Raw genomic sequence first — 56,691 nt, 5'->3', positions numbered from 1 at the left:
GATCCACGCGAGGAAGGTTCGCTCGTTGGCGAGGCTGAAGCGCGGGTCCGGGTCATCGCCGGTCGCGTACAGCCGCCGCGGCCAGCGCTCGCCGTCGGGTTCGGAGGCCATACCGCCAGGTTATCCGCTCGCACCGGCGGGCCTGCGGAGCAGGGAAGACCGCTCCGGGACCGGGAGCTGTGCTGGGGCCGCCCCGGTGGGGTCGATCCGGCGTGGGGAACGGTCCAGCGCGGGGCGATCCGGTGTGGGCCGATCCGGTGTGCCGGAGCGGACGACTGCGCGGGGCAGCCGGGACGCCCGGTACCGAGCCGGCGTCCCGGCGCGCGGCGCGGTCGTTCAGAACTGGAAGATCTTGCCGGTTTCGGCCTGCATCCGGCAGGAGTTCGAGTACTCCTTCTGGAAGCGCACCGGCTCACCCCTCCAGTCGCCGGTGGCCGTGGCGGTGACGGGGGCGTACTCCATCGTGCACCGCATCTCATCGCTCTTGAGCGTGTTGAGCTTGCCGTTGGCGCTGGCGAGCGAAGCGCACGCCTGCCGGGCCGCGGGATGCGATCCGCCGGCCGGGTCGCAGGTGAGCACCGCGGCGCTGCGCGCGGAGTCCTGCTTCTGAACGGTCAGCGTGAGCATGCTGTCGGCGGGCTCGGCCGCGGGGTCGGGGTTGGCGGCGGCGCTCGCGACAGCGGGGCTGAGTGCGAGCCCGGCAGCGGCGACCGAGCCGAGCACTGCCCGACGGAACCTGGTCATGTGCACACTCCTCTGCGAAGGTAGCGGACTGCCACCATCTTTATCGGCGTGCGCGGCGTTGTGTATCGGGTATGCCCGAATTTAACTTGATCGAGGTTTCGAGGCGCTGCGGTCGTGACGAGAAGTAACGATCAGCGGCGCTCTTTTCGCTCCGGTGATCACACCGTCGGGTGGTGTCCGCTGTGGTCTGATCACGAGCGGGGAGCGCGTCGTCCGGTCGTCACCGGCTCGGGCTCCGCGGCCGGGAGGACCGCCCGGCGTCCGCGCCCCCTTCCGCCGCGCCGGAGCCCTCCCCGGGTTCCCCGCGGGAATCCCCCGTGGACGCGGAGTGGTCCGCGCCGCGGTCCCCGTCGGCGGATCCGTCCACGTGCGACTCCTCCCGGCTCTCCCCCACGTGGTGCCGGATCACGCGGTTGACCGCGCGCTGGAACCCGTCCACGAGCACCCGCAGCGTCAGCGGCCGCAGTTCGTCGGCCACCGCCTGCACCCGTTCGCGCTCCTCCTCCGGACGTCCCCGCTGGCGGTACGGCCGCAGCACGTTCTCGGCGAAGAGCTCGCGCAGCTCCACGGCGATCTGACCGGTGTGCTGGTCCACGATCTCCTTGGCGCGCACCAGCATGTCCTGCGGCAGGTCGAACTCCAGGATGCGCAGGCCGACGTCGAGCATGGCCGGGACCAGCAGCCGCACCCGCCCGGAGCCGTCGTCGAGGCGCTGCACGATCCCCAGCTGGACGAGCTGGTCGATGCGCGCGTCGTCGAGGTGGCGCCCGGCCCGCTGGTCGAGCTCGTGGCGGTCGAGGTCCTCGGCCTGGTCGTCGGTCCACGGGGCGATCAGCGCGCGCTGCAGGGCCAGCTCCGCGGGGGAGGCGTCGTCCGGGATGCGGTGCAGCTGCCGCTCGATCGCTGCCAGGGTGAAGCCGAGCGCCTGCAGCTCCCGGATCAGGTCGAGCCGGGCGAGGTGCTCGCCCGAGTACATCCCGGTCCGCCCGCGCAGCCGCGGCGGGGGGAGCAGCCCGCGCGAGGAGTAGAAGCGGATCGTCCGCACGGTCACCCCGGCGCGGGCGGCCAATTCATCGACGGTGAGCTCGTCGTCCGCAGTTCGGAGCATGGCCGCACGATACTCCTTGACCTCTGTGACACCAACGGTGTAACACTGAGCACGTCACAATCTCTGCGGGGCGCGCCGTACCGGACGGGCCCGGGAACGAGGTGGTTCGTGACCGAATCCTCGCAGGCCGCGCGCCCGGCGGGGCCGCTGGCGGGCGTGCGCGTGGTGGAACTCGCCGGGATCGGACCGGCGCCGTTCTGCGGCATGCTGCTGGCCGACCTCGGCGCCGACGTCGTCCGCGTCGACCGGCCGCAGAACGCCGGGAACCCGGCCGACGTGCTCGACCGCGGCAAGCGCTCGCTGGCCGTCGACCTCAAGCACGCGGACGGGGCGGCGGCCGTGCGCGGCCTCGCCGACCGCGCCGACGTCCTGCTCGAAGGACTGCGCCCCGGGGTGACCGAGCGGCTCGGCATCGGCCCCGAGGACTGCTGGCGCAGCAACCCCGCGCTCGTGTACGGGCGGATGACGGGCTGGGGCCAGGAGGGGCCTCGCGCCGACCGGGCCGGGCACGACATCAACTACATCGCGCTCACCGGGATGCTGCACTCCATCGGCCGCGCCGGCGGTCCGCCGCAGGTGCCGGTGAACCTGCTCGGGGACTTCGGCGGCGGCTCCCTCTACCTCGCCGTCGGGGTGCTGTCCGCGCTGCTCGAAGCGCGCACCAGCGGACGCGGCCAGGTCGTCGACGCGGCCATCGTGGACGGTGCGAGCCACCTGGGCACCATGCTGTTCGGCATGCTCGGCGCCGGTCTGTGGACGACCGAGCGGGGGACCAACCTGCTCGACACCGGCGCCCCCTACTACGACGTCTACGAGACCGCCGACGGCGGCCACGTCTCCGTCGGCGCGCTGGAACCGCAGTTCTACGCCGAACTCATCGAGCGGCTCGGGCTCGCCGAGCGGTTGCCCGACCGCGACGACCCGGCCAACTGGCCCGAGATCCGGCGCGCGTTCGGCGACGTCTTCCGCACGCGCACCCGCGAGGAGTGGGAGGAGGTCTTCGCCGGCTCCGACGCGTGCGTCGCGCCCGTGCTGTCCATGACCGAAGCGGCCGAGCACCCGCACGTGGCCGCGCGGGCGGTGCTGCCCGAGGCCGGCGGCGTCCGGCAGCCCGCAGCCGCACCGCGGTTCAGCCGAACCCCGGCGGAGCCGCCGCGGGAACCCCCGCGCGCCGGTGCGCACGCAGCCGAGGTCGCCCGCGACTGGGCGCTCGACGACGACTTGCTCGAGTCCGAAGCCGTGGTGCGAAAGGAAGTCTGACGATGCGGCGGGAACTGTACGACACCGATCACGAGGCGTTCCGCGACACGGTGCGCACCTTCGTGGAGAAGGAGCTCGCACCGCACGCCGAGCAGTGGGAGCAGGACGGCGTGGTCAGCCGCGACGCCTGGCTCGCGGCCGGGCGGCAGGGCCTGCTCGGGTTCGCGGCCGAGGAGCGGCACGGCGGTGCGGGGGTCGACGACTTCCGGTTCAACACCGTCTTCGCCGAGGAGCTCGTCACCGCCGGGATCACCTCCTTCGGGGCGCCGCTGCACAACGACATCATCGCCCCCTACCTGCTGAAGCTCGCCACCGAGGAGCAGCAGCAGCGGTGGCTGCCCGGGTTCTGCTCCGGCGAGCTCATCAGCGCCATCGCGATGACCGAACCGGGGGCGGGCAGCGATCTGCAGGGCATCACCACCACGGCGGTGCGCGAGGGCGACCACTACGTGCTCAACGGGCAGAAGACGTTCATCAGCAACGGGATCCTCGCCGACCTGGTGGTCGTCGTGGCGCGCACCGATCCCGACGCGGGCCACGAGGGCATCAGCCTGCTCGTCGTGGAGCGCGGCGCGGAGGGCTTCGAACGGGGCCGCAACCTCGACAAGATCGGCCAGAAGGGGCAGGACACCGCCGAGCTGTTCTTCAACGACGTGCGCGTGCCCGCGGAGAACCTGCTCGGGCAGGAGGGGCAGGGCTTCGTCTACCTGATGGAGAACCTCCCCCAGGAGCGGCTGTCCATCGGCGTGGCCGCCGCGGCCGCCGCCGAGCACGTCCTCGACGAGACGACGCGGTACTGCCGGGAGCGCACCGCCTTCGGCCGCCCCATCGGCAAGTTCCAGCACGTCCGCTTCGAGCTCGCCGAGATGGCCACCGAGGTCCAGATCGGACGCACTTTCGCCGACCGGTGCGTGCAGGAGCACAACGCCGGTGAGCTGAGCATCCCCGACGCGGCCATGGCCAAGTGGTGGTTGACCGAGATGAACAAGCGCGTCGTGGACCGCTGCCTGCAGCTGCACGGCGGTTACGGCTACATGGCCGAGTTCCCCGTGGCCAAGGCCTACCTGGACTCGCGCGTCCAGACGATCTACGGCGGGACGACGGAGATCATGAAGGAGATCATCGGCCGCTCCCTCGGGATCTGAGGGCCTTTCCCGCTTCGCAGAGCGTTCCACCGCGCTCCGCCTGCTGCGCGGGTGGCGGGCCGGTGCTCCGGGAGCACGTCCTCCCGGAGGGCTGGCCGCGCACCCGGTCGCCGCGGGAGACTGGCGGGCGGTGTCCGCCGGTGCCGCGATCGGAGAGGCGTGCGATGGAGCGTTCGATGCCGTACCTGCCGGACTGGGTCGTCCCGCCCGACCCGGCCGGGCGCACGCTCGCCGCCGTGCTGCCGGGCCTGCTCGCGGCGATGGGCGCGCGCGGGCACACCGACGCGGTCGGGTTCCCGGAGTGCCGCAACGCGATCGTGCTGCTCGTGGACGGCCTGGGGCAGCAGCTGCTGGCCGAGCACGCCGCCGACGCGCCGTACTTGTCCGCGTTGCCCGCCGCGGAGCCGCTCACCGCGGGCTTTCCCACGACCACGGCCGCCAGCATCAGCTCGCTCGGCACCGGCAGGTGCGTCGGCGAGCACGGCATCGCCGGCTACACCTTCGCCGCACCGCCCGTGGGCGGGCTGCTGCACCCGCTGAGCTGGAGCACGCACGGCACGGAGGAGGACGCCGCGGGGCACCGCACCGGCCTGCTGAGCACCTGGCCGCCGGAAGCGGCGCAGCCGCGCCCCACGATCGCCGAGAGGTTGACGGGCTCGGGGATCGAGCTGCGCACGGTCGTGCCCGCCGAGTTCGCCGGCACCGGGCTGACCCGCGCCGCGCTGCGGGGGGCGCGGCTGCACGGGGTGCGCGCCCTCGGCGATCTCGCCGAGGGGATGCTCGCCGCGGCGCACGCCGATGCGCCCACGCTGTGCTACGCCTACCACGGGCACGTCGACCTGCTGGGGCACGCGCACGGTCCGGGTTCGGACCCGTGGCGCTTCCAGCTGTCCCAAGTGGACCACCTGGTCTCCTCCGTGGCCGAGCGGCTGCCCTCCGGGGTGTCGTTGGTCGTGGTGGCCGACCACGGGATGGTCGCCGTGGACCCGTCGGAAGTGTTCGACGTGGACACCGACGCCGCCCTGTCCGCGGGCGTGCGCCAGGTGGCCGGCGAGGTCCGCGCGCGCTACGTCTACCCCGAGCCGGGCGCGGCCGGTGACGTGGCCGAGGCCTGGCGGGGTGTGCTCGGCGAGCGCGGTGTGGTGCTCACCCGCGAGCAGGCGATCGACGAGGGGTGGTTCGGCCCGGTCGTGGACGACGAGGTGGTGCCGCGGATCGGCGAGGTCATCGCCGTGATGCGCGAGTCCGGCGTCATCCGGTCCACCGTGGAGCCCGGGGAGTCGCGGCTGCTGGGCCACCACGGTTCGGTGACCGCCGCGGAGCAGTGGGTCCCCGTCCTGCTCGGGCCGTAGCGCGGACTCGCTCAGTCGCCGAGCCAGCGGATCCACGCGCCGTGGCTGTGCACCTGCGCCAGCGGGCTGCCGTCGCGGGTGAGCGCGAAGTCCGTCCCGCCGTCGGCCGGTGCGTCGGCGATGCCGTCCAGCGCGGTCGGGGGTTCGTTCGCGATCCAGCGCGCCCCGAGTCCGCGCACGACCGCCGCGAACGCGCGCCTGCGCTCCGGGTCGACGTAGGGCAGCACCGCGGTGTGGAACACGACGAGCGTCGCCTCCGGCGGAGCCGCGCGGGCGAGCGCGGCGAGGTCGTCCACGAGGTCGCCGCGGTGCACCGGCGGTGGATCGCGGCGGGCGACGGTCACCGCGGCCTCCAGGCGTCGGGCCCGTTCCGGCTGGCCGGGCCAGACGAGCGCGCGGAGCCAGTCGGTGTCGGCGGTGTCGTCGACGCGCAGCGGATGCTGGTCGATCCCGGCGCGCCACACGACGCGGGGCGGTTGCGCGGGCAGCGGCACCGGTCCGCGCGGGCGGCAGGGCAGCACCGGCGCACCGGGCTCCGGCGGGTCGAGGCGGTGGCCGGCGTAGTCGTAGCCGTAGCGGTCCGGCAGCAGGGTCAGCCCGGCGCTGGCACCCACTTCGAGCAGGGCGAGCGGCTGCGGCAGCTGGGCCAGCGCGGGCAGCAGCACGGCGCAGCGCCCGGCCTCGTTGGTCTGCGTGCGGCGGGTGCGCAGCGCGCGCTCCAGTTCGGCGCCGCGCTCGCGCACCACCGCCCGCAGCGCGTCGAGGTCGGCGGGCAGCCCGGCGACCCAGCGCAGCGCCGCGAAGAACAGGGTGGGTTGCCGCCGGTCGGGCGGCAGCCGGTCCAGGAAGGCGAGGAGCTCGCCGTCCTCGGCGATGCCGCGCGCCCACTGCTCGTACCGCGGCGACTGCCCGCGCGCCGCGTGCTCGGCGAAGCTGCGGTAGTTCTCCGCGGTGGACCGCTCCGCTTCCAGACCGATCAAGGGCGCCTCCCCGTCCTGCCGGTGATGGTGGCACGTCGGACTCGCCAACGGCGTGTGACCGCGGGCACAATCGATCGGTGGCAGCGGTGCGTGGCAGCGGCTGCTCCGCGGGGCGCCGCGAGGACGGCGCGCGGCTGCATCGCCACCTCTTGTATCTATGTCGACTACAACCTAGGGTTCACGATCGAACCCGAAACCTGACTTCCGCTGAACGAAAATCCGCTGACGAGACTCCCCGGAGGCGGTCATGTCGGCCAGCACGACGCACGACCCGGCCGAGCGTCCCGGCGAGCAGCAGGACGTCGCCGGCGCCGTCCGGCGGTTCCGCGCGCTCCTGCCGGAACGCGCGATCATCACCGATCCGCAACAGCTGCGGACCTACGAGTGCGACGGGCTCGCGAGCTACCGCGCGACCCCCGCCGTCGTGGTCCTCCCGGAGACGGCCGAGGAGGTCCGGGCGGTCGTGCGCACCTGCCACGAGCACGGCCTCCCGTTCGTCGCCCGCGGCTCCGGGACCGGCCTGTCCGGCGGTGCCCTGCCGCACTCCTCCGGCGTGCTCGTGGTGACCTCGCGGATGCGGCGCATCCTCGACATCGACGTCGCCAACGAGCGCGCCGTCGTCGAGCCCGGCGTGATCAACCTCGACGTGACCAAGGCCGTCTCCGCCGACGGGTACTACTTCGCCCCCGACCCCTCCAGCCAGCAGGTGTGCTCGGTCGGCGGCAACGTCGCGGAGAACTCCGGCGGTGCGCACTGCCTGAAGTACGGCTTCACCACCAACCACGTCCTCGCGCTGGAGGTCGTCACACCGGACGGGCAGCTCGTCGAGCTCGGCGGGCCCGCGCGCGAAGCGCCCGGCTACGACCTGCTCGGCGCGTTCATCGGCAGCGAGGGCACGCTCGGCGTCGCCACCAAGATCACCGTGCGGCTGCTGCGCGCCCCGGAGAGCGTGCGGACGCTGCTGGCCGGGTTCCCCTCCACCGACGAGGCCGGGGCCGCGGTCTCGGCGATCATCGCCGACGGCATCACCCCCGCCGCCATCGAGATGATGGACGCCCTGTCGATCGAAGCCGCCGAGCAGGCCGTGGCCTGCGGCTACCCCGAAGGTGCGGGGGCCGTGCTGGTCGTCGAGCTCGACGGGCCCGCCGCCGAGGTGGAGCACGCCTTCCGGCTGACCACCGAGCACTGCGAGCGGCACGGCGCGTTCGAGGTGCGCGTCGCCGCCGACGACGCCGAGCGCGCCCGCATCTGGAAGGGGCGGAAGTCGGCCTTCGCCGCGGTGGGGCGCATCAGCCCCGACTACATCGTGCAGGACGGGGTGATCCCGCGGACCGCGCTGCCCGAGGTGCTCGGCCGCATCGCGCGGCTGTCCGCGGAGAGCGGGGTGCGCGTCGCCAACGTCTTCCACGCCGGCGACGGCAACCTGCACCCGCTGGTGCTGTTCGACTCCGCCGAGCCGGGCGCGGCCGAGCGGGCCGAGGAGGTCTCCGGGGCCATCCTCGACATCTGCGTCGAGCACGGCGGGTCGATCACCGGCGAGCACGGGGTGGGCGCGGACAAGGTCGTCTACATGGGCCGGATGTTCACCACCGAGGACATGGCCACGATGCAGGCGGTGCGCTGCGCGTTCGACCCGGCCGGGCTGTGCAACCCGGGCAAGGTCTTCCCCACGCCGCGGCTGTGCGGCGAGGTTCCCGGGCCGCGGCGCGGTGTGCATCCGTTGACCGAAGCGGGATTGGCGGACCTGTTCTGATGAGCACGAGCACCTCGGACGAGGCAGGAACGGCGGACCGGGCCGGAGCGGCGCTGCGGGCCGCGCTCGGCGCGGAGCGCGTCAGCGCGGCCACCGGGACCGACGCCCAGCTCGGCGCGCGCTGGCGCGTCGCGGCCGGCAGCACCGAGGAGGTCGCCACCGCGATGCGGGTGAGCTCCGAGCACGGGCTCGCGGTGGTGGCCCGCGGCGGCGCGACGAAACCGGACTGGGCCGCGGAGCCGGAGCGCGTCGACGTGGTGCTCGACGTGGCCGGCGTGCGCGGCGTCGTCGAGCACGCGGCCGGCGACCTCGTGGTGCGCGCCCGCGCCGGCACGCCGCTGGACGAGCTCAACGCCGAGCTGCGCCGGCACGGCCAGCAGCTCGCGATCGACCACCCGCTGCCGGGCGCGACGCTCGGCGGGGTGGTCGCCACCGCGGAGTCCGGTCCGGCGCGGCACTCCTCCGGCGGCGTGCGCGACCTGCTCATCGGCATCACCGCGGTGCTCGCCGACGGCACGGTGGCCACCTCCGGCGGCAAGGTCGTCAAGAACGTCGCCGGCTACGACCTCGGCAAGCTCTACACCGGCTCCTACGGCACGCTCGGCGTGATCACCGAGGTCGTCTTCCGGCTGCACCCGGTCAGCTCCGAGCACCGCTGGATCCTGGCCACCGCGGACGCGCCGGAGGAGGCGGGCCGGATCGCCGCCGCCGTCCGCGGCAGCCAGGCCATGCCCACCGCGATCGAGGTCGACCGGCCCGAACCGGACGGACCGCTGGCGGTGTGCGCCGAGCTCGAAGGCCTGCCGGAGGTGACGCACCGCCGCGCGGAGGAGCTCCGCAGCTCCCTCGGCCTGGAGGCGGAGATCCGCTCCCGGCCACCGGAGTGGTGGGGGAGTTACCCGTTCGACGCGAGCGGCGGCACCGGCCTGCGCGCCGGCGCGCCCCCGGCCGAACTGCCCGACCTGCTCGCGGCGGTGCAGCAGGCGGCGGCCGAGCACGGCGTCACCGCCGCCGTCCGCGGCGCGGCCGGTCTCGGCGTCGTCCACGTGGGACTGGACGGCGCAGCCGATCCGCACCGGGCGGCTGCCCTCATCGGCGAGCTGCGCCGGCGCTGCACCTACGCGGTCGTGCTGCGCGCCCCGCGGGAGGTCCGCGCGGCCGTGGACGTGTGGGGACCCGTCGAGCCCGGGCTGCACGCGTTGTTCGCCCGCACCAAGCACTACTTCGACCCGGACCGGCGCCTGGCGCCCGGGCGGTTCGCAGGAGGGATCTGATGACGCAGGGGACATCCGGTGAGGCGGCGGGCCCCGGCGCGTTCGACGCGCTGCACCCGCCGCAGCAGGAGCTGATCAACGACTGCGTGCACTGCGGTTTCTGCCTGCCCGCGTGCCCCACCTACGAGCTGTGGGGCGAGGAGATGGACTCGCCGCGCGGGCGGATCGACCTCATGGACCTGGGGCTGCAGGGCGAACCGCTCACCGGCACGATGGTCGGGCACTTCGACAACTGCCTCGGCTGCATGGCCTGCGTCAGCGCCTGCCCGTCCGGGGTGCGCTACGGCGAGCTCATCACCGACACCCGCGCCCAGGTGGAGCGCAACCACACCCGCAGCCGCTGGGAGCGGCTGCTGCGCGGCGCGATCTTCGCGCTGTTCCCGTACCCGCGGCGGCTGCGCGCCCTGCGCGCACCGCTGGCGCTCTACCAGCGCTCCCGGATCGGACCGCTGCTGCGCAGGACCGCGCTGTGGCGGCGGCTTCCGGCGAGCCTGCGCACCATGGAGTCGCTGACCCCGCCGGTGCGGCGGGCGGAGAAGCTCGGGAAGCGCCTGCCCGCGCGCGGCCGCCGGCGCGCGACCGTCGGCATGATCACCGGCTGCGTGCAGAGCGCGTTCTTCCCGGACGTGAACGCGGCGACGGCGCGCGTGCTCGCGGCGGAGGGCTGCGACGTGGTGATCCCGCCGTCGCAGGGCTGCTGCGGCGCGCTCAGCGAGCACTCCGGTCGCGCCGAGGAGGCCGTCGGGTTCGCGCGGCGCCTGCTGGACCTGTTCGAGCGGTCCGAAGTGGACTACGTGGTGATCAACTCGGCCGGCTGCGGCTCCACCCTCAAGGAGTACCCGCGGCTGCTGCGCGAGGACCCCGAGTACCGGGAGAAGGCGGAGCGCTTCTCCGCGCGGGTGCGCGACGTCAGCGAACTGCTCGCCGAGCTGGAACCGCGGGCCGCGCGGCACCCGCTCGAACTGGACGTGGCCTACCACGACGCCTGCCACCTCGCGCACGGCCAGGGCATCCGCTCGGCGCCGCGCGAACTCCTCGCCGGCATCCCCGGCCTGCGCCTGCGGGAGATCAACCGCGGCGAGCTGTGCTGCGGCTCGGCCGGGGTGTACAACCTGCTGCAACCGGAGGCCGCCGGCGAGCTCGGCGACCGCAAGGCGCAGAACGTCCTGGACACCGGGGCCCACCTGCTGGTCAGCGCGAACCCGGGCTGCTCGATGCAGATCCGCACCGCGCTGCAGCGCCGGGACGAGGAGCTGCCGATGGCGCACACGGTGCAGCTGCTCGACGCCTCGCTGCGGGGCGTCGACGCGCAGCAGCTGCTGCGTTGACGGAGTCCGCGGATCGGCCGGCGCAGCGGGGCGGGTGGGGGACCCCCGGCGAGTCGGCCTGCTCACGTGGGGAGGAAGCGGCTGCGCCGCTTGCCCGGCGGACCGCTGCGGCCAAGCACGCGGCCACCGATCTACGCGGTGGCTCGGGGTGGTTCGCGCAGTGATGTGCCGTCGAGGGCGGGCTCGTCGCTATTGACGATGACAGTCGCGCTGTCACACTCTGGTTGAAGCACCTGCCGCGCGACGAGGAGGCCCGCGACATGTCCGAGGCGTACGTCTACGAAGCGATCCGCACGCCGCGAGGGCGTGGGAAGAAGGACGGATCGCTGCACGGGACCAAACCCGTCAGTCTCGTGACGGGGCTCATCGACGAGCTGCGACGGCGGCACCCGCGGGCGGATCCGGAGGAGATCGACGACCTCGTGCTCGGCGTGGTCTCCCCGATCGGGGACCAGGGCGGCGACATCGCCAAGACCGCTGCCCTGTCGGCCGGGCTGCCGGAGACCGTCAGCGGCGTGCAGCTCAACCGCTTCTGTGCCTCCGGACTGGAAGCGGTCAACACGGCAGCGCAGAAGGTCCGCTCCGGCTGGGAGGACGCCGTCCTGGCCGGTGGTGTCGAGTCCATGTCCCGCGTGTCCATCGGCTCGGACGGCGGCGCGTGGGCGATGGACCCGGAGACGAACTTCGCCACGTCCTTCGTCCCCCAGGGCATCGGTGCGGACCTGATCGCCACGCTGGAGGGTTTCGACCGCGACGCGGTGGACGCCTACGCCGCCGAGTCGCAGACGCGGGCGAGCAAGGCCTGGGCCGACGGGCGGTTCGCGCGCTCGGTCGTGCCCGTGCTCGACCGCAACGGGAACGCGGTGCTCGACCGCGACGAGCACGTGCGCGCCGGCACCACCGCGGAGAAGCTCGGCGGGCTCACGCCCTCCTTCGCCGAAATGGGCGAGGCCGGCGGCTTCGACGCGGTCGCCCAGCAGAAGTACCACTGGGTGGAGCGCATCGACCACGTGCACACGCCGGGCAACTCCTCCGGCATCGTCGACGGTGCCGCGCTCGCCCTCGTCGGCAGCGAATCGTTCGGCGCGCGCCACGGGATGACCCCCCGCGCCCGCGTCGTCGGTGCGGCGCTGAGCGGATCCGACCCGACCATCATGCTCACCGGCCCCGGACCGGCCGTGCGCAAGGCGCTGCGCACCGCGCAGATGGGCATCGAGGACATCGACCTGGTCGAGATCAACGAGGCGTTCGCCGCGGTGCCGCTGAAGTTCATGCGCGATTTCGGGGTTCCGCACGAGAAGGTCAACGTCAACGGCGGAGCGATCGCGATGGGCCACCCGCTCGGTGCCACCGGCGCGATGATCCTGGGCACGCTCATCGACGAACTCGAGCGGCGCGAACTGCGCTACGGGCTGGCGACGCTCTGCATCGGCGGCGGCATGGGCATCGCGACCATCGTCGAGCGCGTCGCCTGAGCGCCGCGCCCGCGCCACCCGCAACACCCCCGCAACCCGGCTGACGAAGACTGAAGGGCAGCGCATGACCGAGGAGAGCACCATCCGGTGGGAGTCCGACGGCGACGGCATCGTCGTGCTGACCCTGGATGACCCCCAGCAGCAGGCCAACACGATGAACGAGCGCTTCCTGCGCTCGATGGAGGAGACGCTCGACCAGCTGGAGCAGCAGCGCGACCAGATCACCGGCGTCGTGGTCACCTCGGCGAAGAAGACCTTCTTCGCCGGCGGCGACCTGCGCGAACTCGTCCAGGCCCGCCCGGAGAACGCCGCCAGCGTCGCCGAGAGCACCGCGCGGAGCAAGCGCCAGCTGCGCCGGCTGGAAACCCTCGGCGTCCCGGTCGCGGCCGCGATCAATGGTGCCGCGCTCGGCGGCGGCCTGGAGATCGCCCTGGCGTGCCACCACCGGGTCGCGCTCGACCACCGCTCCGTGAAGCTCGGCTTCCCCGAGGTCACGCTCGGTCTGCTGCCGGGCGCCGGCGGCGTGGTCCGCAGCGTGCGGATGTTCGGCATCACCGACGCCCTGCTCAACCTCCTGCTGGAGGGGCAGCAGCTGAAGCCGCCCAAGGCCGCCGAGCAGGGGCTGGTCGACGAGCTCGTCGACTCGGCCGAGCAACTGCTCGGCCGGGCCAAGGAGTGGATCACCTCCGGTCCGGAGCCGACGCAGCCCTGGGACCGCAAGGGCTACAAGATCCCCGGCGGGGCGCCGGACAACCCCAAGTTCGCCGCGAACCTGCCCGCGTTCCCGGCGAACCTGCGCAAACAGCTCAAGGGCGCTCCGCTGCCCGCGCCGCACCACATCATGTGCGCGGCGGTCGAGGGGGCGCAGGTCGACGTGGACACCGCGTTCAAGGTCGAGGAGGAGTACTTCCTCGCCCTCGCGTGCGGGCAGACGTCGAAGAACATGAGCAAGGCCTTCTTCTTCGACCTGCAGCAGATCAACTCCGGCGGCAGCAGGCCCGACGGCCAGCCGGAGACGCGGGCGAGCAAGGTGGCCGTGCTCGGCGGCGGCATGATGGGCGCGGGCATCGCCCACGTGTGCGCCCGGGCCGGCATGGAGGTCGTCATCAAGGACGTCTCCGCCGAGGCCGCGGCCAAGGGCAAGTCCTACTCGGAGCAGGTGCTCGACAAGGGCGTGGCCAAGGGCCGCGTCAGCGAAGCCGAGCGCGCGGAGGTGCTGGCGCGGATCACGCCGACCGCCGACGTCGAACCGCTCCGCGGTGCGGACCTGGTCATCGAGGCGGTCTTCGAGGACCCGGACGTGAAGCAGCGGGTCTACGCCGAGATCGAGGACGTGGTCGACCCCGACGCCCTGCTGTGCTCGAACACCTCCACGCTGCCGATCACCGGCCTGGCCGAGGGCGTGCGGCGCAGCGAGGACTTCATCGGACTGCACTTCTTCTCCCCGGTGGACAAGATGCCGCTGGTGGAGATCATCCGCGGCCAGCGCACGAGCGACCGCGCGCTGGCGCGGGCGTTCGACGTGGTCCGGCAGATCAACAAGACGCCGATCGTGGTCAACGACAGCCGCGGCTTCTTCACCAGCCGCGTCATCGGCACGTTCCTCAACGAGGGCGTGGCGATGCTCAGCGAGGGCGTCCCGGCGCAGACCGTCGAGCAGGCCTCCGCGCAGGCCGGGTTCCCCGCGGGCGTGCTGCAGCTGTTCGACGAGCTGACGCTGACGCTGCCGCGCAAGATCCGCGAGGAGTCCCGGCGCGCGGTCGAGGAGGCCGGCGGCACGTGGACGCCGCACCCGGCCGACGCGGTGCTCGACAGGATGGTCGAGGAGTTCGAACGTCCCGGGCGCAGCGCGGGAGCCGGTTTCTACGAGTACGCCGACGGCAAGCGCACGCACCTGTGGCCCGGTCTGGCGGAGCACTTCGGCAGGTCCGATGTGGACCCGTCCGCGGTGGACTTCACCGCCCTGACCGAGCGGATGCTGTTCATCCAGGCGCTGGAAACGGTGCGGTGCTTCGACGAAGGGGTCATCGAGACCGTGCCGGACGCGAACATCGGGTCGATCTTCGGCATCGGGTTCCCCGCGTGGGCCGGCGGCGTGGTGCAGTACATCAACGGCTACCCGGGCGGGCTGCCGGCGTTCGTCGCGCGCGCCCGCGCGCTCGCCGCGCACCACGGGGACCGGTTCACCCCGCCGGCGAGCCTCGTGGCCAAGGCGGAGTCCCGCGAACCGCTGGACGCGGGGGAGCCGGACTCCCAGGTCGTCGCCGCCACCGCGGCGTAGACCCGGGAGTCCGCGGATCGGCTGTTGAAGGCGGGGATGGGGTAGCTGGGAGGGACCTCCGGCGGGGCCTCGCTGCGGATTACCCGACATCGGGGAACCACCTGCTCCCAGCTGCCCCGACCTCCCAGTTGCCCCCGACCACCCGCCCAGCTGCCCCCGACCACCCGCCCCGGACGGGAGCAGCCCCTTCGGGGCTGTCCTCGCGGGGCCAGCGCCGGAGAACCCCCGTCGGGTCGGTCTGCGTGCGTGGTGAGGAAGCGGCTGCGCCGACCACGTGGCGCAGCACAAGGTCACCGATCCGCGGGTCCTCGCAGAAGAGCATGCGGCCAGGCGCGCGGGGCGGTCGGCGGTGCAGCCGGCCGCCCCGGCGTGCGCGGCGGTGATCCCCGGCGGCGGGGCTGCGCGGGCCCGGCCCGCTCGGCCCGCCGGGGCAGGACCAGCTGGTCGGCCGGTCGGCGCACGTCGGGGCGCCGATCAGCCCTCCGCGAGCCGGTCCACCGCGTCCGGCAGCAGGCTCGGGTGCAGCAGGTCCATCAGGTGCTGCGCGGCCTCGTCCGGGGTCACCTCCGGGCGGCGCTCGCGCCACAGCGCGAGGCGTTCGCAGGCACCGATGATCGACTCGGCGAAGGCCTCCGCGCGCAGCTCGCTGAGATCGGGGCGCGTGGCCTGCAGCAGGCGCGCGGTGAAGTCCGTCTGCTGGGCGCGGATGGCTTCCAGCTCGCTGGTGACCGAAGTGCTGGCCACGGCTGACTCGTTGCGCAGCAGCGCCCAGGACTGCGCGTGGTCCTCGCCGAAGCGGAAGAACGCCAGCAGGCAGTCGTGCAGCAGCTGCTCGGGGTGCTGGGCGTGCTCGGCCGCGCGCGTGGTGGACTCCAGCAGCTCCCGCTTGGCGCGGTGCAGGCAGGCGATGAGCAGTCCCTCCTTGGAACCGAAGTACTCGTAGAGCATCGGTTTGGACAGCCCCACGCGGTGGGCGATGTCGTCCATGGACGAGGCCTGGTACCCCTCCGCCGCGAAGATCTCCTCCGCCGCGGACAGGATCTGCTGTTCGCGCTCCGCACGGGTGTGCCGCTTGCGCGCGCCGTTCGTCGTCTCCGCTCGCTGCCGTGTCACCACGGAACAAACCCTACCGCAAGTAGCCTACTCGTAGTAGCCTACTGCGTGGTAGCGCCGGATGGCGGTGAGAGGAGGGCCGATGACGCGGCAGAACAGCTCGGGTCGGCGCCGGTACGAGCACTCGGTGGTCATCGTGGGGACCGGGTTCTCGGGGCTCGGTGCGGCGATCAGGCTCAAGCAGTCGGGCATCCACGACTTCGTCGTGCTGGAGAAGAGCGACACCCTGGGCGGGACCTGGCGGGACAACGTCTACCCCGGGTGCGCCTGCGACGTGCCGTCGCTGATGTACTCCTTCTCGTTCGAGCAGAACCCCTCCTGGTCGCGGGCGTTCGCCACGCAGGACGAGATCTTCGACTACCTGCGCCACTGCGCCGACAAGTTCGGCGTGCACGAGCACATCCACTACGGCGTCGAGTTCACCGGCGCGGAGTTCGACGAACCCGCGCAGAAGTGGCACGTCGCCACCGCGGACGGCACCGAGTACGTCGGCCGCGCCCTGGTCTCCGGGGTGGGCGCCCTGCACATCCCCAAGTACCCCGAGGTGGCGGGGATCGAGCGGTTCACCGGCGAGGTCTTCCACTCCGCGCAGTGGAACCACGACTACGACCTGGCGGGCAAGCGCGTGGCCGTGCTCGGCACGGGCGCCAGCGCCATCCAGTTCGTGCCGAAGGTGGCCGAGGAAGCAGCGCAGGTGCACCTGTTCCAGCGCACCCCGCCGTGGATCCAGCCCAAGCCGGACGCGGAGATCCCGCCGAAGGTGCGGCGCTGGTTCCGCCGCGTCCCGGGGCTGCAGCGCGCGGCGCGCTGGGCGTTGTACTGGGTGCTCGAGGCCCGCTACCTCGGCGTGTTCAGCCGCCGGTTCGGGCGGCTCGCCGAGTGGCAGGCCAAGCGCTACATCCGCAGGAGCATCACCGATCCGGCCAAGCGCGAGGCCGTCACGCCGGACTACCGGATCGGGTGCAAGCGCATCCTGCTCTCCAGCGACTACTACCCGGCCCTGAACCGGGACAACGTCGACCTCATCACCTCCGGCGTGCGGGAGGTGCGCGAGAACTCGGTGGTCACCGGCGACGGGACCGAGCACGAGGTGGACGCGATCATCTACGGCACCGGCTTCCACGTCACCGACGCGTTCGACCACCTGTCCATCGTCGGCCGCGACGGGCGCAAGCTCCAGGACGCCTGGAGCGAGGGGATGAACGCGCACCTGGGCATCACCGTCTCCGGCTTCCCCAACCTGTTCTTCCTGCTCGGTCCGAACACGGGTCTGGGGCACAACTCGGTGGTGTTCATGATCGAGTCGCAGCTCAACTACGCGATGAGCTGCCTGCGCCCGATCTGCCGCGGCGATGTCGGCTACGTCGACGTGCGCCAGTCCGCCCAGGACGCCTTCAACGCGGAGGTGCAGGGCGACTCCTCGGCCGACGTCTGGGCCGACGGCGGGTGCTGGAGCTGGTACCTGGACGAGAACGGCGTCAACCGCGCCCTCTGGCCGGGCTTCAGCTGGAAGTACTGGTTGCGCACGCGCAAGGCCGATCCCGCCGACTACGAGGTGGTCGCCCCGGCGGGGCGGTGACGCCGCGCCCGCGCCCACCGCGCGTCCCCTCGTCGGCGGTACATTTCCGGCACGGGGACGCGCGTCGGCGTGTCGGGTGACCTGTCCACCCAGCTCGCACGCGCGTTCGATATCCTCCGCGACGGCGCGTGATGCGTGGTCCGCGATGTGCTCGGAGCACCGCTGCTGCACGGCCGCGGCACCGGACCCGGCGGCCCCGCGGGCACGCGCCGCACACCGAGTCGTACACCGGACGGGGTTCTCATGGGGCGCGCACTTTCCGACGACGAACTGGCCACCCTCCGTTCGGAGCTGGCCGCGGGCAACACGCCGACCGTGTGGTTCACCTCCGAAGCGGTCGGGGTCACCGAGGGGCGCTCCGGCAAGGTCATGGACCTGGGCGAGCCCGCGGAGGGCGATTTCATCCAGGTCCGGCCTGCCGGGTCGAAGGACGTGCTGTCGTTCTCCGCGGGGGAGGTGACCACCGAGCGGCCACCGCGCAAGCGCTCCTCGGGCGGGGACGGCGGTCGGGGAGGCTCCGCCGGATCCTCCGGCACCCCGGCGTCCGGGAAGGCGAGCACGGGGCGCTCCACCGCCGCGAGCGGGGCGCGCGGTTCCGGCGGAACGAGCGGCGCCTCGCGCGGCGCTACCTCCGCGGGCGCGTCCGGCAGCGGGGCGGAACGCGCCTCCGGCGGTGCGACGAAGCGCTCCGCAGCGATCTCCTCCGGCGCCGCCTCCTCCGGGGCTTCTCCCTCCGGAGCGGCCTCCGCGCGGTCCGGGCAGCAGGCAGCGGCGCAGCAGAAGACCTCGGCGAAGTCCGGCGGCCAGGAAGGCGGCGGGAGCAGCGGTGGCGCCCGTTCCGGGCAGCGCCGCCAGCGCTCCACGCCCGGGGCCGTCGTCACGCTCACCGCCGATGCCGAGGGGCAGTGGCACGTGGAGGTCACCAGCGGCAAGAAGCGCGTTCTGCGGGCCACTCCCGTGCCACCATCCGCGGTGGCGCAGGCGGCGCACGCGCTGCACGACGACGTCGCCGCCGCCGTCGAACCCGTGCTCGAGGCGGCGCGGGAGCGCCAGCGCGCTCGCGTCGAACAGCTCCAGCAGGAACTCGACAGCGCCCGCCGTCTCCTCGAGGATCTCGACGGGCAGCAGAGCTGAGCCCGGTGCCGCGGCACCGGGCCGCGGCCGAGGACGACGACGGAGCAGCGAGGCGCATGACCACACGCACATCGACCGCTCGCCCGCTGCGGAGCCGTTCCTTCGGCGCGCTGCTCGCGGTGACCGTCGGCGGGTTCGGCGGGTATGCGCTGCTGCTGTCGGTGGTGCCGCTGTGGGCGGTCACCCAGGGGGCGGGGAAGTTCGCCGCCGGTGCGACCAACGGCGTGTTCATGCTGGTCACGGTGCTGACCCAGTTGTTCGTGCCGTGGCTGCTGCGGCGCGTCGGGCACCGCGTCGCGCTCGCGGCGGGCACGGCGCTCATCGGGCTGCCCGCCCCGCTGTTCGCGCTCGCCGACGAGCTGTGGTCGCTGCTGCTCGTCTCCGGGATGCGCGGGATCGGCTTCGGGCTGCTCACCGTCGCCGGCAGCGCCCTCGTCGCGGAGATCGTCCCCACCGAGGTGCGCGGCCGGGCGGCCGGGCTGTACGGCTTGGCCGTCGGCCTGCCCAACGTGGTGTTCCTCTCGGCCGGGGTGTGGCTGAGCCACCAGATCGGTTTCGCGTGGGTGTTCCTCGTCGCCGGTGCCTTCCCGGTGGTGACCGCGCTCGCCGTGCTCGGCGTCCGACCGGTGCGCGCGGCCGAGCCGCGCGGCCGGAGCCGGGGCCTGCCGCTGGCTCTCGCGCCGCCGTGGCTGGTCATGACCATCGTCGCCACGACCGCGGGCGGGCTGCTCGCCTTCGTCCCGATGGCCGTGGGCGAGTCGGTCGCTCCGGTCTCGCTGGCCGCGTTCGGCGCCACCATGATGCTCGGCAGGTGGGCCGCCGGGCACATCGGCGACCGCTTCGGCACGCGCCGGGCGCAGCTGCCGTCGATCGCCGTGGCCGCGGTCGGGCTGGTGCTGTTCGCCGCGGGAAGCGCCGGTGCCGCCGGCTGGGCGGTGCTCGGCGCGGGCGTGTTCGGAGCGGGCTTCGGTGCGGTGCAGAACATCACACTCGTGGCGATGTTCGAGCGGGCGCCGTCGGGTGCGGCCAGCGCGGTGTGGAACATCGCCTACGACGCGGGCAACGGCCTGGGGTCGGTGGGTTTCGGGGCGCTGCTCAGCGCCGTGAGCTACCCGGTCGCGTTCGGGCTCGCCGCGGCGGCGGTGGTGGTGTGCGCACCGGTGGCCCTGCTCGGGCGGGCGAGTCGCGGGTGGTGGAGGAGCACCGGCTGAGCGGCCGCGCGGTGCTCCGGGGAGGGACTCCGCTCGGAGCCGCCGTGCGCGCAACCGCAGGCAGTGCGATCGCGCGCGGTGCTACTAGACTCGGGGCGTGTTGCGGCGCATGCTGACCCCGCGGTGGATCCTGGTTCACCTGCTGTTCCTCGCGGCCACCGTCGTCACGGTCCTCCTCGCCGCGTGGCAGTGGGACCGCGCGCACGCCGCCGGGGGCAGTTTCCAGAACCTCGGATACGCCCTGCAGTGGCCGCTGTTCGGTGCGTTCACCCTGTTCTTCTGGTGGCGCGTCATCCGCCTCTTCGGTTTCGGCGACGGGCCGGAGCAGCAGGCCGTCGCCGCCTCGGCGAGTTCCGCGCAGGCACGTGCCGCACCCGCGGAGGAAGCCCCCGCGGAGCGGGCCCGTTCCGCGGCGGGGGTCGGTTCCACCGGGCGGCGCCGCCGCCCCCTCGTGCCTCCGCCCGCCTCGCCGGTCGATCCGGACGAGGATCCCGAACTGGCCGCGTACAACCAGTACCTGCGCGAACTGAACGAACAGGACGGACGGGACGGCGGGCACCGGACGTGATCGACGCGCTGCGTTCCGTGCCGCAGCTGCGTCACCCCCGTGTGATAAGAACGAAGGTGCTGGCTGATTCTCTTCAGCGGATGGTGGGTGCGCTCTCGAGATCCACCGCCGAGCCGGTCTGTTCAGAGGAAGCGGAACGATTGGGGCGGGCGTGCGCAGTGGCGTACTGCTGAAAATGTTCGGGCTCTGCGTGCTCGCGGGTGTGCTGGTCGCCTGTTTGGCGCTGCCCGGGGCGACAGCCGCCGGATCGATGGTCAACCGGACCACCGACGCGATGGAGCAGATGTCCACCTCGCTGGCGAACCGCGACATGCCGCAGGTTTCCACGGTCACGGACAAGGACGGCGAGCCCATCGCGCACTTCTTCGAGGACTACCGCGTCGACACCGAGCCCGGCCAGATCGCGGACACGATGAAGGCCGCGATCACCGCTGTCGAGGACAAGCGGTTCTGGGAGCACGACGGCGTGGACTGGCAGGGCACGATGCGCGCCCTGGCGACGAACGTGGCCTCCGGCGGGACGACGCAGGGCGCCTCGACGATCACCCAGCAGTACGTGAAGAACTACCTCGTGCACGTCGTGGCGCAGACCGACGCCCAAGCGGCCAAGGCGCAGGAGACCACCATCGCGCGCAAGCTCCGCGAGGCGAAGATCGCCGTGGGGCTGGAGCGCTCGATGAGCAAGGAGGAGATCCTCACCGGGTACCTCAACGTCGTCCCGTTCGGCAACCAGACCTTCGGCATCGGCGCCGCCGCGCAGACCTACTTCAACACGACACCGGACAAGCTCACGATCTCCCAGTCGGCGCTGCTGGCCGCGATCGTCAACCAGCCCGGTTCGCTCAACCCGGAGAGCAACCCCGAGGAGGCGCTCCAGCGCCGCAACCTCGTCATCGACCTGATGGCCGATCCGCACAACAACATCCGGATCACCAAGGAGGACGCGGAGCGGGCGAAGAAGGAGCCCCTCGGGATCGCCTCCCCGCTGGGGCGGCCGCCGAACGGCTGCGTCGGGCTCGGCAAGGGCAAGACCGACGGCTTCTTCTGCAACTACGTGGTCGACTACCTCGAGCAGTTCGGCATCGACAAGCACGACCTGGAGACCGGCGGCTACACGATCCGCACCACGCTGGACCGCAAGGCCAGCGACTCCGCCAAGGAAGCCGCGGAGAAGCACGTGCCGACCCAGACCGAGGGCATCGCCAACGCGATGGCCGTGGTCGAGCCGGGGCAGGGCAAGCACGAGGTGCGGGCCCTGGTCGCCAACCGCGATTACGGCAACGACGCGAGCAAGGGGCAGACGGCCTACGACATCGTCAGCCGCGTCCAACCGTTCGGGGCGGGGTCGATCTACAAGATCTTCACCGCGGCCGCGGCCATCGACCAGGGGATGAGCGCCGAGGACGTCATCCCGGTGCCGCCGACGTACACCTCGCAGGTGTACAAGACGGGGGGCACGCCGTACACGGTGGGCAACGCGGACGGCGTGGATCCGGGACCGCGCAGCCTGCAGGACGCGCTGGCGACGTCGCCGAACACCGCGTTCGTGGCCCTGGAGGAGAAGGCGGGCCTGAACAACGTCGTGGACATGGCCTCCAAGCTCGGCATGCGCAAGAGCATGAACCAGGTCAACATGTCCGGGCAGACGCTGGAGCCGGACGGTTCGAACGGGCCGTCGCTGGCGGAGAGCATCAAGCGGACCAACAACGGCGCGTTCACCCTCGGGTTCACGCCGACGAGCGTGCTGGAGCTGTCGAACGTCGCCGCGACGCTCATGAGCGATGGGGTGTACTGCCCACCGACCCCGCTGGAAGGGGTGCAGGACCGGCGCGGCAACCCGGTGCCGATTGACGAGCCCTCCTGCGAGCAGGTGGTGTCCCCGCGCACGGCGCACGAGCTGCAGAAGGGGATGAGCAAGGACCACATGGCGGAGGGCACGTCGCACCACGCGGCGCAGCAGGCGGGCTGGAACCGCCCGCTCATGGCCAAGACCGGTACGACGCAGCAGCACCGCTCCGCGGCGTTCCTCGGCGCGAGCCCGCAGCTGGCCGGTGCGGTGCTGACCTACGCGGACGGCTCCTCGCCGGAGGGCATCTGCGACGGGGGTGGCGATGCGCCGCCGTACCTGTGCGGAGGCGGCGGCAACATCTACGGCGGCAAGGTGCCTGCGCGCACCTGGTACGACGCGATGATGCCGATCCACGAGGGTCTTCCGGCGAAACCCCTGCCGGGCGTGCAGCAGTAACCGGCGAGACCGGCCGGGCGACTCGGTCCCGGCCTCCGGGCTTCGCGCCCGGGGGCGGGACGGGCCTGGCGTTGGACGTGTCCGGTCTACCGCCGCTTCTCGGGGCGCGTGGGGCGGCGGACTCCGCGGGAGATGCCCTCCTGCGCCACCGGGACGTGCACGGGCAGGCGCTTGCGCAGGACGAGCAGTCCGATGAGCGCGGCCAGCAGGAGCCACCCGGTCCAGCCGAGCAGCCCCGTGGTCGCGTTGTTCACCGGGTGGCCTGCGGCGCTGAACAGCACCCCCATGCCGGCCGCGGCGTTGACGAAACCGTGCCCGATGGCCGCGGGCCACACGCTGCCCGAGGCGAGCCGCAGCCATCCGAGCAGCGTGCCGACCAGCACGCAGAAGCACATCATCATGATGATCGCCGCCACCGCGGGCACCGCCGGGTAGTTGTACCCCAGGAGGAGCACCGGTGTGTGCCACAGCCCCCACAGCACGCCGCTGACGAGGAACGCGCCCGGCTGACCGAGCGGCAGCAGCTCCGGCAGCAGGTAGCCGCGCCAGCCGAGCTCCTCGCCGAGCGCGGGCACCACGTTCAACCAGCCCACGAGCACGATCTGGGCGAGCTGCACCAGCGCCAGCGTCCGCGGCGCGGAGCCCGGGGTCTCCTCGCCGAGCACCGCGCCCTGCTGCTGCGCCAAGCCGGACAGCCCGAACCAGTCGGCCTGGTAGACGCCGAGCGCCCACCCCAGCACCAGGGCGAGCAGCATCACCAGGGGCGGGGCGAGCCAGGCGAGCAGCCCGTAGCGCCACCACTTCCGGACCCCGCCGCTGCTGGTGAGCCCGGTGCGGCGCAGCAGCGGCCCTCCGCCGGGGCTGATCCACTTGGCCACCACCAGCGCGGCCGCCGCGGGGGTGAGCATCATCAGCGGCAGCAGCACGACCGAACCGGCCCAGGACAGGCCCTGGCCGCTCAACCACAGCGGGAGGGTGATCAGCCAGGCCGGGACGTAGGCGAGCAGGACGAACGCGACCGTCCCGCGGACGTCGACGCGTTGCTGTGCGGTGCGCATGGCGCCCATTCTGCCAACGCCTCCCGGTGCCGGGACGTCTTCGCGGTCCGCGCGGCCCGCGTTCAGCGGTCGCGCAGCGGGTTTTCGCGCCCGCAGGGCTGAGGGGTGTTGCCAGCGGGGCGGTGCGGCGTCCAGGATGTGCTGATCACCGCCGTCGAGGGTGGGCGAACGGGGGCGGACGTGGTCGAGGACGAGCAGTTCCACCGGGTGCTGCGGCGCGCGGACGTGCTGGCGATCGGCGTCGGGTCGATGATCGGCTTCGGCTGGGTGGTGCTGGCCGGGGAGTTCATCACCGAAGCCGGATCGCTCGGTTCCGCGCTGGCGTTCGTGCTCGGCGGGATCGTCGTCGGGCTCGTGGGGCTGACGTACGCGGAGCTGGTCGCCGCGATGCCCCGGGCGGGTGGTGAGCACCACTACGCGTTGCGGGCGCTCGGCGCGCGGTGGGCGTTCGTCGCCTCCTGGGCGGTGATCCTCGGCTACGTCTCGGTCGTCGCGTTCGAGTCGGTGGCGCTGCCGGAGACCCTCGCCCACCTCCTCGACCTCCCCGACTGGACGGTGTGGACGGTTGCCGGGTCGCCGGTGCGGATCGCCTGGGTCGCGATCGGCGTGCTCGGGGCCGTCGTGGTCACCGCGGCCAACTACGTCGGCGTGCGTCCCGCCGGCCTCGTGCAGATCGTCGCCGTGGTCTTCCTGCTGTGCGTGGGCGCGCTGCTGGTGACGGGGGCGGCCGTCGGCGGTTCGCCGAGCAACGCCGAACCGTGGTTCACCGGGGCCACCGGGATCATCGGTGTCGTGGCGGCCACGCCGTTCCTGTTCCTCGGATTCGACGTGATCCCCCAGTCGGCGGAGGAAGTGCGCATGCCGCGCGCCCGGATCGGGCGCCTGCTGCTGTTCGCGGTGGCCTGCGCCACCGCCTGGTACGTGCTGGTGCAGCTCACCGTCGGATCGGGCCTGACCGCGGCGGAGTCGGCGGCCGCCGAACTGCCCACGGCGGAGGCGATGGCCGCCCTGTGGGACTCGCAGCTGATGGGCGGGGTGCTCGTCCTCGGCGGTGCGGCGGGGATCGTGACGAGCTGGAACGGCCTGCTGCTCGGGGCGAGCCGCCTGCTGTACGCCATGGCCCGCTCCGGCATGCTGCCGCGCTGGTTCGCCCGCGTGCACCCGCGGTACGGAACACCGAGCAACGCGATCCTGTTCATCGGTGCCATCAGCGTGGTCTCCCCGTTGTTCGGCGACCGGATGCTGACGTGGCTGTCGAACGCGGGCTCGGCCAACATCGTCATCGGCTACCTGCTCGTCGGCGCGGCGTTCCTCGTGCTGCACCGCAGGGAACCCGATCTGGAGCGGCCCTACCGCGTGCGGGCGCCCCGCACCACCGGCGTGCTCGCCGTCGCCGCCAGCGCGGCGCTGCTGCTCGTGTCCCTGCCCGGCATGCCGGCCGAGCTGGCCTGGCCCGCCGAGTGGATCATCGTGGCGCTGGCCTGGGGTGCGGGCCTCGTGCTGCTGCTGCGGGTGCCGCGCGTCGGGCCGGGGGCGGATGCCGAGACCCGGCTGCACGAGCGCGCCGCGCGCGGCTGATCGGCAGTTCGGGGATCGTGGCAGGATAGCTCCATGACCACGTTGTTCCCGGAAACCCGCCGAGCCCTGCTGCGTCGTCTGGCCGTGGAGCAGGCGAGCAACCGCGTCCCCTCGCTGACCGCGGGACTGCTCCGCGACGGCGAGGTGCTGTGGTTCGACGCGCGCGGTGAGGTCGGCGGCGCCGAACCCACGCGCGACACGCAGTACCGGACCGGGTCGATCACCAAGACGTTCACCGGCGTGATGGTGATGCGGCTGCGCGACGAAGGGCTGCTGGACCTGGCCGACCCGCTGGAGAAGTTCGTGCCCGGCACGGCGCTCGGCGACCGCAGCATCGGCGCGCTCCTGTCGCACAGCAGCGGGTTGCGCGCCGAACCCGCCGGTTCGTGGTGGGAGCGCACCGAGCGGGAAGCCGGCCCGGAGTTCCTCGAGCGGGTCGACGCCTCCGCGGTGCGCCCGACGCCGCGGCACGCGTTCCACTACTCCAACACCGGTTTCGGCGTGCTCGGCGAACTCGTCGCCCGGGTGCGCGGGTGCTCCTGGTTCGAGGCCGTGGACCGGGAGGTCCTGCGCCCGTTGGAGATGCGTCGCACCACGCCCCGGCCGGAGGCTCCGCACGCGCAGGGGTTCGCGGTGCACCCGTGGGCGGACGTGGTGCTTCCCGAGCCGGAGGAGGACGCCGGTGCGATGGGCGCCGCGGGCCAGCTGTGGTCCACGTTCGACGACGTGGCGCGGTGGATGCGGTTCCTGCTCGGCGACACCGGGGAGGTGCTGCACCCGGACACGGTGGCGGAGATGCGCGTGCCCGCGGCCGTCGACGAGGGGGACGAGTGGCGCGCCGGGTACGGTCTCGGGCTGCAGCTGTCGCGTCCCGGCGGACGCAGGTTGGCCGGGCACACCGGGTCCATGCCCGGCTTCCTCGCGACGGTGTGGGTGCAGCCGGAGGAGAACCAGGGCGTGGTGTTCATGGCGAACGCCACCAGCGGCGTGCAGCCCGCGCTGTGCACCGATCTGCTATCCATTTTGGACAATTGCGAGCCGCGGATCCCGGAGCCGTGGCGCCCGGACGGGGACGTCGACATGGGACTGCTCGAGCTGACCGGTGAGTGGTACTGGGGCCCGAGTCCCCACGTCCTGCGGGTCCTGCCGGGCGGGGTGCTCGATCTCAGCCCGATGCGCGGGGGCGGGCGCGCCTCGCGGTTCCGCCGGCTCGACACCGACAGGTGGATCGGGCTGGACGGCTACTACGCCGGCGAGACCCTCCACGTCGGACGGGACGCGGACGGCACGCCGCGCTACCTCGACCTGAGCACGTTCGTCTTCACGCGCATCCCCTACGACCCGCAGGCGCCGGTGCCGGGCGGTGTCGCCGGCTGGCGCAGCAGCTGCTGACGCCCTCCGGCAGCGCCGCGGGGCTGCGCTGCCCGAACCGCCCGCGCCGCGGTGTTTGCCCGTAGTCTCGGTGGGGAGCCCGGGCCTTCGGCCGGTTCGGGCCCGGGGCTCGACGAGAGGAGGGGCGGATGCCGACGGCATGGGTGCTGCCGGGCGGCTCCACGTTCGGGGCGATCCAGGCGGGGTCCGCGACCGCGCTGCTGCGAGCGGGGGAGCGGCCCGATCTGCTCGTGGGCACCTCGGCCGGTGCGCTCAACGCGGCGTGGCTCGCGCACGACCCGACCGAGCGCGGTGCGGAGGCGCTGCGCCGGCTGTGGACGACGATGCGCCGCGCCGACGTGTTCCCGGTGCAGCCGCTGCGGATCCTCGCTGCCCGGCTCGGCCTCGCGCACCACGTGATGAGCAGCTCCGGCCTGCTGCGCTGGCTGCACCGCAACCTGCCCTACCAGCGCATCGAGCAGACCGGGGTGCCGCTGACGATCACGGCCGCGGACCTCGAGCGGGGTACCGCGGTGTACTTCGACCGCGGGCCCGTGCTGGGGCCGCTGGTGGCCTCCTGCGCGATCCCGGGGATGTTCCCGCCCGTGCGGTTCGGCGAGCGCTGGCTGGTCGACGGCGGTGTCACGACGTTCATGCCGGTCACCAGGGCCGTCGACCTGGGGGCCGATCGCGTGTTCGTGCTCCCCTGCGGCGGGGCGGAACCGTTCCGGACCGGAAGCGGGGACAACGCGGGCGCGGTCGCGACGTGGCCGGTCCCCTCGACGCCCCCGCGGTCGGTGGCCGGGGTGAACGGCGCCTCCTTGGGGGCCGCGATGGTGGCCGGTGCGCGTTCGGAGCTGCGGTACGGCGCGGAGCGCACCGAGCTCTACGTGGCGCCCGCGCCGTCGACGGAGGGGTTGTCGCGGTACTCGTTCGACCACTCGGCGGCGCTCATCGACGCGACCTGGGAGGTCGTGCGCCACTGGTACCCCCGGGCTTCGCCGGTGCAGCCCGGGCCGGTGGACCTGACCGGTGCGCAGCCGGCCGCCGGGCGCACGGACGCGCCCTCGGTCTGAGAAGCGCGGGCGTGCGCTCCGGCGCCCGGGCTGGGCACCCCCTTTGAGCGTCCCCGGCTGGGGTGCGCTAGAGTGGAGATCGTCGGCACGGAGCCGATGCGGAAGAGCCCTCGTAGCTCAGCGGATAGAGCACTGCCCTCCGGAGGCAGGTGTCGCAGGTTCGAGTCCTGCCGAGGGCGCCCAGGTCAGAGATGTGCGAAGCGCCCCGGGAGCGGTCCCTGGGCGCTTTTTCGTGCCTCGTTGATCATTCCTGGGGCACATTTGGGGCACATGAGCCTCACGCGACCCCGCAGCCTCATCGCGAACGTGCCGGCGCTGCGCGTGCTGCGCGGACAGGCGCGGCAGCGTGCACTACTCTCTGTGCAGACGGTCGTTCTCACCGTGGTGCGCAGGAGGCGGCGATGGACGTCAACGAGGTCGTCGTCTGGATCCTGATGATCTGCATGGTCCTCGGCGGGCTCGATCGGGCGATCGGCAACAGGTTCGGGCTCGGCGAGAAGTTCGAAGAAGGCTTCATGGCCCTGGGCCCGCTGGCGTTGGCGATGGTCGGCGTGGTGTCCCTGGCGCCCGTGCTGGCAAAGGTCCTCGAGCCCGTCGTCGTCCCGGTCTACACGTTCCTCGGAGCAGACCCCGCGATGTTCGCCACGACATTGCTCGCGAACGACATGGGCGGTTACCCGCTCGCGGTGGAACTCGCGCAGACGGAGCAGGCGGGCCTGCTGGCCGGGCTCATCCTGGGCGCCATGATGGGCCCGACGATCGTCTTCACCATCCCGGTCGCGCTGGGGATCATCGAGAGGGAGGACCGCGGCTTCCTCGCCCAGGGGGTCCTCGCAGGCGTGATCACGATCCCGCTCGGCGTACTCGTCGGTGGTCTGGTCGCCGGCTTCGACCCGGCGATGGTTCTCGCCAACCTGGTGCCGATCGTCATCGCCGCCGTGCTCATCGCGCTGGGCCTGTGGTGGATCCCGGACAAGATGACCACCGGCTTCCTGTGGTTCGGCAAGTTCCTCGTCGCGCTCATCTCCGTGGGCCTGGTCATCAGTGTTTTCGAGTTCATGACGGGCGCGCGGATCATGCCGCCCGGCTGGGAGCTCGCCCCGCCCACGGAGGGTCTGGAGATCGTGGGTCTCATCGGCATGATGCTGCTCGGAGCCTTCCCCGCGGTGCATCTCATCATCACCTTCGCCGCGCGACCCCTGACGAAGGTCGGCACGCTGCTCGGCATGAACGACAAGGCCGCCGGGGGGATGATCGCCACGCTCGCCAACAACATCCCGATGTTCCAGATCCTCAAGGAGATGGACCCGCGCGGGAAGGTCCTCAACGTGGCCTTCGCGGTGAGCGCGGCGTTCACCTTCGGTGACCACCTCGGCTTCACGGCAGGAATCGAGCGGACGATGATCTTCCCGATGATCGTCGGCAAGCTCCTCGCCGGCATCACCGCCGTTCTCGTCGCCTTCCTCTTCTTCCGCCGCCGCTACCCGCCCGCCGAGCCGGAACATCGGACCGCGGAACCGGAGCAGGACCAGTAGGAGTCGGAGATGCTCATCGCTCGTGTCGTCCGTTCCGCGGTTCCGGCCCGGCGACCGGACGGGTCGGCGGGCCCCGTCGTCCGGGGGGATCCTCCGGGCGAGCTTCTCGTCGTCGACCTGCTCGGCGCCGGCAACGCACTGATCACGGCGGTCCGCAGCGCCTCCGGGCCCGGTGGCCGCCGGACCTCCGGGAAGTCCTGAGTGGTGGGCAGATGCACACGCGGGAGGTGCTCAGCGTCGGTATCGACGTGGGCACGACGACCTCGGAACTGGTCCTTTCGCGCCTGACCGTGCGCAGCGGTCACCGGGCGGGCGTCGCTCCCCGCCTCGAGGTGACCCCGGGCGCGGTCGTCCACCAGGGCGTCCCGCGCAGCACCCCGCTGAGGAGTCCGGGCGAGATCGACGTCGAGCGCCTGCTGTCGTTCGTCGAGCGGGAGTTCCGCGCCGCCGGGGTGCTCCCCGCCGACGTCGATACCGGAGCGGTCATCATCACCGGTGAAGCCGCCAGGGCGAAGAACGCGGAGAGCATCCTCGCGGCCGTCTCGGAATTCGCCGGCGACTTCGTCGTGACGGTGGCCGGACCGAACCTCGAGGCGCAGATCGCCGGGCGCGGGTCGGGTGCTGCGGCGTTCTCCGCGAAGCACTACACGACGGCGATCAACGTCGACATCGGCGGCGGTTCGGCGAACGCCGCCGCGTTCCGCTCCGGCCAGCACCTCGCCTCGGCGGCCGTCGCGGTCGGCGGTCGTCAACTCGCGCTCGATCCCAGCTCCGGGACCGTGACGAACCTGGCGCCACCGGGGCGGGCGCTGGTCGCCGATCTCGGCCTGGAACTCGCCGCCGGCCAGCAGGCGAGCGCGCCGGCGCTGCAGGAGCTCACCGACGCCATGGCGGATCGCATCGTCGACCTCGTGCACGGCTGTGACCAGCCGCTGCCCCCGGGGATCGCCCTCACGCCGCCGCTGCCGCGGTTCACCGGTGACGTTGCGGCCGTCTTCCTGTCCGGTGGCGTCGGCCGCGCCTACTACGACGGCGACCCGGCGGGGGACGTGGCCGAGATCGCCGCCTACGGGGACGTGGGCCCACTGCTCGCCCGGTCGCTGCGGGAGAACGCACGCCTCCGCGAGATGCCGGTGCGGGCTCCGGCCGATGCGCTCCGCGCGACCGTGCTCGGAGCGGCGAGCCAGACGGTGACCCTCTCGGGGTCGACGATCTGGACTCGACGGGCCCTGCTGCCGCTGCGGAACCTGCCCGTCATCGAACCGGAGGTCGGTGATCCGATCCCGGAACCCGCCACCCTGGCCGCCGAGCTCGGTCGCGCCGTGCGGCGTTGGGACCGGGAGGCGGAACCGAGCGCAGCCGTGGCACTGGACCTGCCCGCGGACCTGGACTTCCCCGCCCTGCAGCGGGTGGCGCACGGCGTGGCCGCCTTCGCGCGCCAGCGCCCGCGGGAGCAGGAGCCGGTGGTCCTGGTCAGCGAGCACGACTACGCCCAGGCACTGGGCCAGGCGATCAACGCCGTCCTCCCGGAGGTGCCGCTCATCGTCATCGACCAGATCGAGCTCGGGGAGGGCGATTTCATCGATATCGGACAACCGGTGCCGCACGACCGCGCCGTCCCGGTGTCGGTCAAGACGCTGGTCTTCTACGCAGGGGGCTGAAGTGCACGTTCGACGGCAGGAGGCGCTGGGATGTTGCTGAGAACGAGGTTGTTCGGCGACACGCACGAATTCGGCTCGATCAAGGAGCTGCTCGCCAAGGCCAACGAGGAGAAGTCCGGTGACCAGCAGGCGGGCATCGCCGCCCGCTCCGCCGCCGAACGTGTCGCAGCGAAGTTCGTGCTCGCCGAGGTCCCGCTGTCGGCCCTGCGGGAGAACCCCGCGGTCCCGTACGACGAGGACGAGGTCACCCGGGTCATCGATGACGCCGTCAACGAGGCGGTCTACGCCGAGATCCGGAGCTGGACGGTCGGTGAGCTGCGGGACTGGATCCTCGACAACACGACGAGCGCCGAGATGATCCGTCGGGTGAGCAACGCGCTGACCGGCGAGATGATCGCGGGCGTCACGAAGCTCATGTCGAACCTCGACCTCGTCGTGGCGGGGCGCAAGCTCCGGGTGAGCGCGCACTGCAACAACACCATCGGGCTCGAGGGCACCTTGGCCTCGCGGAACCAACCCAATCACCCGACGGACTCCGTCGACGGCATCCGGGCGACGATCTACGAGGGCCTGTCCTACGGCTCCGGTGACAGCGTCATCGGCATCAACCCGTCCGACGACTCCGTCGGCAGCGTCGCGCGGCTGCTCGAGATGACCAAGGAGGTCATCGACCACTGGGAGATCCCCACCCAGAACTGCCTGCTGGCCCACGTGACCACGCAGGTGGAGGCGATGAAGCGGGGCGCACCGGTGGGGTTGCTCTTCCAGAGCCTGGCCGGTTCGGAGAGGGCGATGGCGGCCTTCGGCGTCAGCGTCGATCTCATGGACGAGGCGCACGCGATGGTGCGGAAACACGGCTGGGCCACCGGCCCGAACTACACGTACTTCGAGACCGGGCAGGGCACGGCGCTGTCGGCGGACGCGCACAACGGGGCCGACCAGCTCGTCATGGAGGCGCGCATCTACGGCATGGCCAAGCGCTGGAACCCGTACCAGGTGAATACCGTCGTCGGTTTCATCGGGCCCGAGTACCTCTACGACGCCGTCCAGATCACCCGGGCCGGCCTCGAGGACCACTTCATGGGCAAACTCGCCGGCCTGCCCATGGGGTGCGACGTGTGCTACACCAACCACGCGCGGGCTGCGCAGAACGACCTGGAGAACCTCGCAGTTCTCCTCGCGTCGGCCGGCGGCAACTTCATCATGGGTGTGCCGATGGGCGACGACGCCATGCTCTCGTACCAGAGCACCAGTTACCACGACGCAGCGAGGCTGCGCCAAGCCCTCGGACTGCGCCCCCTCCCCGAGTTCGAACGCTGGATGGAGGAGGTCGGCCTCCTCGAGGGCGGCAAGCTCACGGACAAGGCCGGTGACGCATCGTTCTTCCTCAAGAGGTGAGAGGTCATGCTCGGCAGCGAAACCGAGAACAGCGCCCGGAGAGCTCCGGGCGAGCCCGCTCCCGACGCGGCTTCCGGCGCGTCGTCGCCCGCCCGCTCGGCCGAAGGCGAGCTCGTCATCGACCTGCCCGATCCCGCCGCGGAAGACCTGCGCCGGGTGATCGGCGTGGTGGATCCGGCGGACCCGGAGGGGTTGCGCAACCTGTGCGCTGCGACCAACGCCCGGCTCGGGACGGGGCGCGCCGGCCCGAGCCCGCGAACCGGCGCCCTGCTGCTCATGCAGGCCGACCACGGTGCTGCGCAGGACGCGATCTACGGCGAGGTCCCGGAATCCGTGAAGGACCACCTCGGCCTGTTCACCGTGCGCACCCAGGTCGCGGACCGCAGCGAGTACCTGGTGCGACCGGAGTCCGGGCGCCGGCTCACCGAGGAGGCGAAGCGCATGCTCGCCGAGCGCTGCGTGATGTCGCCCGACGTGCAGATCTGCGTCGGGGACGGGCTGTCCGCAGCGGCGATCGCGAACAACCTCGCCGACATCTACCCGGTCATCGAACAGGGGCTGAGTTCCGCCCGCCTGACCGTCGGCACACCGTTCTTCATCGAGAACTGCCGGGTCGGGGTGATGAACGACGTGAACACCGTCATCGGCGCCGAGGTGGTGCTGCTCCTCATCGGTGAGCGGCCGGGCCTCGGCATCGCCGACGCGATGAGCGCCTACGCGGGCCACCGCCCGGAGCCCGGCAAGACCGATGCGGAGCGCGACCTCGTCTGCATGGTCAGCCGGCACGGCGGCACCAACCCGCTCGAGGCGGGCGCGCACGTCGTCGAGCTCGTGCGCAAGACCCTCAGGTACCGGGCCTCCGGTGTGCGCCTCCGCGAACTGTCCGCAGTGGACGAACACGCCGCGCGGTGACTCGCGGCCGCGCGGGAACGGGTCCGTCCACCGCATCCCGCGGGAGTGCGCGGTGCCGAGGGGGCGAGCGGCCCCGTCAGCCGGTGGCGGTCGTCTGCGAGCGCCCGGCGTTGTGCGCGCGGACGAGGACTTCGGGGGTCGAAGGCGCGGGATGCTCCCCGCGCACCGGTGGCGGACTCACCGCCGGGATTCGGCGTGGGTGGGAGCGGTGGCGGGGGTGCGGAACCACCGCCGGGCGGCCAGGGACACGTACACCAGCCCGACCAGCACGGGGACCTCGATGAGCGGTCCGACGACGCCGGCCAGCGCCTGGCCGCTGGTGACGCCGAAGGTGGCGATGGCCACGGCGATGGCCAGCTCGAAGTTGTTGCCCGCGGCGGTGAACGCCAGCGTCGTCGAGCGCTCGTACGACAGGCGCATCCCCTTGCCGAGGGCGAACGTGCCGGCCCACATGACCACGAAGTAGACGAGCAGCGGCAGGGCGATGCGCGCCACGTCCAGCGGTTGGCCGGTGATGGCCTCGCCCTGCAGGGCGAACAGCACGACGATGGTGAACAGCAGCCCGTACGGGGCGATCGGTCCGATCCGCTCCAGGAACGTCGTCTCGTACCACCGGCGCCCCTTGGCGCGCTCGCCGATGCGGCGGGACAGGTAGCCGGCCACCAGCGGGACGCCGAGGAAGATCAGCACGTTCTTGGCGATGGACCACGCGGTGACGTCGAGGTCGGCGGTCGGCAGCCCGAGCCAGCCGGGCAGCACCGAGAGGTAGAACCAGCCCAGCCCGGCGAAGGCCAGGACCTGGAACACGGAGTTCAGCGCGACCAGCACGGCGGCGGCCTCGCGGTCGCCGCAGGCCAGGTCGTTCCAGATGATGACCATGGCGATGCAGCGGGCCAGCCCGACGATGATCAGCCCGGTGCGGTACTCGGGCAGGTCGGGCAGGAACGTCCAGGCCAGCGCGAACATCACGGCCGGTCCCACCAGCCAGTTGATGACCAGCGAGGAGACCAGCAGCCGCGTGTCCGAGGTGACGGACTCCAGCCGGTCGTAGCGCACCTTGGCCAGGACCGGGTACATCATCACCAGCAGGCCGATGAAGATCGGCAGCGAGACCCCGGAGATCACGTGCAGCGAGTCCAGCGCCGTGTTCAGGCCCGGGACGAACCGCCCCGCCAGCAGGCCCACCACCATGGCCGCGCCGATCCACACCGGCAGGAACCGGTCCATCAGCGGGAGTCGCTGCACCACCGAGGGGGCCTGCGGCCCCGTCGTCCCGGTCACCTCGTCACCTCGTGTCGTCCGTGCGTCGGTGCCGGCGGCGCGGGTATCCGCCGGCCGTGCTTCGTGCGGGGGTCGTGCTCAGGCGGGGTCGTGCTCAGGCGGGGTCGTGCTCAGGCGGGGGTCGCCGTGTCGGGCGCGGGGCCGAGCACCGCGCTCAGCTGGCCCAACGTCTCCGGGCGCACCCGGTAGTAGATCCAGGTGCCGCGCCGCTCGCCGGTGATGGCACCGGCTTCGCGCAGCACTTTGAGGTGGTGCGAGATCGTCGGCCCGGACAGCTCGAACGCGCCGCTCAGGTCGCACACGCAGGCCTCGCCGCCGGCGTGGGCGGCGATCAGCGACAGCAGCCGCAGCCGCACCGGATCCCCCAGGGCCTTGAAGACCGCCGCGAGGTCCGCGGCCTGGTCGGCCGACAGCGGCTCGCCGGTCGTGGGCGAGCAGCACCACTGCCCGGAGCTCCGTTCCGGGCCGAGACCCCGCTCCTGTTTCGACATGGATCTATCTTGACAGGTGTCGATACGAGGAGCAAGCTTCCTCCATCCTTTGTTTCGATTCTCGTCTAATCAGGAGGCGGTCATGCCCCGGATCCAACTCGCCCTGCGGGTCGGTGACCTGCAGGGGTCGATCGACTTCTACACCAAGCTGCTCGGCGTCGAACCCGCCAAGCTGCGCCCCGGCTACGCCAACTTCGCCGTCGCGGAACCGCCGCTGAAGCTCGTCCTGCTGGAGGGCGAGGCCGGGCAGGGGGCGGTGCTGGACCACCTCGGCGTCGAGGTCGCCGACAGCGGCGCGGTGCGCTCCGCCACCCGGCGACTGTCGGAGTTGGGCCTGTTCACCGCGGTGGAGGACGACACCACCTGCTGCTACGCGACCCAGGACAAGGTCTGGGTCCGCGGTCCCGGCGACGAGCCCTGGGAGGTCTACACCGTCACCGACGACGCCCCCGAGCTCGCCGGCGGGGACGCCGCGGAGCAGGCCGCCTGCTGCGACGGCTGAGGCCGCGGTGCCGAGCGGGCGCGGGGCCTCGCCGATGCCCCCGCGTCCGGCCCGGCGCACGTCCGGTCTGGCGCGCTCGCCCGGCGGTTCATCGGTGCCGTTGCCGGAGCGCGGGTCGTTGCCGGGGCGGGTGCCGCACCCGGCGGTCGCCCGGAGCTGACGGTTGGGCGCTCCCGGGGTCAGTGCTGGTCCTCGTGGGCGTCCAGCTCCGCTCCGGCGGCGGGGAACTCCCGTCCGCAGTGCCAGCACGAGCGCGAGACCCGGTCGACCCGCTGGCGCTCGGTCTCGCCGGGGCGGGCTCGGCGCCACCCCTCGGGGCGGGGTGTTCTCGGCGACGCCTGGCCGGTTCCGGGCTCTTGTTCGACGAGGTCGCGCACGCTGCCCATGGCTCTCCGCTCCAATCGCGATCAATCGTGTGCAAGTGCGACATATGTAATCATACATACTTATTCTGCTCTATAAGCGTTTAATTGCGTCATTCAGCTGGACGAGCGTGTGAACGCGTCAGAACGTAGGCGCATGTCCGGGTATGTGACGACAGCGCAGGCGGCGAAGGCGATCGGTGTGGACCGCAGGACATTGCAGCGGTGGGCATCTGAGGGGGCCGTGACGCCTGCTCTGGTCACCCCGGGCGGTCATCACCGGTGGGATGTCGAAGATCTGAAGCGTCAGCTTCGGGCGGGGCGCCAGTCCGGTTGACCCCGCCATTCACCTCGGTGACGAGTTGCGGCAACTCTCCGAACGGGAGCTCCCGGGAAGTCGCCTCCCGCTGCGGGGGGTGGGCCCGCGCACGCCGCGGGACCGGCGCGTCGCGGTGCTCGAGGGCGCTGCGCTCCGAGTTCCCGCCGGTGATCGCCCGGCGCACCGCGCCGGGCGTGGTAGCGGGGCGGTAGCTCCTCGAGGCGCGCCCCTTCGAGGAGGGCGAGCTCCCCGCCGGTTGTGGCGCGTCACCCAGACCCTGCCCGTCCCCAAAACTGCCCACCACCCGGACCCGGCCCGCCGCGCGGAGCAGCTGAGCACGCGTGCTCGCCGGCAGGACTGCGTCAGGTCGTTTCGCGCGCCCCTCGCGGGCGGAGAGCGGAAAGGGCGTCGACGGCCGTCCGCGTGCGGAGCCGCGCCGGGGGGCTCCGCGGGTGTTCCGGTGACCGGGGTGCACTTCCCGAGAAACGCCGCCGGCGAGCTGAGCACTCGGGGAGCGCCGGGCGTCCAGGTAGGAGGCAGCCGGGGCGACGGTCCCCGCCGCGGGCGGGGTCACCTCGTGCGGACCGGCTTCAGTTCTCCTCGCCCTTCTTGTCCTCGTTGCCCTTGTTGCCGTTGCCGCTGCCCTTCTCGTCCTTCTCGCCTTCGCCCCTCTTTCCCCCGTGGCCCTTCTCGCCTTCGCCTTCGCCCTTCTTCCGCTCGTCGCCGCCCCGCGACGGCTCCTCCTCGACGGGCGCAGGTGGTGGCGGCGGCGGAGGAGGTGTGCTCGTCTCCGCGCGCAGCACCGTGTCGGAGTCGATCAGCGGGGATCCGTCCGCGGTGATCACGCCGAGCTGGTGGCGCTCCCGCACCGTCACGCCGTTCGGGTAGACGAGTTCGATTCCCACGTGGACGGTCTTCTCGTCGGAGGCGCGCGGTGGCGAGGTGACCGCCAGGCTCGAGACCCGGTTCCAGGTGCTGCGGTACTGCTGCTGCCCCTGGGCGCGCATGCGCGGTCCGAGCCGCGTCCACGCGTTGCCCGGGTGCTCGGGCAGCAGCGCGTAGTAGTCCGAGACGACGCGCTCCAGCTCCGCCGGGGCGACCTCGCGCGTGGGCGCGGGCGGCGGGGGAGCGGGGTCCTCGCCCGTGAGCAGCGGGACGGTGATCAGGCCGGCGAGGAGCACCGCGGTGATGGCGGCCGCCAGCACGAGCGGCCGGCGCCGCCGCGCGTTCCCGCGGTTCGGGGCGACCGCGGCGGTCGTCCCCGGCGCCCACTGGCTGGCCGGGCGCGCGTCGACCCGGGTGCCGCCGGCCCCGGCGACCGCTCCCGCGGTGACGACGGCGGGCATGGGCTGCGTCGGCGGTTCGCCGGTGGGTTGGGTGGCCGAAGTCGGCGGCTGCTCGACGGCCGCGGTGCGCAAGGCGACGCCCAGCTGCTGCGGCCCGACCCGTGCTTCCGGGGCGGCCGCCATGGCCTGGACGAGCACCGGGGTGAGCGGACCCGCGCGCTGCGGGGGCGGGACGTTGCCCGCGGCGGCTTCGTGCAGAACCGCCAGCGCGTTGTCGGTCTGCTGGCCGAACGGGGGGTGCCCCTCGACGGCCGCGTACAGGGTGGCCCCGAGGGAGAACACGTCGGAGGCCGGTGCCGGGGGCTTGCCGCGGGCGATCTCGGGTGCGAGGAACGCGGGCGTTCCGTTGAGCATCCCCGTTTGCGTCACGGTGATGTCCCCGGCGGCGTGCGAGATGCCGAAGTCGGTGATCTTGACGGTTCCGTCTTCGGTGATGAGCACGTTGCCCGGTTTCACATCGCGGTGGACCACACCCGCCTCGTGCGCCGCCGCGAGCGCCTCCGCGGCCTGGACGCCGATCGCGGCCGCCTCCGCGGGGGCGAGCGTGCCCCGCTCGGTGAGCACGTCGGCGAGGCTGCGCGCGGGCACGTGCTCCATGACCAGCACGGGCAGGCCCTCGTGCTCGGTCACGTCGTGCACCGCGACGACGTTGGGGTGGTGCAGCCGGCCGGCGATGCGCCCTTCGCGCATGGCGCGCTGCCGCGCCTCCTCGGCCTGCTCGGCGTCCGCTCCGAGCTGCGGCAGCAGCTGCTTGAGCGCCACCGACCGCTGCAGCCGCTCGTCGGTCGCCAGCCACACCACGCCCATCGCACCGCTGCCGAGCCGCCGCTCCAACCGGTAGCGGTCGGCGAGCAGGTCCCCTGCGTCACTCACGAATCACACGTTCCTCCATCGCCCGGGCCGGTCGGCAGCCGCCCCGCAGGAGCCGGCACCTGCGGGTGGCAGGAGTGCGACCGTCCTCGCGGCAGGCGGCAGCAGCGGCGCGTCCTGCGGAGGCGCCGCAGCACCGCGGCAACCGCCCGCGGGAGAACCGCCCGCGCGACGAGGCCGGTCCTTCGTCCTGCCGGGACGGGCTGCGCCGCCGGTTCCGCTCAGCGCTGCAGCAGCTTGGCGACGTAGGTGCCGATGACCAGGTAGATCAGCGCTGCCAGGCCGTAGTTGAGCACCACCCCGAGCACGGCGTCATCGGGGGTGAACACGTCGCCCAGTCCGAGCACCAGCACCTGCGCCAGTCCGTAGACGAACGAGACGAATCCGTTTCCCTGATTGGCCTCGAAAACGGTGAAAAGGATGTGCAGTACGAAAGTCGCCACGACGACGCCGGTCACGACGCGCACGATGTTCGCGACTGCTTCGGAACCTCCGTCCCGGCGAGGATTTTCCTCGTGGTGGTAGCCGGGTGGCGGCGGGTAATGACCCGGGTTCTGCGGCGGATGCGGATTCGGTCCCTGCCGGGGGTGGTAATTCATGGTTCGTGATTGTGCAGAACTGCGTACGTGCACTACAACCCCGGTCGGACCACTGAGAGCGAGCGCGGGTGGGCGGACCGTGAAAGCGGTATCGAAGATTCCGTTTTCTCGTTGCGCTGGCCGGTGGCGATGGGCGAGCATTCCGGTGTGCAATGAAGTTACCCAACAGTTACCGGCGGGAGTTCGAATCGTTTTCGTTACTGTGGGATTCCCCCTGCAGGGAGATCGGCGGGGGATGGCATGCTGCGGTTTCCGCATGGTCGGGGGTCGCGCACCGGATTTGACCGCTTCGGCTCGTTGGCGAGCTCGTGCAGAAAAGGGACGAAACACCTATGACCTACGCGCAACCGCGTTATCGGGCGCAACCGCGCCCCCCGGCACCGCCGCCGAAGAAGCGGAGGTGGGGGCGCCGGGTGTTCGCGGTGCTGCTGGTGCTGCTGCTGGCGCTGGTCGGCTTCCTGGCCTACGTGGACTACTCGCTGAAGCGGGAGCCTGCGCTGCCGACCGGCGGTGATCGGCCGCAGGACGGCCCGGGCACGAACTGGCTGCTGGTCGGCTCGGACAGCCGCGAGGGCTTGGACGAGCAGCAGCGGGCCGAACTGGGCACGGGTGAGGCCGCCGGCCGGCGCACCGACACGGTGATGCTCGTGCACGTCCCGGAGGCGGGCGGCGAGCCGACGATGGTGAGCCTGCCGCGGGATTCGCTGGTGACCATCCCCGGCCAGGGCGAGGGCAAGCTCAACTCCGCCTTCGCCCACGGCGGCCCGCAGCTGCTCACGCGGACCGTGGAGGCCAACACCGGCCTCCGCGTCGACCACTACGCCGAGGTGGGCCTCGGCGGGTTCGCCGGCATCACCGACGCGGTCGGTGGGGTGGAGGTGTGCCCCGAGGAACCGATGCAGGACCCGAAGGCGAACCTGGACCTGCAGCCCGGTTGCCAAACCCTGCGGGGGCCGCAGGCGCTCGGGTACGTGCGCAGCCGCGCCACCGCGGAAGGCGATCTCGACCGCGTCCAGCGGCAGCGGGAGTTCCTGGCGGCGCTGACCGAGAAGGTCTCCAGCCCGCAGGTGCTGGCCAACCCGCTGCGGCTGTTCCCGCTGATCCTGGACACCTCGCAGTCGTTCCGCGTGGACACCGGTGACCACGTGTGGCACCTCGGCGCCCTCGGCTACGCGATGCAGGGCATCACCTCCGGTCGGGGCGTGACCACGACGGTGCCGTTCGGCGGCTTCGGCGAGACCGAGGACGGCGCTTCGGTCGTGGAGTGGGACACCGAGGCCGCCCAACAGCTGTTCGGCGCCCTGGCCGAGGACGCGCCGGTGCCGCCGGAGGTCGTCACCGACCCGGCGAAGGCGGGGTGATCCTCGTGTCCGACACGAGCGCGTGGGGCTCCTTCGGCGCGGATCTGGAGCAGGCGCTGCGCGCCTTCGAGCAGCAGCTCGCCCGCATCGCACCGGTCGGGCGCCGGCACGTCCACCCCGAGGAGGACGCCGGCGAGCTGCACCAGCAGCGGATGGTCGTGATCCGCTACGCCGAGGCGCTGCCGAGGGCGGAGTGGCCGCGGCCGGTGTGCGAGCACTGCGCGGGGCGGCGCGAGGTCGAGGCCGTGCAGGCCCGGCACGGTGCGGACGGCGCGCCGTCCGGGTTCGACACCGCTCGGCGCATGTGCCCGCGGTGCTGGGGAACGGGTCTGGTGCTCAACTCCTCCGGGGAGGGGTGAGGTCGCGGCCGGGGCGGTACCGGCCGCTGCGGGGAGAGGTCCGGGGCGCGCGGAGACCGCGCCCCGGACCGTCCGCACCGGTTGGCTGCCCCGGCCTGTTCCGCGGGCGGTTCCGTCGCGCGGGAGCTGTCAGCAGGAGCCCCGGTAGGTCCCGAGCGTCCAGAGGTTGCCCTCCGGATCCCGGGCGGTGAACGCGTACGACTCCGCGCCGTTGCCGAACGCGGTGGTGTGCGGTGGTTCGACGACCTCGCCGCCCGAGCGGAGCAGGCGCTCGTGGACGGCGTCGACCTCGGCGGTGGCCAGGTAGATCGCGCTGCCGCCGGGGCGCGTCCCGCCGTGCACTCCGCCGGTGTGCTTCGTGCCGCCGAGCACCAGCGCCCCGCCACCGGGCCAGACGAGTTCCGCGTGGGCGATGTCGCCCGCGTCGTCCGCGGCCGTCGTCGCTTCGCGGAACCCGAGGACGTCGACGAGGAAGCGCAGCGCTGCGCGGGTGTCGTCGTAGTGCAGGATCGGCAGCAGCCCGCTCCGGGACGTTCCGCTCATGGCGGGCAGACTACGCGCGGCGCCGGTACCGCATCGAGCGCTCCGCGGCACCGGGAAGTGCCCCCGGGCCGGCCCGTGGTGCTGGTGAGCTCCCCCGCCATCGCGGCTGGATGTTCGTCGAAGCCGGGTGGTCCACCGCACCGTCCACCGAGGACGCGCTGACCGGCGGTGCGAGGTGGACGCAGGTCTTCGGGAGCGTCGTCGAGTACTTCCTCGGCGGGCCCGGCGCGCTGCTCGGCCCGGTGCTCGGCGCCGTGCCGAGCTTCTCCTGGTTCATCGGGGCGGCCCTGGCCACCGCGCTCCACCTGGCCGTGGCCGACCGCGGTCCGCCGGTCGGGGACGTCGACGGGGAGGGGATCGCCGCCGCCAGCGGGTGAACCCCGCACTGGCAGAGTTGCGCCCGCGGCGGTGAGCGGTCCGCCCGGGCCCCGCGGCCTCCCCGCGGGGACGCCCCCGGAGCCCCGCCGCCGGGAGCACGCACGTGGCCGGGCCGCCGGGCGGCCCATCGACCGAGATCAGCCCACCACTCGAACGGAGGACGACAGCACGCATGCGCATCCTCGTGGTCAACGTGAACACCAGCGAGCAAGTGACCGAGGCGATCGGGCAGCAGGCCCGCGCGGTGGCGGCGGAGACGACCGAGATCGTGCCGCTGACACCGCCGTTCGGCGCGGAGTCCGTCGAGGGCAACTACGAGAGCCACCTCGCCGCGGTGGCGGTGATGGAGACGGTGCGCGCCCACGGCGGGCCGTTCGACGCGGTGATCCAGGCCGGTTACGGCGAGCACGGCCGCGAGGGGCTGCAGGAGCTCGTGGACGTGCCGGTGGTGGACATCACCGAGGCCTCGGCCAGCGCGGCCCAGTTCGTCGGCCGCACCTACTCGGTGGTCACGAGCCTGGACCGCACCGCGCCGCTCATCGAGGACCGCCTGCACCTGGCCGGCCTGGCGCAGCGCTGCGCCTCGGTGCGGGCGAGCGGGCTGCCGGTGCTGGAGCTCGAGCGCGACCCGGACGCCGCGATCGAGGCCATCGCCGAGCAGGCCGAGCGGTGCGTCACCGAGGACCGCGCCGAGGTGATCTGCCTCGGCTGCGGCGGCATGGCCGGCCTGTCCGAGCGGGTCGTGGCCCGCACCGGCGTGCCCGTGGTCGACGGTGTGGCCGCGGCGGTCACCACGGCGGAGGCGCTCGTGCGGCAGGGCCTGGCGACGTCGAAGGCCCGCACCTACGCCGCGCCGCGGCCGAAGCGCGTGGACAACTGGCCGCCGCGCGGGGCTTGAGAGGTGCCCGCGGGAGGGGCCTGCGGGGTCCGCCCGCCGGAGGGCACCGCTCGGGCGGGTGGTGGACGAGTGCCCGGCCGGGTGGAGTTCGATCACTCGTCCGGGCGGAACCGCCCGACTGCGCCCGGCGCCGCGCGGAACCGCGGGGTAAGCACGTCCGCGGTCCTGCCGCCCCGGCGGTCGCTCCGGGCGCGCCCGTGCGGCAGCCGGCCCCGGGCTGTCCTCGCGGGGCGCGCTCGACGGTCGGCATCGGGCGCCGGTTCCGCTGTGGGCCGCCCCGGCGGTCGTCGGGCGGCGCGCCGTCCGGTGCGAAGCGGCCGCGCGGAGCGCTGCCGCACCCGGACGGATGAGGCCGCAACAACACTTGCGCATATGCACATCTGACTATGTATTATCGGCGCCATGGGACACGAGCACGGCCACGGCCACGGGAGCGCCGCCGAGGCGGTGCACGCCTCCGGCCGCCACATCCGCCGGATGGGCCTGGCGTTCGGCATCCTGCTGGCGTTCTTCGTCCTCGAAGCGGTGGTGGGGTTCGCCACCTCGTCCCTGGCGCTGCTCTCCGACGCGGGGCACATGCTCACCGACGTCCTCGGCGTCGGCATGGCGCTGGCCGCGATCACCGCGGCCCGGCGGGCGACGAAGGACAACCGCACGTTCGGCCTCTACCGCATGGAAGTGCTCGCCGCGCTGGCCAACGCGGTGCTGCTGTTCGGCGTCGCCGGATACATCCTCTACGAGGCCGTCGGCCGCGTGCTGGAACCACCGCACGTGCCCGGGCTGCCGATGGTGCTCACCGCCGCGGCCGGGCTGGTCGCGAACCTGGTGGTGTTCGCCCTGCTGCGCCGGGGCTCGGCGGAGAGCATCAACGTCCGCGGGGCCTACCTCGAAGTGCTGGCCGACACGATCGGCTCCGTGGGCGTCCTCCTCGGCGGCGTGCTGACCTGGGCGTTCGGCTGGTACCTGGTCGACCCGATCGTGGCCGTGGCCGTGGGCGCGTTCATCCTGCCGCGCACGTGGCGGCTGGCGCGGCAGGCGCTGCGCATCCTCGTGCAGCAGGCGCCGGACCGCCTCGACGTCACCCGCATCCGCGCGGAGCTCGCCGCGCTGCCCGCGGTGGCCGAGGTGCACGACCTGCACGTGTGGACGCTGACCTCGGGCATGGAGGTCGCCTCGGCGCACCTGACGACCACGCCGGGGGCCGTGCACAGCGAGGTGCTGACCGCGGCGCAGCGGCTGCTGTCCGAGCACTACCGCATCGAGCACTCGACGCTGCAGGTCGAGCCGGCCGAGTGCGCCCGGCGCTGCTCGGCGCTGACGTGGTGATCCGCTCCCGCGGGCCCGGGGCGCGTCGACCCAACCCGTTCGCTGAACAGCGCGGACGCCCGCCTAGACTGCATCAGGTGACTCCTGCCGCGCTTGCTGAACTCGTCCGGAAGACCGCTGTCGACGTGCTCTCCGCCCGCGGGCTCGACACGTCCGCGCTGCCCGAGTCGGTGACCGTCGAGCGACCCCGCAACCCGGAGCACGGCGACTACGCCACGAACCTGGCCATGCAGGTCGCCAAGAAGGTCGGCACGCAGCCGCGCGAGCTCGCCGGCTGGCTGGCCGAGGCGCTCGACGAGCTCGGCGAGATCGACACGGCCGAAGTCGCCGGACCGGGCTTCCTCAACCTGCGCCTGGCCGCGGACGCGCAGGCGCAGATCGTGCGCGACGCGCTGGGCGCCGGTGCGGAGTACGGCCGCGGCGAGGCCTACGGCGGCCGCCGGATCAACCTCGAGTTCGTCTCCGCCAACCCGACCGGGCCGATCCACCTGGGCGGCACGCGCTGGGCCGCGGTCGGCGACGCGCTCGGCCGCATCCTGAGCGCCCAGGGCGCGGACATCACGCGCGAGTACTACTTCAACGACGCCGGGGCGCAGATCGACCGCTTCGTGCGCTCGCTCGTCGCCGCCGCCCGCGGCGAGGAGCCGCCGGAGGACGGCTACGGCGGCGCCTACGTCACCGACATCGCCAGCGCCGTGGTGCGCCGGGAACCGGACGTGCTCCAGCGCTCCGAGCAGGAGCGCGACGAGGCGTTCCGCAGCCTCGGCGTCGGGCTCATGTTCGACGAGATCAAGCGCAGCCTGCACGAGTTCGGCACCGACTTCGACGTGTTCTTCCACGAGGACTCGCTGCACACCTCCGGTGCGGTGACCGAAGCGGTGGAGACGCTCAAGGCCTCCGGCGACGTCTACTTCGCCGACGGCGCCTGGTGGCTGAACTCGAGCGAGTTCGGCGACGACAAGGACCGGGTGCTGATCAAGAGCGACGGCGCCCCGGCCTACATCGCCGGCGACCTGGCCTACCTGCGGGACAAGCGCAGCCGCGGGTTCGACCTGTGCCTGTACATGCTCGGGGCGGACCACCACGGCTACGTCTCGCGGCTGAAGGCCGCGGCGGCCGCGTTCGGCGACGACCCCGACGTGGTCGAGGTCCTCATCGGACAGATGGTGAACCTGGTGCGCGAGGGCCAGCCGGTGCGGATGAGCAAGCGCGTCGGCACGGTCGTCACGCTCGAGGACCTCGTGGACGCGGTCGGCGTGGACGCGGCGCGCTACGCGCTGATCCGGTCCTCGGTGGACACGGCGGTGGACATCGACCTCGACCTGATCAGCCGCCGCACCAACGAGAACCCGGTGTTCTACGTGCAGTACGCGCACGCCCGGTTGTCCTCGCTGCAGCGCAACGCCGCGAGCCTGGGCATCGACCGCGGTGCCGTGGCCGACGCCGACCTGTCGCTGCTCGCGCACGACCGCGAGGGCGACCTCATCCGCACCATCGGCGAGTTCCCGCGCGTGGTGCACGCGGCCGCTCAGCTGCGCGAACCGCACCGCGTCGCGCGGTACATGGAGGACCTCGCCGGCGCCTACCACCGCTTCTACGACGCCTGCCGGGTGCTGCAGCCCGGCGACGACGAGACCGGCCCGCTGACCGTGGCGCGCCTGCACCTGTGCGAGGCGGCGCGGCAGGTGCTCGCCAACGGCCTGGCGCTGCTCGGGGTGAGCGCTCCGGAACAGATGTGACCCCGGGTGCCCGCACGCGCGTCGACCGGGGCGCCGGCCCGGGTGGCGCGGGCGCGGGTGCGCGGTCGTGGTCGAGCGCGTCCGCACCGCGGCCTCGCCGAGCGCCAGCACACACACGACAGGCCCGGGGCCGGGCGGCGTGCGCCGCACGGTCGCGCGGGCCAGCCCGAAGGAGCAGCCCATGCGTGCCCACCCCGCCGGACCCCGGCACGCCGACGTCGTGCCCGGTGGCGCGACCGCCGGCCCCGCGCCCGGGTCCGGAGCCGAACTGGACCAGCTGCACCCCCACGTGTGGCCGCGGAACTCCGCCCGCGGCGACGACGGGGTGGTGCGCTTCGCCGGCGCCGACGTCCGCGACCTCGCCGAGCGGTTCGGCACCCCGGCGTTCCTGCTCGACGAGGACGACTTCCGCGCCCGCTGCCGCGACTACGCCGCCGCGTTCGGCGACCCGGCCGCGGTGCACTACGCGGCGAAGGCGTTCCTGTGCACCGAGGTGGCCCGCTGGGTCGCCGAGGAGGGGCTGAGCCTCGACGTGTGCAGCGGTGCCGAGCTCGGCGTGGCGCTGCGGGCGGAGTTCCCGGCCGAGCGCATCGCCTTCCACGGCAACAACAAGTCGACGGCGGAACTGGTCCGGGCCGTCGAGGCCGGTGTCGGCACCGTGGTGCTGGACTCGTTCCACGAGATCGCGCGCCTGCAGCAGGTCGCCTCCGAGCACGGCGTGCGCCAGCGCGTGCTGGTGCGGGTCACCGTCGGTGTGGAGGCGCACACGCACGAGTTCATCGCCACCGCGCACGAGGACCAGAAGTTCGGCTTCTCGCTCAGCGGCGGCGCGGCGGCCGAGGCGGTCACCCGCGTGCTGCAGGCGGATGCGCTGGAGCTGTCCGGTCTGCACAGTCACATCGGCTCGCAGATCTTCGACACCGAGGGGTTCGAGCTCGCCGCGCACCGGGTGATCGGCCTGCTGGCCGACGTGCGCGACGAGCACGGCGACGAGGCGCTGGCGGCGGTGTCCACCGTGGATCTCGGCGGCGGGTTGGGCATCGCCTACACCGCCGAGGACGATCCGCTGCGCCCGACCGAGCTGGCGCGCAAGCTCCGCGAGGCCGTGGCGCGGGAGTGCGCCGACGCCGGGCTGCCGGTCCCGCACATCGCCGTGGAACCGGGGCGGGCGATCGTCGGGCCGAGCGCGGTCACGCTGTACGAGGTCGGCACGATCAAGGACGTGGACCTCGACCAGGGGGCCTCCCGGCGCTACGTCAGCGTCGACGGCGGGATGAGCGACAATGTCCGCACCGCGCTGTACGACGCGGCCTACGACTGCCGGCTGGTGTCCCGCGGCGCCACCGCACCCCCGGTGCTGTCCCGCATCGTGGGCAAGCACTGTGAGTCCGGTGACGTCGTGGTGCGAGACTGCTGGCAACCGGAGGACATTGCACCGGGCGACCTGATCGCGGTCGCGGCGACCGGTGCGTACTGCTACGTGATGGCCAGCAACTACAACCGGCTGCCGAAGCCGCCCGTGGTCGCGGTGCGCTCCGGGAACGCCCGGTTGCTACTGCGCAGGGAGACCGAGGATGACCTGCTCCGGCTGGAGGTGTGAGTGATCGAGGACCGCAAACCGATCAAGGTCGCGCTGTTGGGGTGCGGCACCGTCGGCGCCGAGGTGCTGCGGCTGCTGCGGGACCAGCCGGGGGAGTTCGCCGCGCGAACAGGTGCGCCGCTCGAGGTCGCAGGCGTCGCCGTGCGCCGTCCGCACAAGCACCCGGACGTCCCCGCGGAGCTGCTGACCACCGACGCCGAAGGGCTCGTGGACAGCGACGTGGACATCGTCGTCGAACTCGTCGGCGGCATCGAGCCCGCGCGTTCGCTGCTGCTGCGCGCGCTGCACGCGGGCAAGGCCGTGGTGACGGCGAACAAGGCGCTGGTGGCCGAGCGGGGCCGGGAGCTGCACGCAGCCGCCGACGCCTCCGGTGCCGACCTGTACTTCGAGGCGGCCGTGGCCGGGGCGATCCCGCTGCTGCGCCCGCTGCGGGAGTCGCTGGCCGGTGACCGCATCAACCGGGTGACCGGCATCGTCAACGGCACGACGAACTACATCCTCTCGGCCATGGACGCCACCGGCGCCGGCTACGCCGAAACGCTGGACGAGGCCGGGCGGCTGGGCTACGCCGAGGCCGACCCGACCGCGGACGTGGACGGCTTCGACGCGGCGGCCAAGGCCGCGATCCTCGCCTCGCTCGCCTTCCACACCCGGGTCAGCGGCGCCGAGGTGCACCGCGAGGGCATCTCCGGGGTCACCCCGGGCGACATCGAAGCCGCGCGGATGCTCGACCGGACGGTGAAGCTGCTGGCGATCTGCGAGCGCGTCGTCGGCGAGGACGGCAGCGAGGCCGTGTCCGCGCGGGTGCACCCGGCGATGATCCCGCGCGGCCACCCCCTGGCCGGGGTGGGCGACGCGTTCAACGCGGTCTTCGTGGAAGCCGAGGCCGCGGGCGAGCTCATGTTCTACGGGCAGGGCGCCGGCGGTGCGCCGACCGCGAGCGCCGTGCTCGGCGACCTCGTGGCGGTGGGGCGCAACCAGGTCGTGTCCGGTCTGGGGCCGCGGGAGTCGGCCTACGCCCAGCTCTCGGCGCGGCCGATGGGCGAGACCCCGACGCGGTACCACATCAGCTTGGACGTGGCGGACAAGCCGGGTGTGCTCTCCCAGGTGGCGGCCACGTTCAACGAGCACGACGTGAGCATCTCCGTCGTGCGACAGCAGGGTCGGGGCGAGGACGCGAGCCTCGTCGTGGTCACGCACACCGCGACCGACGCCGCCCTGCGGTCCACCGTGGACAAGGTCGCGCAGTTGCCGGTGGTGCGCGAGGTGGTCAGCGTGATGCGGGTTGAAGGTGAACGATCGTGACGTCTTACATGTCGGACGGGGCCGCGGCCCCGGGCAGCGTGCCGGGCTGGCCTGGTGTGATCGAGGCGTACCGGCACCGGATCGAGCTCGCGGGCAACGCTGAGGCGGTGACGCTCCGCGAGGGCGGCACACCGCTCGTGCCGGCTCCGCACCTGTCCGCGCAGACCGGCTGCGACGTGCACCTCAAGGTGGAGGGGGCCAACCCCACCGGCTCGTTCAAGGACCGCGGCATGGCCGTGGCCATCACGCAGGCCCGCGCGACCGGCAGCCAAGCGGTGCTGTGCGCCTCCACGGGCAACACCTCGGCCTCCGCGTCGGCGTACGCGGCGCGGGCGGGGCTGACCTCGGCCGTGCTCGTGCCCCAGGGCAAGATCGCCATGGGCAAGCTGGCCCAGGCCGTGGCGCACGGCGCGAAGATCCTGCAGGTCCAGGGCAACTTCGACGACTGCCTCGAACTGGCGCGCAAGACCACCGCGGAGCACCCGGTCACCCTCGTGAACTCGGTGAACCCGGCGCGGCTGGAGGGCCAGAAGACCGCCGCGTTCGAGGTCTGCGACGTGCTCGGCCGGGCCCCTGACGTGCACTGCCTGCCCGTGGGCAACGCGGGCAACATCACCGCCTACTGGAACGGCTACGCCGAGTACGCCCGGGACGGGGTGACCGGCAGCGCCCCGCGCATGTTCGGGTTCCAGGCGGCGGGGGCCGCACCGATCGTGCACGGCGAGCCGGTGACCGAGCCGGAGACCGTGGCCACGGCGATCCGGGTGGGCAACCCGGCGTCGTGGCAGAACGCGGTGAGCGCCTGCAGCGCCTCGGACGGGTTGTTCTCCGCGGTCACCGACGAGCAGATCCTGGCCGCCTACCGGCTGCTGTCCTCGAAGGAGGGCGTGTTCGTCGAACCCGCCTCGGCCTCCAGCATCGCCGGCCTGCTGGCCGCTGCCGGGGACGGTCGGCTGCCGACCGGCGCGACCGTGGTGTGCACGGTCACCGGGCACGGCCTCAAGGACCCGGACACGGCGCTGTCGGGGATGGTGGAAGTGGAGCCGCTGCCGGTGGACCCGTCCGCCGTGGCGACCGCGCTGGAGCTGACATGAGCGAACCGCAGCAGGCGCGGGCGGACGAGCTGCCCGTGCCCGCGGTGCAGGTGACCGTTCCCGCGTCCGCGGCGAACCTCGGCCCGGGCTTCGACGCCCTGGGGCTGGCGCTGGGCCTCTACGACACGGTGCACGTGCGCCAGGTCGACGGGCGGCCGGGCTCCGCCGCGGTCACCGTGGAGGGCGCCGGGGCCGGCGAGGTGCCCGAGGACGAGCGGCACCTGGTGGTGCGGGTGCTGCACGACACGTTGGCCGAGTTCGACGTGACCCCGCCCGCGTTGGAGCTGACCTGCCGCAACGCCATCCCGCACTCCCGCGGGCTGGGCTCCTCGGCGGCGGCGATCACCGCCGGGATCGCCGCGGCCCGCGCGTTGACGGGGCGCACCGGGTGGGACGCCGGGAGCCGGGCCGAGGTGCTGCAGCTGGCCGCCAGCCGGGAAGGGCACGCGGACAACGTGGCGGCGAGCCTGCACGGCGGTTTCGTCATCGCCTGGAGCGAGCAGGGCCGCTACCACGCGGTCTCGCGGGCGCCGCACGAGGCGCTCTCGCCGGTGGCGCTGGTGCCGGAGGAGGAGTCGTCGACGCACCGCACGCGCGGGCTGCTGCCGGAGAACATCCCCCACGGCGACGGGGTGTTCACCGCCGGCCGGGCCGCGCTGGCGGTGCACGCGTTCACCGCGGCCCCGGAGCTGCTGCTGCCCGCGACGCAGGACCGGTTGCACCAGGAGTACCGGGAGAGCGCCTGGCCGGGCACGGTCGCGCTGGTGCGCGAGCTGCGCGCGCGGAACGTGCCCGCGGCGGTGTCCGGGGCGGGTCCGACGGTGCTGGCCCTGCCCCCGGACGGGGACCTCGGCATGGTTCCCGAAGGGTTTTCGGTGCTGCCGCTGCCGGTGGACCGGCGCGGAGTGCGGGTGCGCACCGAGCAGTGACCCGATATGCGATCGGGCCCGGGGACGCGGGCCCGGGAATAGCGGTGGAAGCGGCGGCGTTGTGCCGGGCGAGTCGGGCCGTGCGGCGCAGCGCCGGCATGATTCGAACGGCGTGACTCGAACGGCGTGGTCCGCGCTCGCACGTGACGTGCCCGGCTCGGTGGCGGGTGCCCGGCGGGTTGTTACCGGGTGTCCAGCGGGTCGGTCCGGGTGCTCTGCGGCGGTGCGGAGGTCCGCACCGGTTCCCCGTTCTGCGGGAAATCCGCCCCAGGGCGTTCGGACACCGCGCCCGAGTGGTACAAAGGAAGTGTCACCGCGGGATGCGGTGGCGTTTCGATCCGCTGGACGCTGTGCACGGCAGGGACCGGTCGGACGGCGGCGCACCGGTTTCCGCTCCGAACAGGCGTCGGAACGGCGGTGTTCGGGCGGTGACACGTCCAGCGCAGTGATCGAAGTGGGGCGCGCGATGCGCCCTGGGGGTTGTTGCACCTGAATCACAGGGCGTCTACCCTCAAGGTCAATCAGTCACCGCGCGCAGGGCGCCGGTGTTGTATCCGGGACTTCCCGGGACGCATCCTTCGCTGTGTATTGACCTCACTCGTCCGTCGCGGGTGAAGATCAAGTTAGCGAGCCCACTGGCGGTGACCGAGGCAGGAGTCGTCAACTCAATGCACCGGGGCTACCGGCCGTCGACGTGACGCACGGCCGACCGCGAAACCTTCCGCGCGCAGGGCCTTTCGGCGCGGGTGCGCGGATGCGGGGCACGTGCGGGCGTGGTTCCCCGGAGCTCGGGCGGACCGCTCGCGGGAGCGGGGACGGTCCGGGACGGGCAGCAGGCCGAGTCGGTGATTCCTGGAAGTGGTGGCAGGGCGTGCATCGGCGAGTGTGGATCGGAGTGGATGCAACGCACGTGGACCACGGTTCGGGCGCGGCAGCGTGGCGAACGGGTTCCACGACCTCGCACTGGTTGAGTCACGCGAGCCGGGGACTTCTCCCTGCCCGGTGCTGCTGGTTCCCCGAGCTGTCCACGGCACGGGCCGTGGCGCGTACACGCATGGGACCCCACCGGCATCCGGACTGGTAGCACACATCGGTCGTCCGCGGAACGGACTGCGGGCGGGCAATCCGCTGGGCTGGGCGAGACGCACGGCCCGGTCAGGAAGGATATTCGTGAGCGACACCGAATTGTTGAGCAGCGAGGCAGCCAACAGCAGCGCAGCGGCTGACCAGCAGGGCTCAGGACAGTCGTCCACCGCGAACGGGTCGGCCAACGGCACCACGCGCCGACGCGGTGGTCTGTCCGGCATGGTTCTGCCGGAACTGCGCGAGCTCGCCCGTGAACTGGGGATTGAGACCAAGGGGCTGCGCAAGGGCGATCTGATCGCGGCCATTAGGGAACGTCAGGCTGCCAGTTCGAACGAGTCCGCGGGCTCCGCTTCCGGCAACGGCAAGCAGCGCTCCCGGGGCAACGGCAAGACCCGGGAGGCGAAGGGCGACGGCGCCGCCTCCGGTTCCGAAGTGGACTCCTCCGGCTCCGAGGCGGGCGGCTCCGCGCCGAACTCCTCCAAGGCGCACCAGCCGGCGCTCGACGAGCAGGAATCGGCGTCCGGCCAGCGCGGCAGCACCGGTGAGCAGACGTCGAACAACGGCGGTCAGCAGGGCGGCCGGAACCGCCCGCGCCGGCAGGACTTCGACTCCGACGACAACCGGCGCGGCGGGCGGCGGCGTCGCCCGTCCGGTGGCCGCGGGGGCAACGGCGCCGGGAGCCACCAGCAGGAGGAGGACCGCGCCTCCGACAAGAGCGACCAGAAGCAGCGCTCTGAGCAGCACGACTCGGACGACGACGGCAACCGCAACCGGCGGGGCCGCCGCTACCGGGACCGCCGGCGCAACCGCGGGCGCGGTGAGGGCGGCAGCGAGCCGGAGGTCCGCGAGGACGACGTGCTGCTGCCCGTGGCCGGCATCCTCGACGTGCTGGACAACTACGCCTTCGTGCGCACCTCCGGTTACCTGGCCGGTCCGAACGACGTGTACGTCTCCCTGTCGCTGGTGCGCAAGTACGGGCTGCGGCGCGGTGACGCCATCCAGGGCGTGATCCGCCAACCCCGCGAGGGCGAGCAGCAGCGGCAGAAGTTCAACCCGCTGGTGCGCGTGGACGCCATCAACGGGCTGGACACCGACTCCGCCAAGAAGCGGGCCGAGTTCCACAAGCTGACCCCGCTGTACCCGAACGAGCGCTTGCGGTTGGAGGACGACCCGCAGCACCTCACCGGGCGGATCATCGACCTGGTGATGCCGATCGGCAAGGGGCAGCGCGCGCTCATCGTGTCGCCGCCGAAGGCGGGCAAGACGATGGTGCTGCAGTCGATCGCCAACGCGATCACCGCGAACAACCCCGAGTGCCACCTCATGGTCGTGCTCGCCGACGAGCGGCCGGAGGAGGTCACCGACATGCAGCGGTCGGTGAACGGCGAGGTCATCGCCTCGACGTTCGACCGTCCTCCGTCGGACCACACCACGGTCGCCGAGCTGTCGATCGAACGGGCCAAGCGGCTCGTCGAGATGGGCCACGACGTGGTGGTGCTGCTGGACTCCATCACGCGCCTGGGCCGGGCCTACAACCTGGCCGCGCCCGCCTCCGGGCGCATCCTCTCCGGCGGTGTGGACTCGACCGCGCTGTACCCGCCGAAGCGCTTCCTCGGCGCCGCGCGGAACATCGAGGGCGGCGGTTCGCTGACGATCGTGGCCACCGCGCTGGTGGAGACCGGGTCCACGATGGACACCGTCATCTTCGAGGAGTTCAAGGGCACCGGCAACGCCGAGCTCAAGCTCGACCGCAAGCTGGCCGACAAGCGGCTGTTCCCCGCGGTCGACGTGGACGCCTCCAGCACCCGCAAGGACGAGATCCTGATGTCCCAGGACGAGCTGGCCGTCACGCACAAGCTGCGGCGCGTGCTCGCGGCGCTGGACACCCAGCAGGCCCTGGAGCTGGTCCTGGACAAGCTGCGCAAGACGAGCACGAACATCGAGTTCCTCATGCAGGTCGCCAAGAACACCCCGGGCAAGGACGAGGACTGACCGGAACGCCCGGCGGGCCTCCCGCCGGGCGGGCGGCTCCCGGGTGCCCGCGGTGCTTCCGCGGGCGGACCGGCGGGCCGTCCGCGCTCCGGAGAGCTCCGGCCGGGGGCGCCCGACCGGTGGTCGCCGGGAATAATCCGGGAACCCCCTCCGTTCCAGGTCACAGGCCTTGGTCTGGCACAATCGAAGGCTGGTTCACCGCGCCGGTTCACCTCCGCGGGCAGCAAGCCACCCCCGGGGGACCCGGCGTCGTCAAGGAAGGACAAGGCTTTGAAGAGCGGAATCCACCCGGAGTACGTGGTCACCGAGGTGACCTGCAACTGCGGCAACGCTTTCACCACCCGCAGCACGCGCACCAGCGGCAAGATCCACGTCGAGATCTGCGCCAACTGCCACCCCTTCTACACGGGCAAGCAGAAGATCCTCGACACCGGCGGCCGCGTCGCCCGGTTCGAGGCCCGTTACGGACGTCGTCCGCAGAACGCCCGGACCAAGAAGTAGGCGTTCGCACGGCGCCCGCTCCTGCCGCACCCGCGGTGAGCGGGCGCCGTTGCTGCGTTCGGGTCGGGTCCGCATCGTTCGGGAAGAAGGTCATCGCCGGTGGAAACGTCGAAGGTCGATGAACTGCTGGCCGAGTACGCCGAGCTGGAGCAGCGGCTGGCCGACCCGGACGTGCACGCCGACCACGCCGCGGCCCGCAAGCTCGGCCGGCGCTACAACCAGCTGAAACCGGTCGTGAACACCGCACGGGCACTGGACCGGGCGCGGTCCGACTGGGCGACGGCCAAGGAGCTGGCCGGGGAGGACAGCGGTTTCGCCGCGGAGGCCACCCGGCTGGAGCAGCGCGTCGGCGAGCTGGACGAGCAGCTCACCGAGCTGCTGCTGCCGCGCGACCCCTACGACACCTCCGACGTGCTCGTGGAGATCAAGGCGGGCGCGGGCGGCGAGGAGGCCGCGCTGTTCGCCGGCGACCTGTTGCGCATGTACCTGCGGTTCGCCGAGCGGCAGGGCTGGCACGCCGAGGTGCTCGGCGCCACCGAATCCGAGCTCGGCGGGTACAAGGACGTCACCGTGGCGGTCAAGGACGGCTCCTCCGATCCCGGCCCGGACGGCGTGTGGTCCCGCATGAAGTTCGAGGGCGGGGTGCACCGCGTGCAGCGGGTGCCCGTCACCGAGTCGCAGGGCCGCGTGCACACCTCCGCGGCCGGCGTGCTCGTCTTCCCCGAGCCCGAGGAAGTCGAGGTGGAGGTCGACGAGAAGGACCTGCGCATCGACGTGCACCGCTCTTCGGGACCGGGCGGGCAGAGCGTGAACACCACGGATTCCGCGGTGCGCATCACCCACCTGCCGACCGGTGTCGTCGTGGCCTGCCAGAACGAGAAGTCCCAGCTGCAGAACAGGCTGCGCGCGATGCACGTCCTGCGGGCCCGGCTGCAGGCCATGGCCGAGGAGGAGCAGGAGCGCGAGGCGGCCGAGGCGCGCCGCAACCAGGTGCGCACCGTGGACCGCTCGGAGCGCATCCGCACCTACAACTTCCCGGAGAACCGCATCTCCGACCACCGCATCAACTACAAGGCCTACAACCTCGACCACGTGCTCGACGGGGAGCTGGCGCCGGTCATCGAGGCGCTCGTGAGCGCCGACCGGCAGGCCCGGTTGACCACGGAGGCCTGAGCGGCCGCAGCGGGAGGTCGCGTGTCCCCACAGTCGTTGCGCACGGTCCTCGCCGAGGTCACCGACGTGCTCGCCGAGGCGGGAGTGCCCACGCCCCGCGTCGATGCGGAGCTGCTGGCCGCGCACGCGCTCGGTGTGGAGCGCGGGCGGCTGCTGCTCGTGCGCGAACTCGACGGGAGCACCGCCGAGCGCCTGCGCGAACTGGCGCGGCAGCGGGCCCGGCGCGTCCCCCTGCAGCACGTCACCGGTTCGGCCGTGCTCGGGCGCGTCGAACTGCGCGTGGGACCCGGGGTGTTCGTGCCGCGCCCGGAGACCGAGCTGCTGCTGACCCGGGGGTTGGCGCTGGTCGAAGGGGTGCGCGCGCCCGTGGTGGTGGACCTGTGCACCGGCTCGGGCGCACTCGCCCTGGGGTTCGCGCACGAACGCGCCGACGCGCAGGTGCACGCGGTGGACAACGCGCCGCGGGCGCTGGAGTGGGCGCGGCGCAACGCGGCCGAGCGCGCCGCAGCGGGGGACCCGCCCGTCGCGGTGCACGGGGGCGACGTGGGCGATCCCGCCGTGCTGGCGCACCTGGACGGTGCTGTGGATCTCGTGCTGTGCAACCCGCCCTACGTGCCGGAGGGGACCGAGGTGCCCGCGGAGGTGGCCGAGCACGATCCGGCCGCGGCGGTGTTCGCCGGGGCGGACGGGCTGCAGGTGATCCGGCACGTCGCGGCGTGCGCGGCGCGGTTGCTGCGACCCGGTGGCGGGGTGGCGGTGGAGCACGACGACACGCACGGCGACGCGGTGCCGGAGCTGTTCCGCGCCGCGGGGTTCACCGAGGTCTCCGCCCGGGAGGACCTGGCAGGGCGCCCCAGGTTCGTCACGGCCCGGTGGTCGGCTGCGCAGTAGAGCAGTTCCCGCGGTGGGCGGGCCCCGAGCGCCGGCGAGCCGTTGGTCACGCGCCGCGGTGGTCGTCCTGCCGGCGGATCTGCTCCTCCCGGCGCGCGGTGAGGTGGGTGGTGATCTCGGATTCCACGTCACGAGCCCGCATCGGCAGCATCGTGGCCGGGATGTTGACGGGCGTGGCCATCCTCCGCGCATTGGTGGTGAGCACGAGCCGGCGCAGGCCGGAAGCGCGGTCGACGACTTCCCGCGTGTCGCGCACGGCGATCACGAGCATGCGCTGCATGCCGAAGCTGTGGACGTCCACGGCGGCGATGTTCTCCCACGGGATCGTCCCGGCAGATGCGGTTCCCTCCGAGCTCAGTTCGCGCGGTCGCGAGCGCATTTCGCGCGAGTGGTGCGCAGTGCTCGGGTGATTCCGCGCCGCCGCCCGCGCGAACGGAGTTCCATAATTGGTTAGTGATCGTTCATCAGGAATTCACCCAGAATCCGGTTGAACTCCTCCGGCCGCTCCCGGTTCGGCCAGTGCCCCGCGCCCTCGATCACGTGCAGGGGGCAATCCAGCTCCGCGGCGCACTCCCGGGCGGCGGCGACGGGGACGAACCGGTCGTGC

At 72.7% G+C, this 56,691-nt stretch carries 50 protein-coding genes and 1 tRNA gene (2 of these 51 cut by a window edge); 37 read left to right on the top strand and 14 right to left on the bottom strand.

The window, feature by feature from the left end; genetic code table 11:
* The 3 genes from ACVGV0_RS19235 to ACVGV0_RS19225 all read right to left on the bottom strand — a co-directional run.
* Positions 1-111, bottom strand: the start of a protein-coding gene (locus ACVGV0_RS19235) for a YidH family protein (protein ID WP_459157092.1). It extends 279 nt beyond the left edge of the window; the window shows 111 of its 390 coding nt (coding positions 1-111); its start codon is at positions 109-111; its stop codon lies beyond the left edge, outside the window.
* Between the two features lie 225 nt (positions 112-336).
* Complete coding sequence (locus ACVGV0_RS19230) at positions 337-744, bottom strand: SSI family serine proteinase inhibitor (protein WP_459157091.1); 408 nt, start codon at positions 742-744, stop codon at positions 337-339.
* 220 nt (positions 745-964) lie between these two features.
* Positions 965-1,852, bottom strand: coding sequence for a MerR family transcriptional regulator (locus ACVGV0_RS19225; protein ID WP_459157090.1), 888 nt, complete (start codon positions 1,850-1,852; stop codon positions 965-967).
* Positions 1,853-1,960: 108 nt separating this feature from the next.
* Here ACVGV0_RS19225 and ACVGV0_RS19220 point away from each other — a divergent pair, with 108 nt between their 5' ends.
* The 3 genes from ACVGV0_RS19220 to ACVGV0_RS19210 all read left to right on the top strand — a co-directional run bounded on the left by ACVGV0_RS19220 (position 1,961) and on the right by ACVGV0_RS19210 (position 5,609).
* Positions 1,961-3,112 (top strand): CaiB/BaiF CoA transferase family protein, encoded by a 1,152-nt coding sequence (locus ACVGV0_RS19220; protein ID WP_459157089.1) that lies wholly within the window; start codon positions 1,961-1,963, stop codon positions 3,110-3,112.
* Between the two features lie 2 nt (positions 3,113-3,114).
* Entirely contained in the window at positions 3,115-4,257 is a 1,143-nt protein-coding gene (locus tag ACVGV0_RS19215; RefSeq protein WP_459157088.1) for an acyl-CoA dehydrogenase family protein, read from the top strand.
* Positions 4,258-4,433: 176 nt separating this feature from the next.
* Complete coding sequence (locus ACVGV0_RS19210) at positions 4,434-5,609, top strand: alkaline phosphatase family protein (RefSeq protein ID WP_459157087.1); 1,176 nt, start codon at positions 4,434-4,436, stop codon at positions 5,607-5,609.
* 11 nt (positions 5,610-5,620) lie between these two features.
* Here ACVGV0_RS19210 and ACVGV0_RS19205 read toward each other — a convergent pair whose 3' ends face one another.
* Positions 5,621-6,589 (bottom strand): DUF2332 domain-containing protein, encoded by a 969-nt coding sequence (locus tag ACVGV0_RS19205; protein ID WP_459157086.1) that lies wholly within the window; start codon positions 6,587-6,589, stop codon positions 5,621-5,623.
* A gap of 247 nt (positions 6,590-6,836) precedes the next feature.
* Between ACVGV0_RS19205 and ACVGV0_RS19200 the strand changes: the two genes are divergently transcribed.
* The 5 genes from ACVGV0_RS19200 to ACVGV0_RS19180 all read left to right on the top strand — a co-directional run bounded on the left by ACVGV0_RS19200 (position 6,837) and on the right by ACVGV0_RS19180 (position 14,700).
* A complete protein-coding gene (locus tag ACVGV0_RS19200) occupies positions 6,837-8,342 on the top strand; it encodes an FAD-linked oxidase C-terminal domain-containing protein (protein ID WP_459157085.1) in 1,506 nt (501 codons plus the stop codon).
* A complete protein-coding gene (locus ACVGV0_RS19195; RefSeq protein WP_459157084.1) occupies positions 8,342-9,616 on the top strand; it encodes an FAD-binding oxidoreductase in 1,275 nt (424 codons plus the stop codon). The genes ACVGV0_RS19200 and ACVGV0_RS19195 overlap by 1 nt, the downstream gene beginning before the upstream one ends.
* Complete coding sequence (locus ACVGV0_RS19190; protein WP_459157083.1) at positions 9,616-10,944, top strand: (Fe-S)-binding protein; 1,329 nt, start codon at positions 9,616-9,618, stop codon at positions 10,942-10,944. The genes ACVGV0_RS19195 and ACVGV0_RS19190 overlap by 1 nt, the downstream gene beginning before the upstream one ends.
* A gap of 260 nt (positions 10,945-11,204) precedes the next feature.
* Positions 11,205-12,419, top strand: a complete 1,215-nt coding sequence (locus ACVGV0_RS19185) for an acetyl-CoA C-acetyltransferase (protein WP_459157082.1) — start codon at positions 11,205-11,207, stop codon at positions 12,417-12,419.
* Between the two features lie 64 nt (positions 12,420-12,483).
* Positions 12,484-14,700, top strand: coding sequence for a 3-hydroxyacyl-CoA dehydrogenase NAD-binding domain-containing protein (locus tag ACVGV0_RS19180; protein WP_459157081.1), 2,217 nt, complete (start codon positions 12,484-12,486; stop codon positions 14,698-14,700).
* 474 nt (positions 14,701-15,174) lie between these two features.
* On the opposite strand, the gene ACVGV0_RS19175 is transcribed toward ACVGV0_RS19180, so the two are convergent.
* The gene (locus tag ACVGV0_RS19175; protein WP_459157080.1) at positions 15,175-15,816 is read right to left on the bottom strand and encodes a TetR/AcrR family transcriptional regulator; all 642 of its coding nucleotides are present in this window, start codon (positions 15,814-15,816) and stop codon (positions 15,175-15,177) included.
* A 79-nt stretch (positions 15,817-15,895) separates the two neighbouring features.
* On the opposite strand from ACVGV0_RS19175, the gene ACVGV0_RS19170 reads away from it, so the two are divergent.
* The 5 genes from ACVGV0_RS19170 to ACVGV0_RS19150 all read left to right on the top strand — a co-directional run bounded on the left by ACVGV0_RS19170 (position 15,896) and on the right by ACVGV0_RS19150 (position 22,550).
* Positions 15,896-17,392 carry a flavin-containing monooxygenase gene (locus ACVGV0_RS19170; RefSeq protein WP_459157079.1) on the top strand — a complete coding sequence of 499 codons (1,497 nt, stop codon included), beginning with the start codon at positions 15,896-15,898 and terminating at the stop codon, positions 17,390-17,392.
* 243 nt (positions 17,393-17,635) lie between these two features.
* Positions 17,636-18,526, top strand: coding sequence for a DUF6319 family protein (locus tag ACVGV0_RS19165; RefSeq protein WP_459157078.1), 891 nt, complete (start codon positions 17,636-17,638; stop codon positions 18,524-18,526).
* A gap of 56 nt (positions 18,527-18,582) precedes the next feature.
* Positions 18,583-19,737 (top strand): MFS transporter, encoded by a 1,155-nt coding sequence (locus ACVGV0_RS19160; protein ID WP_459157077.1) that lies wholly within the window; start codon positions 18,583-18,585, stop codon positions 19,735-19,737.
* Between the two features lie 97 nt (positions 19,738-19,834).
* Positions 19,835-20,305 (top strand): hypothetical protein, encoded by a 471-nt coding sequence (locus tag ACVGV0_RS19155; protein WP_459157076.1) that lies wholly within the window; start codon positions 19,835-19,837, stop codon positions 20,303-20,305.
* Between the two features lie 175 nt (positions 20,306-20,480).
* Positions 20,481-22,550 carry a transglycosylase domain-containing protein gene (locus ACVGV0_RS19150; RefSeq protein ID WP_459157075.1) on the top strand — a complete coding sequence of 690 codons (2,070 nt, stop codon included), beginning with the start codon at positions 20,481-20,483 and terminating at the stop codon, positions 22,548-22,550.
* A gap of 86 nt (positions 22,551-22,636) precedes the next feature.
* On the opposite strand, the gene ACVGV0_RS19145 is transcribed toward ACVGV0_RS19150, so the two are convergent.
* On the bottom strand, positions 22,637-23,608 hold the full coding sequence (locus tag ACVGV0_RS19145) for a CPBP family intramembrane glutamic endopeptidase (RefSeq protein ID WP_459157074.1): 972 nt from the start codon (positions 23,606-23,608) through the stop codon (positions 22,637-22,639).
* Between the two features lie 138 nt (positions 23,609-23,746).
* On the opposite strand from ACVGV0_RS19145, the gene ACVGV0_RS19140 reads away from it, so the two are divergent.
* The 8 genes from ACVGV0_RS19140 (at position 23,747) to eutC (ending at position 33,139) form a co-directional block, all read left to right on the top strand.
* On the top strand, positions 23,747-25,186 hold the full coding sequence (locus ACVGV0_RS19140; protein ID WP_459157073.1) for an APC family permease: 1,440 nt from the start codon (positions 23,747-23,749) through the stop codon (positions 25,184-25,186).
* Positions 25,187-25,219: 33 nt separating this feature from the next.
* A complete protein-coding gene (locus tag ACVGV0_RS19135) occupies positions 25,220-26,578 on the top strand; it encodes a serine hydrolase domain-containing protein (protein WP_459157072.1) in 1,359 nt (452 codons plus the stop codon).
* A gap of 128 nt (positions 26,579-26,706) precedes the next feature.
* Positions 26,707-27,633 (top strand): patatin-like phospholipase family protein, encoded by a 927-nt coding sequence (locus ACVGV0_RS19130; protein ID WP_459157071.1) that lies wholly within the window; start codon positions 26,707-26,709, stop codon positions 27,631-27,633.
* A gap of 106 nt (positions 27,634-27,739) precedes the next feature.
* Positions 27,740-27,812, top strand: a tRNA-Arg gene (locus ACVGV0_RS19125).
* 222 nt (positions 27,813-28,034) lie between these two features.
* Positions 28,035-29,168 carry an ethanolamine utilization protein EutH gene (gene eutH, locus ACVGV0_RS19120; RefSeq protein WP_459157070.1) on the top strand — a complete coding sequence of 378 codons (1,134 nt, stop codon included), beginning with the start codon at positions 28,035-28,037 and terminating at the stop codon, positions 29,166-29,168.
* A 212-nt stretch (positions 29,169-29,380) separates the two neighbouring features.
* Positions 29,381-30,829, top strand: coding sequence for an ethanolamine ammonia-lyase reactivating factor EutA (locus ACVGV0_RS19115; RefSeq protein ID WP_459157069.1), 1,449 nt, complete (start codon positions 29,381-29,383; stop codon positions 30,827-30,829).
* Positions 30,830-30,859: 30 nt separating this feature from the next.
* Positions 30,860-32,227 (top strand): ethanolamine ammonia-lyase subunit EutB, encoded by a 1,368-nt coding sequence (locus ACVGV0_RS19110; protein WP_459157068.1) that lies wholly within the window; start codon positions 30,860-30,862, stop codon positions 32,225-32,227.
* Between the two features lie 6 nt (positions 32,228-32,233).
* Positions 32,234-33,139: an ethanolamine ammonia-lyase subunit EutC gene (eutC, locus tag ACVGV0_RS19105; RefSeq protein ID WP_459157067.1), complete on the top strand. Its 906-nt coding sequence runs from the start codon at positions 32,234-32,236 to the stop codon at positions 33,137-33,139.
* Positions 33,140-33,316: 177 nt separating this feature from the next.
* Here eutC and arsB read toward each other — a convergent pair whose 3' ends face one another.
* Positions 33,317-34,366, bottom strand: a complete 1,050-nt coding sequence (arsB, locus tag ACVGV0_RS19100) for an ACR3 family arsenite efflux transporter (RefSeq protein ID WP_459160062.1) — start codon at positions 34,364-34,366, stop codon at positions 33,317-33,319.
* A 164-nt stretch (positions 34,367-34,530) separates the two neighbouring features.
* Complete coding sequence (locus tag ACVGV0_RS19095) at positions 34,531-34,911, bottom strand: ArsR/SmtB family transcription factor (protein WP_459157066.1); 381 nt, start codon at positions 34,909-34,911, stop codon at positions 34,531-34,533.
* Between the two features lie 82 nt (positions 34,912-34,993).
* On the opposite strand from ACVGV0_RS19095, the gene ACVGV0_RS19090 reads away from it, so the two are divergent.
* A complete protein-coding gene (locus ACVGV0_RS19090; protein ID WP_459157065.1) occupies positions 34,994-35,413 on the top strand; it encodes an ArsI/CadI family heavy metal resistance metalloenzyme in 420 nt (139 codons plus the stop codon).
* 179 nt (positions 35,414-35,592) lie between these two features.
* Here ACVGV0_RS19090 and ACVGV0_RS19085 read toward each other — a convergent pair whose 3' ends face one another.
* The gene (locus tag ACVGV0_RS19085) at positions 35,593-35,799 is read right to left on the bottom strand and encodes a hypothetical protein (protein ID WP_459157064.1); all 207 of its coding nucleotides are present in this window, start codon (positions 35,797-35,799) and stop codon (positions 35,593-35,595) included.
* A 133-nt stretch (positions 35,800-35,932) separates the two neighbouring features.
* On the opposite strand from ACVGV0_RS19085, the gene ACVGV0_RS19080 reads away from it, so the two are divergent.
* Positions 35,933-36,112: a helix-turn-helix domain-containing protein gene (locus tag ACVGV0_RS19080; RefSeq protein WP_459157063.1), complete on the top strand. Its 180-nt coding sequence runs from the start codon at positions 35,933-35,935 to the stop codon at positions 36,110-36,112.
* A gap of 572 nt (positions 36,113-36,684) precedes the next feature.
* On the opposite strand, the gene ACVGV0_RS19075 is transcribed toward ACVGV0_RS19080, so the two are convergent.
* Positions 36,685-38,313, bottom strand: coding sequence for a serine/threonine-protein kinase (locus ACVGV0_RS19075; RefSeq protein WP_459157062.1), 1,629 nt, complete (start codon positions 38,311-38,313; stop codon positions 36,685-36,687).
* A gap of 218 nt (positions 38,314-38,531) precedes the next feature.
* On the bottom strand, positions 38,532-38,768 hold the full coding sequence (locus tag ACVGV0_RS19070; protein ID WP_459157061.1) for a hypothetical protein: 237 nt from the start codon (positions 38,766-38,768) through the stop codon (positions 38,532-38,534).
* Between the two features lie 554 nt (positions 38,769-39,322).
* Here ACVGV0_RS19070 and ACVGV0_RS19065 point away from each other — a divergent pair.
* Entirely contained in the window at positions 39,323-40,270 is a 948-nt protein-coding gene (locus ACVGV0_RS19065) for an LCP family protein (protein WP_459157060.1), read from the top strand.
* Between the two features lie 5 nt (positions 40,271-40,275).
* On the top strand, positions 40,276-40,629 hold the full coding sequence (locus ACVGV0_RS19060) for a hypothetical protein (protein WP_459157059.1): 354 nt from the start codon (positions 40,276-40,278) through the stop codon (positions 40,627-40,629).
* A 129-nt stretch (positions 40,630-40,758) separates the two neighbouring features.
* On the opposite strand, the gene ACVGV0_RS19055 is transcribed toward ACVGV0_RS19060, so the two are convergent.
* Positions 40,759-41,172, bottom strand: coding sequence for a VOC family protein (locus tag ACVGV0_RS19055; protein WP_459157058.1), 414 nt, complete (start codon positions 41,170-41,172; stop codon positions 40,759-40,761).
* Positions 41,173-41,282: 110 nt separating this feature from the next.
* Here ACVGV0_RS19055 and ACVGV0_RS19050 point away from each other — a divergent pair, with 110 nt between their 5' ends.
* The 12 genes from ACVGV0_RS19050 to prmC all read left to right on the top strand — a co-directional run bounded on the left by ACVGV0_RS19050 (position 41,283) and on the right by prmC (position 56,084).
* On the top strand, positions 41,283-41,549 hold the full coding sequence (locus ACVGV0_RS19050; RefSeq protein WP_459157057.1) for a hypothetical protein: 267 nt from the start codon (positions 41,283-41,285) through the stop codon (positions 41,547-41,549).
* 173 nt (positions 41,550-41,722) lie between these two features.
* Positions 41,723-42,448 carry an aspartate/glutamate racemase family protein gene (locus ACVGV0_RS19045; RefSeq protein WP_459157056.1) on the top strand — a complete coding sequence of 242 codons (726 nt, stop codon included), beginning with the start codon at positions 41,723-41,725 and terminating at the stop codon, positions 42,446-42,448.
* A gap of 402 nt (positions 42,449-42,850) precedes the next feature.
* Complete coding sequence (locus ACVGV0_RS19040) at positions 42,851-43,774, top strand: cation diffusion facilitator family transporter (protein ID WP_459157055.1); 924 nt, start codon at positions 42,851-42,853, stop codon at positions 43,772-43,774.
* 77 nt (positions 43,775-43,851) lie between these two features.
* Positions 43,852-45,513: an arginine--tRNA ligase gene (gene argS / locus ACVGV0_RS19035; RefSeq protein ID WP_459157054.1), complete on the top strand. Its 1,662-nt coding sequence runs from the start codon at positions 43,852-43,854 to the stop codon at positions 45,511-45,513.
* Between the two features lie 181 nt (positions 45,514-45,694).
* Positions 45,695-47,113, top strand: a complete 1,419-nt coding sequence (lysA, locus tag ACVGV0_RS19030; RefSeq protein WP_459157053.1) for a diaminopimelate decarboxylase — start codon at positions 45,695-45,697, stop codon at positions 47,111-47,113.
* Positions 47,114-48,418, top strand: a complete 1,305-nt coding sequence (locus ACVGV0_RS19025; protein WP_459157052.1) for a homoserine dehydrogenase — start codon at positions 47,114-47,116, stop codon at positions 48,416-48,418. It begins immediately after the preceding gene.
* Positions 48,419-48,426: 8 nt separating this feature from the next.
* Positions 48,427-49,512, top strand: coding sequence for a threonine synthase (thrC, locus tag ACVGV0_RS19020; RefSeq protein WP_459160061.1), 1,086 nt, complete (start codon positions 48,427-48,429; stop codon positions 49,510-49,512).
* Positions 49,509-50,441, top strand: a complete 933-nt coding sequence (gene thrB, locus ACVGV0_RS19015; RefSeq protein ID WP_459157051.1) for a homoserine kinase — start codon at positions 49,509-49,511, stop codon at positions 50,439-50,441. Before thrC ends, thrB begins: the two co-directional genes overlap by 4 nt.
* Before the next feature lie 1,170 nt (positions 50,442-51,611).
* On the top strand, positions 51,612-53,519 hold the full coding sequence (gene rho, locus ACVGV0_RS19010; RefSeq protein WP_459157050.1) for a transcription termination factor Rho: 1,908 nt from the start codon (positions 51,612-51,614) through the stop codon (positions 53,517-53,519).
* A 270-nt stretch (positions 53,520-53,789) separates the two neighbouring features.
* A complete protein-coding gene (gene rpmE / locus ACVGV0_RS19005) occupies positions 53,790-54,020 on the top strand; it encodes a 50S ribosomal protein L31 (RefSeq protein WP_459157049.1) in 231 nt (76 codons plus the stop codon).
* Positions 54,021-54,119: 99 nt separating this feature from the next.
* The gene (gene prfA / locus ACVGV0_RS19000) at positions 54,120-55,193 is read left to right on the top strand and encodes a peptide chain release factor 1 (protein WP_459157048.1); all 1,074 of its coding nucleotides are present in this window, start codon (positions 54,120-54,122) and stop codon (positions 55,191-55,193) included.
* 21 nt (positions 55,194-55,214) lie between these two features.
* A complete protein-coding gene (gene prmC, locus ACVGV0_RS18995) occupies positions 55,215-56,084 on the top strand; it encodes a peptide chain release factor N(5)-glutamine methyltransferase (RefSeq protein WP_459157047.1) in 870 nt (289 codons plus the stop codon).
* Positions 56,085-56,130: 46 nt separating this feature from the next.
* On the opposite strand, the gene ACVGV0_RS18990 is transcribed toward prmC, so the two are convergent.
* Both ACVGV0_RS18990 and ACVGV0_RS18985 read right to left on the bottom strand, forming a co-directional pair.
* Positions 56,131-56,463, bottom strand: coding sequence for an STM3941 family protein (locus ACVGV0_RS18990; RefSeq protein WP_459157046.1), 333 nt, complete (start codon positions 56,461-56,463; stop codon positions 56,131-56,133).
* Between the two features lie 71 nt (positions 56,464-56,534).
* Positions 56,535-56,691: the 3' portion of an alpha/beta fold hydrolase gene (locus ACVGV0_RS18985; protein ID WP_459157045.1), read on the bottom strand. 710 nt of this gene lie beyond the right edge of the window; only the last 157 of its 867 coding nucleotides appear in the window; its start codon lies beyond the right edge, outside the window; its stop codon occupies positions 56,535-56,537.

The sequence above is a fragment of the Salinifilum ghardaiensis genome, from assembly GCF_054491345.1.
Note: the sequence above shows the minus strand (reverse complement) of the source record. Positions and strands in the feature narration are given on the sequence as shown.

Excerpts from the sequence above, each read along its gene's own strand:
- ACVGV0_RS19230 (WP_459157091.1), bottom strand. The coding sequence starts at position 744 with ATGACCAGGTTCCGTCGGGCAGTGCTCGGCTCGGTCGCCGCTGCCGGG.
- ACVGV0_RS19225 (WP_459157090.1), bottom strand. The coding sequence starts at position 1,852 with ATGCTCCGAACTGCGGACGACGAGCTCACCGTCGATGAATTGGCCGCC.
- ACVGV0_RS19215 (WP_459157088.1), top strand. The coding sequence starts at position 3,115 with ATGCGGCGGGAACTGTACGACACCGATCACGAGGCGTTCCGCGACACG.
- ACVGV0_RS19210 (WP_459157087.1), top strand. The coding sequence starts at position 4,434 with ATGCCGTACCTGCCGGACTGGGTCGTCCCGCCCGACCCGGCCGGGCGC.
- ACVGV0_RS19200 (WP_459157085.1), top strand. The coding sequence starts at position 6,837 with ATGTCGGCCAGCACGACGCACGACCCGGCCGAGCGTCCCGGCGAGCAG.
- ACVGV0_RS19195 (WP_459157084.1), top strand. The coding sequence starts at position 8,342 with ATGAGCACGAGCACCTCGGACGAGGCAGGAACGGCGGACCGGGCCGGA.
- ACVGV0_RS19190 (WP_459157083.1), top strand. The coding sequence starts at position 9,616 with ATGACGCAGGGGACATCCGGTGAGGCGGCGGGCCCCGGCGCGTTCGAC.
- ACVGV0_RS19185 (WP_459157082.1), top strand. The coding sequence starts at position 11,205 with ATGTCCGAGGCGTACGTCTACGAAGCGATCCGCACGCCGCGAGGGCGT.
- ACVGV0_RS19180 (WP_459157081.1), top strand. The coding sequence starts at position 12,484 with ATGACCGAGGAGAGCACCATCCGGTGGGAGTCCGACGGCGACGGCATC.
- ACVGV0_RS19170 (WP_459157079.1), top strand. The coding sequence starts at position 15,896 with ATGACGCGGCAGAACAGCTCGGGTCGGCGCCGGTACGAGCACTCGGTG.
- ACVGV0_RS19165 (WP_459157078.1), top strand. The coding sequence starts at position 17,636 with ATGGGGCGCGCACTTTCCGACGACGAACTGGCCACCCTCCGTTCGGAG.
- ACVGV0_RS19160 (WP_459157077.1), top strand. The coding sequence starts at position 18,583 with ATGACCACACGCACATCGACCGCTCGCCCGCTGCGGAGCCGTTCCTTC.
- ACVGV0_RS19150 (WP_459157075.1), top strand. The coding sequence starts at position 20,481 with ATGTTCGGGCTCTGCGTGCTCGCGGGTGTGCTGGTCGCCTGTTTGGCG.
- ACVGV0_RS19145 (WP_459157074.1), bottom strand. The coding sequence starts at position 23,608 with ATGCGCACCGCACAGCAACGCGTCGACGTCCGCGGGACGGTCGCGTTC.
- ACVGV0_RS19135 (WP_459157072.1), top strand. The coding sequence starts at position 25,220 with ATGACCACGTTGTTCCCGGAAACCCGCCGAGCCCTGCTGCGTCGTCTG.
- ACVGV0_RS19130 (WP_459157071.1), top strand. The coding sequence starts at position 26,707 with ATGCCGACGGCATGGGTGCTGCCGGGCGGCTCCACGTTCGGGGCGATC.
- eutH (WP_459157070.1), top strand. The coding sequence starts at position 28,035 with ATGGACGTCAACGAGGTCGTCGTCTGGATCCTGATGATCTGCATGGTC.
- ACVGV0_RS19115 (WP_459157069.1), top strand. The coding sequence starts at position 29,381 with ATGCACACGCGGGAGGTGCTCAGCGTCGGTATCGACGTGGGCACGACG.
- ACVGV0_RS19110 (WP_459157068.1), top strand. The coding sequence starts at position 30,860 with ATGTTGCTGAGAACGAGGTTGTTCGGCGACACGCACGAATTCGGCTCG.
- eutC (WP_459157067.1), top strand. The coding sequence starts at position 32,234 with ATGCTCGGCAGCGAAACCGAGAACAGCGCCCGGAGAGCTCCGGGCGAG.
- arsB (WP_459160062.1), bottom strand. The coding sequence starts at position 34,366 with ATGGACCGGTTCCTGCCGGTGTGGATCGGCGCGGCCATGGTGGTGGGC.
- ACVGV0_RS19095 (WP_459157066.1), bottom strand. The coding sequence starts at position 34,911 with ATGTCGAAACAGGAGCGGGGTCTCGGCCCGGAACGGAGCTCCGGGCAG.
- ACVGV0_RS19090 (WP_459157065.1), top strand. The coding sequence starts at position 34,994 with ATGCCCCGGATCCAACTCGCCCTGCGGGTCGGTGACCTGCAGGGGTCG.
- ACVGV0_RS19085 (WP_459157064.1), bottom strand. The coding sequence starts at position 35,799 with ATGGGCAGCGTGCGCGACCTCGTCGAACAAGAGCCCGGAACCGGCCAG.
- ACVGV0_RS19080 (WP_459157063.1), top strand. The coding sequence starts at position 35,933 with ATGTCCGGGTATGTGACGACAGCGCAGGCGGCGAAGGCGATCGGTGTG.
- ACVGV0_RS19055 (WP_459157058.1), bottom strand. The coding sequence starts at position 41,172 with ATGAGCGGAACGTCCCGGAGCGGGCTGCTGCCGATCCTGCACTACGAC.
- ACVGV0_RS19050 (WP_459157057.1), top strand. The coding sequence starts at position 41,283 with ATGTTCGTCGAAGCCGGGTGGTCCACCGCACCGTCCACCGAGGACGCG.
- ACVGV0_RS19045 (WP_459157056.1), top strand. The coding sequence starts at position 41,723 with ATGCGCATCCTCGTGGTCAACGTGAACACCAGCGAGCAAGTGACCGAG.
- ACVGV0_RS19040 (WP_459157055.1), top strand. The coding sequence starts at position 42,851 with ATGGGACACGAGCACGGCCACGGCCACGGGAGCGCCGCCGAGGCGGTG.
- lysA (WP_459157053.1), top strand. The coding sequence starts at position 45,695 with ATGCGTGCCCACCCCGCCGGACCCCGGCACGCCGACGTCGTGCCCGGT.
- thrC (WP_459160061.1), top strand. The coding sequence starts at position 48,427 with ATGTCGGACGGGGCCGCGGCCCCGGGCAGCGTGCCGGGCTGGCCTGGT.
- thrB (WP_459157051.1), top strand. The coding sequence starts at position 49,509 with ATGAGCGAACCGCAGCAGGCGCGGGCGGACGAGCTGCCCGTGCCCGCG.
- ACVGV0_RS18990 (WP_459157046.1), bottom strand. The coding sequence starts at position 56,463 with ATGCGCTCGCGACCGCGCGAACTGAGCTCGGAGGGAACCGCATCTGCC.